At 70.6% G+C, this 57671-nt stretch carries 3 protein-coding genes and 2 pseudogenes (2 of these 5 only partly in view); all 5 read left to right on the forward strand.

The genetic code is table 11. The annotated features are described in order from the left end of the window. Window positions 1-15594, forward strand: partial view of a type I polyketide synthase gene (locus LV79_RS33770; protein ID WP_285469407.1) — the 3' portion only. The gene continues 6882 nt to the left of window position 1, outside the view; only the last 15594 of its 22476 coding nucleotides appear in the window; the start codon falls outside the window, past its left edge; it ends in the stop codon at window positions 15592-15594. A 249-nt stretch (window positions 15595-15843) separates the two neighbouring features. Beyond that, window positions 15844-30477, forward strand: a complete 14634-nt coding sequence (locus LV79_RS10140) for a type I polyketide synthase (RefSeq protein WP_285469405.1) — start codon at window positions 15844-15846, stop codon at window positions 30475-30477. 92 nt (window positions 30478-30569) lie between these two features. Beyond that, window positions 30570-39608: pseudogene (locus LV79_RS10145) on the forward strand (type I polyketide synthase); the annotation flags it as partial. 487 nt (window positions 39609-40095) lie between these two features. Continuing rightward, window positions 40096-50133 (forward strand): type I polyketide synthase, encoded by a 10038-nt coding sequence (locus LV79_RS10150; RefSeq protein ID WP_253834427.1) that lies wholly within the window; start codon window positions 40096-40098, stop codon window positions 50131-50133. Next, window positions 50133-57671 (forward strand): annotated as a pseudogene (locus LV79_RS10155) (type I polyketide synthase); its annotated part runs 6744 nt beyond the window's last position; the annotation flags it as partial. The gene LV79_RS10150 and the pseudogene LV79_RS10155, both read left to right, overlap by 1 nt.

Here is a 57671-nt window from a genome sequence, read left to right on the forward strand (position 1 = left end):
ACCCGCCACGCATCGGGCCTGCTCAGTGCCACGCCTAGCCAACCGGATCTACTACTGGTGACCAATGGTCACCCGGTCTCGCTGGACGACCTCTATCCCGCGCTGGCAGTTGCTGGACTCGACTACGGCCCCGCTTTCCAAGGCCTCCACGCGGCTGAGCGCACTGCCGATGGCGTGATCGCCGAGGTCAGCGGCCCAGTTGACATCGCAGGGTTCGCTGTTCACCCCGCGCTTTTGGACGCGGCACTGCACGCCTTGGCGCTCGACAGCGACGGCGCCCAAGCCCAGGTCCCGTTCGCGTGGACTGGCGTCGCGCTGCACGGCACTGGCGCTGACCGCCTGAGGGTCTACCTCACTCGCATCGCTGCTGATGCGGTGCGGGTCGTCGTCACCGATGCTGAAGGTGCGCTGGTCGCCAGCGTCGACTCGTTGACGTTGCGCACCGCGGCCGGGCCTGCTGTGAATGACTCCTTGTTCACAGTGGACTGGACGGCCATCGGTACGCCTGCGTACGCCGAAGTTCGCGACGTCGTTGTACCCGTGCCCACTACCGTCGAGGACACGCTGGCGTTGGTGCAGGCCTGGATCAGGCACAACCCCGATCCGCGATTGGTGCTGGTCAGCTCTGGTGCTGTGGCGGCGGTGCCCGGGGACGACATCACGGACCTGGCTGCCGCGGCGTCATGGGGGCTAGTGCGTTCGGCCCAATCCGAACACCCCGGCCGCTTTGTCCTCGTCGACGCTCCGGAAAGCGCTGATCTCGCAGGAGCGCTGGCGCTCGACGAACCGCAACTGGCCATCCGGGACGGCAAGGCCCTCGCACCACGGCTGGTCCGGGCTCAACCTGGCATCGCGCTGCCTGATGAGCCGTGGCGGTTGGATGTCACGACCGGCGGCACCTTGGAGAACCTGACCGCACTATCCACTCCGGATCGGCCACTGGAGCCAGGTGAGGTTCGGGTCGAGGTTCGCGCGGCGGGCATCAACTTCCGCGACGTGCTCATCGCGCTGGGCACCTATCCCGAGCAAGCGGTGATGGGGTCCGAGGGTGCAGGCGTGATCGTCGAGGTCGGCGCGGATGTCGTTGACCTGGCTGCGGGCGACCGGGTGTTCGGGCTGTTCGCGGGCGGGTTCGGGCCGCGCACTGTGGTGGACCGGCGGCTCGTCGCGCCGATGCCGGAGGCCTGGTCGTTCACCGAGGCCGCCGCCGTGCCGATGGCGTTCTTGACCGCGTACTACGCCCTCGTGGACCTCGCGGGCCTGCGGTCAGGCGAGCACATCCTCGTGCACGCGGCGGCGGGCGGTGTCGGCATGGCCGCCACCCAGATCGCCCGGCACCTCGGCGCGCGGGTGTCCGGGACGGCGAGCCCCGCCAAGTGGTCGGCGACCGGACTGGCGGACGAGAACCTGGCGTCGTCGCGCGATCTCGCGTTCGTCGAGAAGTTCAGCGGGCTCGACGTCGTGCTGAACTCGTTGGCGGGCGAGTACATCGACGCCTCGGTCCGGCTGCTCGGTCCGGGCGGTCGGTTCATCGAGATGGGCAAGGCTGACCTGCGTGAACCCGGCGACTTCCCGGATCTGACCTACCGCGCGTTCGACCTCAGCGAGGCCGGGCACGATCGACTGCAGGCGATGCTGCTGGAGTTGATCGACCTCTTCGGACAGGGTGCGCTGCGCCTGCTGCCGACCAGGGCGTGGGACATCCGTGACGCTCGTGCGGCCTTCCGGCACCTAGGGCAGGGGCGGCATGTCGGCAAGAACGTCTTCACCTTGCCGCGTGCGCTGTCCATTGTGCTCATCACTGGCGGGACCGGCGTCCTCGGGTTGGCTCTGGCTCGTCACCTGGTCGCCAGCGGGGTGCGCAGGTTGGTGCTGGCCTCTCGGAGCGGTCAGGTCAGTGCGGAAATGCTGGCCGAACTCTCCGGCGCTGAGGTGTCTGTTGTCGCCTGTGACGTCAGTGATCCGGCGGCATTGGCCGATGTGGTCGCCACCTATCGGCCCACTGATGCGATCCATGCGGCGGGTGTCGCTGATGACGGGTTGGTCACTGATCTGACGCCTGAGCGCTTGCAGGGCGTCTTCGGTCCGAAGGTCGACGCTGCCCGTGTCCTCGCCGGATTTGACCTGGACTCGGTGACGTTCTACTCGTCTGCTTCCGCGACCTTTGGTACGCCAGGCCAGGCCAACTACTCGGCAGCGAACGCATATCTGGACGCTCTTGCCCACCAGCTTCGCGCCCAGGGCAAGAACGCAGTGTCGCTGGCGTGGGGTCTGTGGGAGGAAGCCAGCGGTATCACCGCGAGCCTGACCGCTGCAGACCGCGAGCGACTCGGGACTGCGCTATCCACTGAGGACGGTCTTGCACTGTTTGATCGCTCCCGAACGTTCCCGCAGGCCCATCTTCTCCCGATGCGGATCGACGCTCGGTCGAACCACACGCTGCTTCGAGGGTTGACAGCCGCTCCACGGCGAGCGAAGGCCGTGTCGTTGACGGCCGACAACGCTCTCGACCTCGTGCGGGAGCACGTGGCCGCGGTGCTGGGGCACGCTTCCGCTGACGCTGTTGACCCGCGTCGGGCGTTCCGTGATCTCGGGTTCGACTCTCTCACCTCGGTGGAGCTGCGCAACCGGCTCAACGCGGCCACCGGGCTCCGCCTGCCGCCGACGGTGGTGTTCGACCACCCGACCCCGACGGCCCTGGCCGCGCTGATCTCGGAGACGCGACCCGCTGTCAAGAAGGCGGTCGTGCGGGCCGAGACGGGCGCGGACGACATCGTGATCGTCGGCATGGCCTGCCGGTTCCCAGGTGATGTGGGCTCACCCGAAGAGCTGTGGGACCTGGTGGTGTCCGGTGTGGACGCGATCGGCGAGTTCCCCCGAGACCGCGGCTGGGACCTCGACGCGCTGTACGACCCTGACCCGGAGCGGCTAGGCACCACGTACACCCGGTCTGGCGGCTTCGTCAGCACGGCGACTGAGTTCGACGCGAGCCTGTTCGGGATCTCGCCGCGTGAGGCGGCCGCGATGGATCCGCAGCAACGGTTGTTGCTGGAGACGACATGGGAAGCCTTTGAGCGGGCCGGGATCGACCCGATGTCGTTGCGAGGAAGTCGGTCAGGCGTGTTCATGGGTGTCGCGACCTCGCTGTATGGATTGGACAGTGGGCCGTCCGAGGGGCATTCGCTCACCGGGATCGCCACCAGCGTTGCCTCAGGTCGACTCGCCTACACGTTCGGCCTCGAAGGCCCAACGCTGACTGTGGACACGGCGTGCTCCAGCAGCCTGGTCGCGCTGCACCTGGCCGTTCAGGCGCTGCGCAACGGTGAGTGCACGCTCGCCCTCGCCGGTGGCGCGACGGTCATGGTAACGCCGGGGATCTTCACCGAGTTCAGCAGGCAGAAGGGGCTGTCGGTCGACGGTCGGTGCCGGTCCTTCGCGGCCGAGGCCGACGGCACCGGCTGGGGCGAGGGTGTCGGCATCCTCGTGGTCGAGCGGCGGTCAGACGCGATCGCCAACGGGCACGAGATCCTGGCGGTCGTCCGGGGGTCGGCTGTCAACTCTGACGGCGCGTCCAACGGGCTGACCGCGCCGAACGGGCCGTCGCAGCGGAGGGTGATCGAGGCGGCACTCGCGGTCGGCGGACTGGCACCGTCCGATGTGGACCTGGTGGAGGCACACGGTACGGGCACGGTCCTCGGTGACCCCATCGAGGCGCAGGCCCTGCTCGAGACCTACGGTCAGGACCGCATGGAGCCCCTGTGGCTAGGGTCGGTGAAGTCCAACATCGGGCACACCCAGTCGGCGTCCGGTGTGGCGGGCGTGATCAAGGTCGTCGAGGCGCTGCGGCGGGGAATCCTGCCTGGCACGCTCCACGCCAGCCACCCGTCTCCACACGTTGACTGGACGGCTGGGGCGGTGTCGCTGCTGACTGAGTCGCGGCCGTGGCCCGAGGTCGACCGGCCGCGGCGGGCTGGGGTGTCGTCGTTCGGGGTCAGCGGGACCAACGCGCACGTGATCATCGAGCAGGCGGCCGTGGCGGCGGTGGTGGAGCCTGAGCGGGTGGACGCGGTGGTGCCGTGGGTGCTGTCGGCGGCGTCCGACGAGGCCTTGCGTGCCCAGGCTTCGCGGTTGGCGGACAACTCGGCGGATCTCGACCCGGTGGACGTCGGGTTGTCGCTGGTCGGGGGGCGGGCGGACCTTGACCACCGGCTTGTGGTGGTGGGCTCGTCTACGGATGACTTGCGCGCGGCGCTGGAGGTTGCCGAGGGGCGGACCATCACCCGGGGGCGGGTGGCGTTCTTGTTCACCGGGCAGGGGGCGCAGCGGGCGGGCATGGGGCAGGACCTGCGGGTGTTCCCGGTGTTCGCGGCGGCGTTCGACGACATCCGGGCTCGGCTGCCGTACTCGGACGAGGGCATTGACCAGACTGGGAACGCGCAGTTGGCGTTGTTCGCCGTCGAGGTCGCCACGTTCCGGTTGCTGGAGTCGTGGGGGCTGCGGCCTGATGTCCTGATTGGGCATTCGATCGGTGAGGTTGCTGCCGCGCACGTCGCGGGCATTCTGTCGCTGGACGACGCGTGCGCCCTGGTAGCGGCCCGGGCTCGCCTGATGCAGGCGCTGCCGTCGGGTGGGGCGATGCTGGCTGTGGAGATCTCCGAGGCCGAGTTGGCGGTGGAGTTCCCGGATGGCCTGCCGGTCGGGGTGGATTTGGCGGCGGTGAACTCGGATCGTTCACTTGTCCTATCAGGGGATCGTAGGATTGTTGAATTGTTGGAACGTGGGTTTGTTGAACAATCTCGGCGGGTGAAGTCGTTGGCGGTGTCGCACGCGTTCCACTCGCACCTGATGGATCCGATGCTGGATGAGTTCGCGCGGGTCGTTCGGGGGTTGTCGTTCGGCCAGCCGGTGATTCCGGTGGTGAGTACGTCGAGTGGGGATCCGAGCACGCCGGAGTACTGGGTGCGGCAGGTTCGGGAGACGGTGCGGTTCGGTGACGCCGTGCGGGAGTCTCGGGCCACGACGTTCGTGGAGGTCGGGCCCGGCGGGGTGTTGTCCGCGCTGGTGCACCACATCGTGGACGGGGCTGTGACCGCTGCCGCGTTGCTGCCAGACGAGGTGCTTGCCGTGCTGCGGGCCGCTGGGGTGGCGTGGACGCGCGGGGTAGCGGTGGACTGGTCTGCGGTGTTCGGCCAGTGGGAGGGGCGGCGGGTCACGTTGCCGACTTATGCCTTCCAGCGTCGGCGCTATTGGTTGTCGTCGAACAAGCCTGTTGAGCCTACTGAGGACTGGCGCTACCGGGTCGACTGGACGCCGGTCGCCGCGGGCCCTGTCGTAGCAGGCAAGTGGGCGGTGCGGGGTGCCGCCGATGTGGAAGCCGCGCTGCGGTCGGCGGGTGTCACTGTGGTTGACGACGTCGCCGAGGCGGACGGGTTGGTGGTTGAGGCTGAGGCTCCCGCGTTGCTGCGTGTGGTGGCGGAGGCGACCGTTCCGGTGTGGGCCGTGACCCGTGGTGGGGTTGGTGCGGCGGAGGTCTGGGGTGTGGGACGGGTCGCCGCGCTTGAGATGCCGCAAGTGTGGGGCGGGCTCATCGACTTGCCGGAGGGTGTGGACGAGCGGATCGCCGGGGTGTTGGGCGGGGCTGAGGACCAGGTTGTGGTTCGCCCGTCTGGCGTCGTGGCGCGTCGTCTTCGCCGGGCTCCGCTTGGGCAGCGTCGACAGTGGACGGTTAGTGGGCCGGTCCTGGTCACCGGGGGTACCGGGGCGCTTGGGCTCGAGGTGGCGCGCTGGTTGGTCGGTCGTGGCGCGACTGAGCTGATCCTGGTGAGCAGGCGGGGCGGGACCGTTCCTGACCTGGGCGTTCCTGTGCACGTGGAGACTTGTGACATCGCGGATCGGGACGCGGTGGCTGACCTGCTGGCGCGGTACCCGGTCTCCATCGTGGTCCATGCGGCGGGGGTCGACACGCGGACGCCGCTCATCAGCGCTGATCCGGTCGCCTACGCCGAGGTGACGCGCGCCAAGGTCCTCGGGGCGCGCCACCTGCACGAGCTCGCTCCGGACGCCCACCTGATCTTCTTCTCCTCCATCGCGGGCGTGTGGGGCAGCAGCGGCCAATCCGCCTACGCCGCCGGGAACGCGTACCTGGACGCCCTCGCGGAGCACCGAGCTGGCTCCGGCCAACGCGCCACCTCGATTGCCTGGGGCCCCTGGTCAGCAGGTATGGCCACCGGCCCCACCGCCGACTACCTCCGCAGGCGCGGCCTCACCCCCCTACCCCCGTCCCGCGCCCTCTCCGCCCTCGCCGACGCCCTAGACCACGGCGACACCACCATCACCATCGCCAACATCGACTGGACCCGCTTCCTCCCCACCTTCACCTCATCCCGCCCCAGCCCCCTCCTCACCGACTTCCTCCCCGCCGACGCTGCTCCCGCCGCCACCTCCTGGGCATCAACAACCTCCGCCCTACCCACCCATGAACGCGCCGCAACCGTCCTGGCCTTGGTGCGCCACCACGCCGCCGCTTCCCTTGGTCACTCCGACTCGGCCGCAGTTGATCCGGAGAAGCCGTTCAAGGATCTGGGCTTCGACTCCCTCACCGCTGTTGACCTGCGCAATCGCCTGGTTGCAGCCACTGCCCTGGCCATCCCCGCCACTGCTGTCTTCGATCACCCCACCGCGCAGGCCTTTACCGACCATGTGCTCGCTCTGCTTGCTGATGGCGAGCCGGAGCGTGTGGTGGCGGTGCGGGATCGGGATGCGGATGACCCGGTGGTGATTGTGGGGATGGCGTGTCGATATCCGGGTGGGGTGGAGTCGCCGGAGGGGTTGTGGGAGTTGGTGGTGGGTGAGGGGGATGCGATTGGGGAGTTCCCCGGGGATCGGGGGTGGGATCTGGAGGCCGACGTCAAGTACGCGCGGCGGGGTGGGTTTGTGGAGACCGCTACCCGGTTCGACGCTGATCTGTTCGCCATCTCGCCGCGGGAGGCGTTGGCGATGGATCCGCAGCAGCGGCTCGTGCTGGAGACGGCGTGGGAGGCGTTCGAGCGCGCCGGGGTGGATCCGTTGTCGCTCAGGGGATCGGCCACCGGCGTGTTCGTCGGGGCGTCGAACTCCGGGTACGGGACGGGGGCGGAGCTGCCGTCGGAAATCGAGGGCCACTTCCTCACCGGCACCGCGAACAGCGTGATGTCCGGCCGGATCGCCTACACCCTCGGACTCGAAGGCCCAGCGGTCACTGTGGACACTGCGTGCTCTAGCAGTCTCGTGGCGCTGCACTGGGCCACCAAGGCCTTGCGCGACGGCGAATGCGACCTCGCGCTAGCTGGTGGTGTCACGGTCATCCCCTCACCCGCGGTCTTCGCCGAGTTCGCCACCCAGGGCGGGCTGGCGGCCGACGGGCGCTGCAAGGCCTTCGCGGCCGGAGCCGATGGAACGGGCTGGTCGGAAGGCGTCGGCGTCTTGGTCGTCGAGCGGCTGTCGGACGCGCTGCGCAACGGGCACCGCGTGCTGGCCGTGGTGCGCGGCTCGGCGGTCAACTCCGACGGAGCGTCAAACGGTCTCACCGCACCCAACGGCCCGTCGCAGCAGCGGGTGATCCGCGCCGCGCTGGCCTCCGGTGGCCTCGCTGAGTCTGATGTGGACGTAGTCGAAGGCCACGGCACGGGCACCCGACTCGGCGACCCGATCGAGGCCGAGGCGCTGCTGGCGACTTACGGGCGAGGCCGCACCGAGCCGCTCTGGCTGGGCTCGCTGAAGTCGAACATCGGGCACGCGCAGGCCGCGTCCGGCGTCGGTGGCGTGATCAAGATGGTGCTCGCGCTGCGGGCCGGGATCCTGCCGCGCTCACTGCACGTCGACGCGCCATCCCCGCACGTGGCCTGGGAATCCGGCGCGGTGGCACTGCTGACCGAGGCCCGGCCGTGGCCCGAGGTGGACCGGCCCCGGCGCGCCGCTGTGTCGTCGTTCGGGGTGAGCGGGACGAACGCGCACACGATCCTCGAGCAATATCTGGCGGCGGAACCCGTTGCCAGTGAGGACAATTCGACCCTTCCATGGGTGATCTCCGGTCGTAGTGCCGCAGCGTTGCGAGCGCAAGCCCAGCGGCTCAGGGACTTTGCCGGAGAGCAGCCGGTCGCGGCGGTGGCCAGGGCGCTCGTGACAAGCCGTGCGGATCTATCACACCGTGCGGTGGTCACGAACGAAGCAGCACTGGAAGCGCTTATCGCCGACCGTCCGGCGCCGGGATTGGTGCGAAGCGTCGCCGGGGATGGACGCGTCGCGTTCCTGTTCACCGGTCAGGGTTCGCAGCGGGCCGGAATGGGGCGCGAACTGCACGCGGCCTACCCGATGTTCGCGGCGGCGTTCGACGCGGTGTGCGCGCGGGTCGACCTGGACCGACCGCTCGCCGACGTCGTGTTCGGTGATGGCGCGTCGCTCGATCAGACGGCTTATGCCCAAGCCGGTCTGTTCGCGCTGCAGGTCGCGCTGTTCCGGTTGGTGGAGTCGTGGGGCGTGCGGCCCGACCACCTTGTCGGACATTCGATCGGCGAGCTGGCCGCCGCCCACGTCGCCGGGGTGCTGTCGCTGGACGACGCTTGTGTCCTGCTCACCGCCCGGGCTCGGCTCATGCAGGCCCTCCCCGCCGGCGGGGCGATGCTGGCGGTGGAGGCTTCCGAGGCTGAGCTGGCGGGACAGCTCCCTGACGGCGTCGACCTGGCGGCGGTGAACTCGGATCGTTCGACTGTCCTATCTGGAAGTGTATCAGCGATAGAGTTGTTGAGCAGCAAGCTCATCGAGCAGGGAATTCGGGTCAAGAGGCTGACGGTCTCCCATGCGTTCCACTCGCACCTGGTGGACCCGATGCTTGGCGAGTTCGCCCGGGTGGTGGAGACGCTGGAGTTTCGGCGGCCGGAGATCCCGCTCGCGCTGACCTCGGTGGGTGATATCGCCACGCCGGAGTACTGGGTGCGGCAGGTCCGCGAGACCGTGCGGTTCGCCGACGCGGTGCGGACGGTCGATGCCGACACCTGGTTGGAACTTGGTCCCGACGGCGTGCTGGCGGCGCTGGTTCAGAAGACCGTGACAGCAACAGCCGTCCCTGTTCTACGTGGTGGGCGCGAAGAAGTTGAGTCCACTATGGAGGCGCTATCGCACCTCCATGTGCGGGGCGTGCGCGTCGACTGGACCGCGATCTTCGGGCGCGGGGTGCCGATCGACCTGCCGACGTACGCGTTCCAGCGCGAACGGTACTGGCTCGAACCGGCCGTCGCCGGGGACGACGGCTTCTGGGCCGCCATCGAGTCTGGTGCGGTTGCGGCCTCCGCTGAGGTTGCTGCAGTACTCCCGGCTCTGACCGCCCTGCGCCGCGATCATCGCGAGCGTTCTACTGTGGACTCGTGGCGCTATCGGATCTCCTGGCGTCCGCTCGATGATTCCCCTGCCGTGGTGACCGGTCGATGGCTGGTGATCACACCCGATGGTGCCGTTCCCGCGGACATCGGCGCCGCATTGGCGAGTGTTGAGATCATTTCAACGACCGTAGACGCACTGCCTGTCGTCGACGGGTTGACTGGCGTGCTGGCCTTGCTCCCGGTCGCGGACGTGCTGCGGGTCGTTCAAGCGGACCTGCCCGCGCCGTTGTGGTGCGTCACCAGGGGTGCGGTCGCGGTCGATGGCGAGGTCGTCGACCCGGTGCAGGCTCGGGTGTGGGGACTCGGTCGGGTGGCCGCGCTGGAGGTCCCCGGTCGTTGGGGTGGTCTGGTTGACGTCCCTGCCGAGCTGAAGGGTCGTGCCGCGCGGCGGTTCGCGGCGGTGCTCGCTGGTGACGAGAGCGAGGTCGCGGTCCGCGCGTCTGGCGTGTTCGCCCGCAGGTTGCGCCGGGCGGCGGTCAGTGCCCGGACGCCGTGGGTGCCTGATGGTCCGGTCTTGGTCACCGGCGGGACGGGTGCGCTGGGTGCCGAGGTGGCGCGGTGGCTGGTCGAGCAGGGGGCGACCGAGCTGGTCCTCGCCAGCCGTCGTGGCCCGGACGCGCCCGGTGCCGCCGAGCTGGTTGCGAGCCTGGACGCCACCGTGCGCATCGTTGCGTGTGACGTCTCCGACCGGGCTGCCGTCGCATCGTTGCTGGCCGAGCACCCGGTTCGAGCCATATTCCACGCCGCTGGCATCGTTGACGACGGAGTGCTCGACGCGCTCAACGAGCCCCGCTTGGACGCAGTATTGCGCGCCAAGTCCGCCCGTTGGCTCGACGAACTGGCCGAGCCCGCGACCACCTTCGTCGTGTTCTCATCGCTGGCCGGGGTGATCGGCAGCGCGGGGCAGGGCAACTACGCCGCCGCGAACGCAGAGTTGGACGCCGTGGTCGAGTCGCGCCGCGCCCGTGGTCTGTCCGGCTTGGCCGTGGCTTGGGGTCCATGGGCGGGCGCGGGCATGGCCGCCGACGTCTCCACCCGCCTGCGCCGCGGCGGCCTGCGCCCCTTGGCTCCGCGCCGTGCGCTGGCCGCCCTGGCCACCGCCCTCGCCGCGGGCGACACCACGGTCACCATCGCCGACGTCGACTGGCCCAACTTCACCTCGAACAGCCCGCTGCTGTCCGACTTCCCCACCCGCCGCGCCGCGACCGAGCCGGTCCGCGACCTGCTGGCCCTGGTCGTCACCCACACCGCCGCCATCCTCGGCCACACCACCATCGACCCCGACCGCGCCTTCCGCGACCTCGGCATCGACTCGCTCACGGCCCTCGAACTCCGCAACTCCCTGGCCGCCGCCCTCACACACCCACTACCCGCAAGCCTGGTCTTCGACCACCCCACCCCCGCCGATGTGGCCGTCCACCTGCGGACCCTGGTTATCCACAACCCCTCGAGCCATCCACAGGGTCCCGCCGCACCCCCTGCCGACCCCGCAGTCCCGGTAGACTGGACCAGGGCCGCCCCCCGGAGTGGGTGGGGGCTGCCGTCGCGGGCGGGCGCGCGCGAGCCGGGTGTGGACGACCTCGGCAAGTCGCCTGATGAGGTGAACTCCGGTCAGGTCGACGCAGCGTCGTTGAATGGCGTCGGCTGGCCTGAAGGTGGCGCGATTCCCAGTGGGCAGGGTGCTGACACGGCCATGGGAGAGCGGAATGCGGCCAGCGCGGACCTTGCCGCGTTTGGGCAGGTGGGGGAGCTTGAGGGCGGTGCTGGCGTGCCCCTGACCCAGCGCGATGGCGGCTCGCCTACGACTGGTTCGACCAGCGCTGGCTTGGGTGTGGGCGAGGGCGGTGCTGGCGGGCACGTAATGGGCCTGTCTGGGGGTGGGCGCGGTGCCGGCGTGCCTGTGGCTCAGCGGGATGGCGGTTCGCCGACGGCTCGCCCCGCTGGGGATGGGGGTAGTTGGCGGGAGGGGGTTGATGAGGGGTCTGTGGTGATTGTGGGGATGGCTTGTCGGTTGCCGGGGGGTGCTGAGGGGCCTGAGGGGTTGTGGCGGGTTGTTCGGGATGGCGTTGACGGCGTGGGGGCGTTCCCGGGGGATCGGGGGTGGGATTTGGGGCGGTTGTTTGATGATGATCCGGAGCGGGTGGGGACTTCTTATGCTCGGGTGGGTGGGTTCTTGGACACCGCCACGGGGTTTGACGCGGGGTTGTTCGGGATCTCGCCGCGGGAGGCTGTGGGGATGGATCCGCAGCAGCGGTTGATGTTGGAGGCGTCGTGGGCGGCGCTTGAGGACGCTGGGCTAGATCCGAAGGGGCTCAAGGGAAGTCGCACGGGGGTGTTCGCGGGGACGAACGGGCAGGACTACCCGGCGTTGCTCGTCGGGCGGTCGGATCTGGAAGGGCACGTCGGCACCGGGAACGCGGCGAGTGTCCTCTCGGGACGGATCGCCTACACCTTCGGGCTGGAAGGGCCCGCGCTCACGGTGGACACGGCGTGCTCCAGCAGCCTGGTGGCGTTGCACCTCGCGGCCAAGGCGCTCAAGGGCGGCGAGTGCGACATGGCGCTGGCCGGTGGCGTCACGATCATGTCGACGCCGGGAGCCTTCATCGAGTTCAGCAGGCAACGCGGACTCGCCCCGGACGGTCGCTGCAAGGCGTTCGCGGCAGGTGCGGACGGCACCGGCTGGGGTGAAGGCGTCGGCGTCCTCGTAGTGATGCGCCTCGGTGACGCCCTGCGCGACGGGCGTCGGATCCTGGCGGTGGTCCGTGGCACGGCCGTCAACCAGGACGGGGCGTCGAACGGCCTCACCGCGCCGAACGGTCCCGCGCAGCAACGAGTCATCACGGCCGCGCTCGCCGACGCCCACCTCATTCCGTCCGATGTGGACGCGGTGGAAGCGCACGGCACCGGCACCTCCCTCGGCGACCCGATCGAGGCCCAAGCGCTGCTCAACACCTACGGCCAAGACCGCGCCACCCCGCTGTGGATCGGCTCGGTCAAGTCCAACATCGGCCACACGCAAGCGGCGGCAGGCGTGGCGGGCATCATCAAGATGGTCATGGCCATGCGCCACGGCGAACTCCCGCGCACCCTGCACGTGGACGAACCCAGCACCCGGGTCGACTGGACCACCGGCTCCGTAGCGCTCCTCACCGACTCCCAAGCCTGGCCCGCCGACCGGCCGCGCCGCGCGGGGATCTCGTCGTTCGGCGTCAGCGGCACCAACGCGCACGTCATCCTCGAGGACTTCCCGACCCCGCCGACGATCCAGATCGAACTCGACGAGCCGACGCCGTTCGTCCTCTCGGCCGCAACCCCGCAAGCCCTCCGCGGCCAGGCACAAGCCCTGCTGGACGTCCGACCGACCGTGGACGTCGCCGCGTCGTTGCTGGACCGGGCACTGCTGCCGCACCGAGCCGTCGTCATCGCCGCCGACGCCCAGGAGTTCACCGAAGGCCTCCAGACAGCGCAGGATGGTCTGGCTGAGCGGGGCAAGCTCGCGATCCTGTTCACCGGGCAAGGCGCGCAGCGGGCTCGCATGGGCCGTGAGCTGCGGGTCTACCCCGTGTTCGCCCGCGCGTTCGACGACGTCCGCGAGCGGCTCCCGTTCGACGACGACAACATCGACGACACCGTGCACGCCCAAGCCGCGATCTTCGCCCTGGAAGTCGCGCTGTACCGGCTGGTCGAGTCGTGGGGGATCACGCCGGATGTCCTGATCGGACACTCCATCGGCGAGGTGGCGGCCGCGCACGTCAATGGAATCCTGACGCTCCAGGACGCCTGTACGTTGGTCGCGGCCCGAGGTCGCCTGATGCAGGCCCTCCCGACGGGTGGCGCCATGCTCGCCGTCGAAGCCGCACTGGCTGACGTCGACCTGCCTCCAGGAGTCGATCTCGCCGCCGTCAACGGCCCGCAGTCGTTGGTGGTCTCCGGTGACGAAGACGCGATCGACGCCTTGGCTTCGAGGTGGTCAGCCGAGGGACGCCGAGTCAAGCGACTCGTTGTCTCACATGCCTTCCACTCGCACCGAATGGACCCGATGCTGCCCGAGTTCGAGGCGGTGGTCCAAGAACTGGCCATGTCACCGGGCGAGCAGGCGATCATCTCGACCGTCCGCCCAGACGCCGACATGAGCAGCCCCGAGTACTGGGTGCGCCAGGTCCGCGAGCCGGTCCGGTTCGCCGACGCGGTGGCCGAGGCACAACGCCGTGGCGTCACGAGGTTCCTGGAGCTGGGCCCAGACGGCGTGCTGACCGCGTTGGTGGGCACCATCGCGGAGTCGAGCGTCGCCGCCGCGTCACTGCGGGCAGGCAAGGATGAGCGGACCGAGCTGCTGACCGCCATTGGACGCCTGCACGTCGCGGGTGTCGATGTCGACTGGCGACCGCTGCTGGCTGGCGGCAGGCAGGTTCCCTTGCCCATCTACGCCTTCGACCGGCAGCGCTTCTGGCCGCTGGAGGCGAAGCGGTCCCGAACCGACGACCTGACCTACGACATCACGTGGACCCCGATCGCGACCTCGGCCGCCGAACTCAGCGGAACCTGGGCTGTCCTGGGCCAAGACGACCGTGGCATCGCGAAACTCCTGGAAGCACACGGTGCCACAGTCGTCCAGGACGAGATCGACGGCCTCGCCGGGATCGTGTCCCTTATGGACCTGATTGACACCGTCGACCTGCTCAAGCGAGATGGCGCCCCAGTCTGGTGCATGACGACCGGTGCGGTGTCCGTCGATGGAGAGTCGGCGGATCCGGAGCAGGCCCAGTTCTGGGGCCTGGGTCGAGTCGCGGCACTGGAGCGGCCACGCCGCTGGGGTGGCTTGATCGACGGTGACGGACCAGGGTTGATCGCTGCGCTGGCGGGCACCGAGGACCAGGTGGCCGTGCGCGACAACAAGCTCCTGGCCAGGCGCCTGACCAGCGCGAAGTTGTCGCCCACCAGGCAATGGCGTCCCACCGGCCCGGTCCTCATCACAGGCGGCACCGGCGCGCTCGGTACTGAGGTGGCCCGCTGGGTGGTCGCCCGGGGCGCGGACGAACTCGTGCTGGTCAGCCGTAGCGGAGCCGACGCACCCGGCGTAGCCGAACTCGTCGCGAGCCTCGACGCGCAGGTCCGAGTCGTGTCCTGTGACCTGGGAGATCGCGAGGCCGTCCGGCAGTTGCTGCTCGACAACCCGGTGACCACGATCATCCACGCCGCAGGCGTCCCCGGTGTCGCACCGCTGGACCAGCTCGACGCCGACACCATCGCGGACACATTGCGGGCCAAGGCAGTCGGAGCGCAGCACCTCGACGAACTGGCCACAGTGGACACCTTCGTCCTGTTCTCGTCCATCGCAGGCGTGTGGGGCAGCGGAGGCCAGGCCGCCTACGCCGCCGCCAATGCCGCCCTGGACGCGATCGCCCACCGCCGCCGAGCAGCGGGCACACCGGTCACCGCAGTGGCCTGGGGCCCGTGGGCGGGCGCCGGAATGGCCGCCGGTTCCGAGGACTACCTGGGCAAACGCGGCCTCACCGCCTTGGATCCCGCTGACGCACTGGAAGCCTTGGGTGCCGCGTTGGACGCGGAGGTGCCGACCGTGACCGTGGCGGACGTCGACTGGCCCCGGTTCGCGGACTCCTTCCACACCGCCCGCCCCGGGGCGCTGTTCACCGAACTCCTGCCCCAGGTGAGCCCGCGGCCGGTCGAGAGCGACCTGCGGGAACGGCTCGCCGGGCTGTCGGAGGCCGACCGGGACGCGGCACTGTTGACGCTGGTCACCGATGCCGTCGCCGATGTCCTCGGCTACCGCGGCGTCGACCCGAACCGGGCGTTCCGCGACCTCGGCTTCGACTCGCTCACCGCCGTCGAGCTGCGGAGCCGGTTGGCCACCGCCACCGGCCTCGCCCTGCCCGCGTCGCTGGCCTTCGACTACCCGACCTCGGCGGAGCTGGCCAGGCACCTGCGGGCCGAGCTGAGCCCGGCGACCGGGGTCGACGCGCTGCTGGCCGAGCTGGACGCGGTGGAGTCGGCCTTCGCCGGTGCCGCGCCGGACGGGCTGACCCGGATCAAGCTGGCGGTGCGGCTGCGGTCGTTCCTCGCGGGCTGGGACGGGGTCGCGCAGGCCGCGCCCGCCGCCGACCTGGACGCCGCCTCCGATGAGGAATTCCTCTCGCTCATCGACCAGGAACTCGGTCGCTGAACCCGGCGTGTGCCATTGTGGAAACGGGGAAAAGGCGTGCGGTAATTGCACCGCGGCATTTCTCCGGCGCACCCCGGGGTGTCAAGCCCCTAAGGCCTGGTCAGCTAGGGGTGCTAGGGGGTTGTCCGGCCAGGACGGTGCTTCCTAGGGTCTGAGTCGTGTTCTGGCCCCGGAATGCCCGCCGATTTTCCGAGGTGGGCAGGCGGGTTTTGTGCGCGCAGGCGTCGGCCCTGGAGAAGGTGGCATCGGGTGACTGACGAGAAGAAGTATCTGGAATACCTCAAGCGCCTCACCGCCGACCTGCGCCAGGCCCGCCGCCGACTGCGGGTGGCCGAGGACAGGCCGCACGAGCCGATCGCCATCGTGGGCATGGCCTGCCGCTACCCCGGCGGGGTCAACTCCCCCGAGCAGCTGTGGGACCTGGTCGCCCAGGGCCGCGACGGCGTCTCGCCGTTCCCCACCGACCGGGGCTGGGACGTCGTGTTCGACGACGACCCCGACGCGCCGGGGACGAGCTACGCGCGCGAAGGCGGGTTCGTCCACACCGCGGCGGAGTTCGACGCCACCCTGTTCGGCATCTCCCCGCGTGAAGCGGTCGCGATGGACCCCCAGCAGCGCATCTTGCTGGAGACCGCGTGGGAGGCCGTCGAGCGCTCTGGTTTCGACCCGCTGTCGTTGCGCGGTAGCCGTACCGGCGTGTTCATCGGTTCGTCGTCCTCTGCTTACGGCGCTGGCCTTCGCGAGTTACCGCCGGGTGCGGAGGGCCACCTCCTTACCGGCAATGCCCCTAGCGTCGTCTCTGGTCGCGTCGCCTACACCTTGGGGCTAGAGGGTCCTGCCGTCACCGTTGACACTGCCTGCTCCAGCAGCCTCGTAGCGCTCCACTTGGCCGTGCAGGCGTTGCGCGCGGGGGAGTGCGACCTGGCGCTGACCGGTGGCGTCACTGTTATGACCAGCCCCGGCATCTTCACCGAGTTCAGCCGCCAGAAGGGGCTAGCCGCTGACGGTCGCTGCAAGGCCTTCGCCGCCGCCGCTGACGGGACCGGATGGGCCGAAGGCGCCGGTGTCCTGGTCGTAGAGCGACTGGCCGACGCGAAGGCACGCGGACACCGCATCCTCGCTGTTGTGCGGGGCACCGCCGTTAACTCTGACGGCGCCTCCAACGGCCTGACGGCCCCCAACGGCCCATCGCAAGAGCGGGTCATCCGCGCCGCGCTCGCCAACGCCCGTCTTACCCCCGCCGACGTAGACGCCGTCGAGGCCCACGGCACAGGTACCACTCTCGGCGACCCCATCGAGGCGCAGGCTCTACTGGCCACCTACGGGCAGGAGCGGGACCGGCCGCTGCGGCTCGGGTCGGTGAAGTCCAACCTCGGGCACTCCCAGGCCGCCGCCGGTGCCGCCGGGATCATCAAGGTCGTCGAGGCGCTGCGCCACGAGCTGCTGCCCAAGACCCTGCACGTCGACGCCCCCACCCCGCACGTCGACTGGGCCGCTGGCGCGGTCGAGCTGCTCACCGAGCCGTCGCCGTGGCCGCGCGATCCCGAGCGTCCGCGCCGGGTCGGTGTGTCGTCGTTCAGCGTCAGTGGCACCAACGCGCACATCGTGCTGGAGGAGGCCGACCAAGAGGCCGAGGTCGAGCCGGTCGACCCGCCCACCGTCGTCGCTTGGCCGGTGGCCGCCCGCACCGGCGAAGCCCTGCGCGCCGCTGCCGCTGACCTGTCTCGTGTGGACGCACGGCCGGTCGACGTCGCCTGGTCGTTGGCGACGGGTCGCGCTGACTTGGAGCACCGCGCTGTCGTGGTCGGTAGCTCTACCGACGAGCTCCGGGCCGGACTGGCTGCCGTGGCGCGCGGCGAGTCGGCGGTTGATGTCGTCACCGGGGTCGCGCGCGCCGAGGTCGCGCCGGTCTTCGTGTTCCCCGGGCAGGGGTCGCAGTGGTTGGGCATGGCGACCGGGCTGCTGGCGACCTCGCCGGTTTTCGCCGCGCGGATGGCCGAGTGCGCGCACGCGCTGACCGGGCACGTCGACTGGTCGCTGCTCGACGTCGTCCGCGCCGGTGACTCGAACCGCGGAGACTTGGACCGCGTCGACCTAGAGCGTGTCGACGTGGTCCAGCCGGTGCTGTGGGCGGTGATGGTGTCGCTGGCCGAGCTGTGGCGCTCGGTCGGGGTGACGCCCGCGGCCGTGATCGGGCACTCGCAAGGGGAGATCGCGGCCGCGGTGGTCGCTGGCGCGTTGAGCCTGGAGGACGGCGCGCGCGTAGTGGCGCTGCGCAGCCAGGCCATCGCGGAGGTGCTTGGCGGTACCGGTGGCATGGTGTCGGTAGCCCTACCGCACGACGAGGCAGCCGAGTTGGTCGAGCGCTGGCCGGGTGTGTCGGTGGCGGCGGTCAACGGGCCTCTATCGACTGTGGTGTCCGGTGACGTCGCCGGGCTCGACGAGCTGTTGGCGCACTGTGAGGACGCGGGCGTGCGAGCGCGGCGCGTCCCGGTCGACTATGCGTCGCACTCCGCTCACGTGGAGCGGTTGCGTGACCGTCTCGACTTCGCGGGTCTTACGCCTAGAACAGCCCAGGTGCCGTTCTACTCGGCCGTGACCGGCGACGTGATCGACACGGCCGAACTCGACTCTGACTACTGGTACCGCAACCTGCGCGAGACGGTGCGGTTCGACAAGGCCTCCTCGGCGGCGCTGGCCGCAGGGCACACCGTGTTCATCGAGGTCAGCGCCCACCCGGTGCTCACCGTCGGCCTCCAGGAGACTCTCGCGCAGACCGGTGCCGCGCTGGCGACGCTGCGCCGAGACGAGGGTGGCCTGCGGCGGTGGCTCACCGCCGTCGCGGAGGCGCACGTCGCGGGTGTCCGCGTCGACTGGTCGGTGTTCGCGGCCGGTGGCGCGCAGGTAGACCTACCGACGTACCCGTTCCAACGTCAGCACTACTGGCTATCGGCGCCGGTCGTCGCGGCCGAGTCTTGGCGCTACCGGGTCGATTGGAAGCCGATCACGCCCCGAGCTGGCGCGACGGGGACCTGGGCCGTAGTGCGGACCGAAGCCGTCGACGGTCAGTGGTGTCTCGACGCGTTGGCCGCTAGAGGCGTCGAGACGGTCGAGATCGTGCTCGCCGACGATGACCTAGACCGGTGGACCTTGGCCGAACGCATGCGCGAGGTCGGCTACCCGGATGGCGTCCTGTCGCTGCTGGCGTTCGACGACCGACCGCATGTCGACGACGACGCGGTCACCGTCGGCGTAGGTGGGACCCTCACGCTCGTTCAGGCTCTCGGCGACGCTGGGGTTACCGCGCCGCTGTGGTGTGTCACGCGCGGGTTGGACGACCCGGTGCAGGCGCAGGTGTGGGGCCTTGGGCGGGTCGCGGCGCTAGAGGTGCCAACGCGGTGGGGTGGCCTGGTAGATCTGTCTCCCGGAGCCGACCCTGCCGCACTCGTTGCCGCGTTGGGCGGAGACGAAGACCAGGTCGTTGTTCGCGGATCAAGCTTCTTCGGTCGTCGGCTAGAGCGATCGGCCGAGCCACGGGCGACCGCGCCTCTGGCCCTGTCTGGACCTGTTCTAGTAACCGGTGGCACTGGGGCCCTGGGCGCCTCGGTCGCGCGGTGGCTGGTTGGTAGGGGTGCCTCCGTCGTCCTGGCGAGCCGTCGCGGGATCGAGGCTCCGGGTGCGGCAGAGCTGTCGGCCGAGCTGAATGCACCGGTGGTGGCTTGCGACGTCGCTAACCGCGCCTCGCTGGAGGCCGTGCTGGCGGAGCACCCAGTGGTCGGGGTCGTGCACGCCGCCGGGGTCGACCACTCGGTGCCGCTGGACGAGACGGACGTTTCCGAGTTCGCGGACGGGCTGCGCGCGAAGGTCCTCGGCGCCGCGCACCTGGACGAGCTTCTAGGTGACGCGGAGCTGTTCGTCTTCTTCTCGTCGATCGCCGGTGTCTGGGGCAGCGGTAACCAGGCCTCTTACGCCGCCGCGAACGCCTACCTTGACGCCCTCGCCGAGGCCAGGCAGGCACGCGGGCTCAAGGCGACCTCTATCGCGTGGGGAGCCTGGGCAGACGCCGGTATGGCCACCAGGGGCGGTGCGGGGGAGTACCTACGGCGCCGTGGGATCAACCCCATGTCCCCGCAGCGCTGCCTCGCCGGTCTCGCCGCCGCGGTCGACGCGGGCGAGACGGCCGTGACGATCGCCGATATCGACTGGACCCGCTTCGTCCCGACCTTCACCACCTCCCGGCCCAGTCCGCTGCTGGCCGCCTTCGCGCCCGACGTCGTCGTCGCGTCCGACGTCCCCGATGGCGCGCCGCTGGTCCAGGCGCTGGCCGACCGCACCCCCGCTGAGCGGCGCCGACTCGTCGTGGACGCCGTCCGCCACGAGACCGCCGTGGTGCTCGGCTACCCCGACCCGGTCGACTCGGACCGGCCGTTCAAGGACCTGGGCGTCGACTCGGTCACCGCCGTGGAAGTGCGCAATCGGCTCACGGCCGCGACCGGGATCGGATTGGCCGCCACCGTCGTCTTCGACTACCCGAATCCCGTCGCGCTCGCCGACCACGTGCTGGCCGAACTCCACCCGGAGGACACGACCACGTCCAGCGCGGCGACCCGCGTGGGTCACGCGGATTCGGACGGGGTGGCCATCGTCGGGATGAGCTGCCGTTTCCCGGGTGGCGTGGACAGCCCGGAGGCGTTGTGGCGCCTGGTGCGCGACGAGGTCGACGGCGTTTCCGTGTTCCCGACCGACCGCGGCTGGCACGCCGAGGGGCCCTATGCCCCGGAGGGTGGCTTCATCTACGACGCCACCACGTTCGACGCTGACCTGTTCGGCATCTCCCCGCGTGAGGCCGCGTCGATGGACCCGCAGCAGCGGGTGCTGCTGGAGGCCGCGTGGGAGGTCCTGGAGCGGACGAACATCGACCCGTACTCGTTGCGCGGCACCGACACCGGCGTGTTCGTCGGCGCATCGGCCTCCGGCTACGGGGTCGGGATGAACACCGCCACCGGCTCGGAGGGCCACTACCTCACCGGTACCTCCAGCAGCGTCATGTCCGGCCGGGTCGCGTACACCTTCGGGCTTGAGGGCCCTGCGGTCACTGTGGACACTGCCTGTTCGTCCAGTCTCGTCGCTTTACACCTGGCGACGCGCGCGCTGGCCGCCGGGGAGTGCGGGATGGCGCTCGTCGCCGGTGTCGCGGTGATGACCAGCTCCGATATCTTCTCCGAGTTCAGCCGCCAGAACGGTCTCGCGGGCGATGGCCGGTGCAAGTCGTTCGCGGGCGCCGCCGACGGGACCGGGTGGGGCGAGGGGGTCGGCGCCCTGCTGATCATGCCGCTCGCCGAGGCCAAGCGGCAGGGCCGCGACGTGTTGGCCGTCGTGCGCGGTTCGGCGGTGAACTCCGACGGGGCGTCGAACGGGCTGACCGCGCCGAACGGGCCGTCGCAGCAACGGGTCATCCGCTCCGCGCTGGTCGCCGCTGGGCTTTCCGTGTCCGATGTGGACGTTGTCGAGGGGCATGGCACCGGAACCCGGCTCGGCGACCCGATCGAGGCGCAGGCCGTGCTCGCGACCTACGGGCAGGGCCGCGACGAGCCGCTGTGGCTGGGGTCGCTGAAGTCGAACATCGGGCACACCCAGGCCGCGTCCGGCATGGCCGGGATCATGAAGATGGTCATGGCCATGCGCCACGGCGTGCTGCCGCGCACGCTGCACGTGGACGAGCCCACGCCGCACGTCGACTGGACCACCGGCGCCGTCGAGCTGCTGACCGAGGCCAGGCCGTGGCCCGCCGGTCGGGTGCGCCGGGCCGGTGTCTCCGCGTTCGGTGTCAGCGGCACCAACGCGCACGTGATCATCGAGCAAGCTCCCGACAGCGATGCCGTCGAAGTGCGGCCCGCTGTTGTGACGCCGTGGGTGGTGTCGGGCAAGACCGAGGCGGCACTGGACGCCCAGGTTGCCTCCCTGGCCACTGTTACCGAGGTGTCCGTCGCCGACGTCGCCCACACCCTCGCGGTTGGTCGGGCTTCGTTGGCACACCGGGCGGTCGTGCTCGACGGCGAGACTGTCGCGCGCGGGATCGCTGAGCCGCGCAGGCTCGGATACCTGTTCACCGGCCAGGGGTCGCAACGGCCGGGGATGGGCGAGGAACTACGGGCGGCGTTCCCCGTCTTCGCCGAGACCTACGACGCCATCACGGCCCGGGTGCCGTTCGGCGACGACCTGGACCAGACCGGCAACGCCCAACCCGCGCTGTTCGCGTTGCAGGTGGCGCTGTTCCGGCTCCTGGAGTCCTGGGGGCTGGCGCCGGACCTGGTGATCGGGCACTCGATCGGCGAGATCGCGGCCGCGCACGTCGCCGGGGTCTTCTCGCTCGACGACGCGTGCACCCTGGTCGCCGCCCGCGCCCGCCTCATGCAGGCCCTCCTGCGGGACGGGGTGATGCTGGCGGTCGAGATCTCCGAGGCCGACCTCGCGGACGCGTACCCCACCGGACTGCCCGCGGGCGTCGACCTGGCCGCGATCAATTCGGATCGTTCACTTGTCCTATCGGGGGATCGTAGGATTGTTGAACAGCTGAATCGTAGCTTTGTTGAACAATCTCGCCGGACCAAGGCGCTGCGGGTCTCGCACGCCTTCCACTCGCACCACATGGACGCGATGCTCGCCGAGTTCGCGGAAGTCGCCGCCACGGTGACCTACCGCGAGCCGCTGATCAGGATCATCCCCACGGCCGGGACCCGGGTGGACTCGGCCGAGTACTGGGTGCGCCAGGTCCGGGAGACGGTCCGGTTCGCCGCCGCAGTCGCTGGGCAGGACGCCGACTTCCTCGAGCTGGGACCGGATGGGGTACTGAGCGCCCTCGTCGAAGGCCCAGCGGCGCCGGTGCTGCGGTCGGGCAAGGCGGAGGTCGATACCGCGGTCCGGGCTGTGGCCGGGGTGTGGGCGCGAGGTGCCGGGGTCGACTGGGCGGCGGTCATCGGCGGAGGCGCGCCGACCGACCTGCCCACCTATCCCTTCCAGCGTCAACGGTTCTGGCTCGACACGTTCCCCGCGATCGCTGAGTCCGCTGATGACGAGCACGCCTTCTGGGCCGCCGTCGACCTCGGGGACGTCAGCGCGCTGGCGGCCAGTCTCGACCTGGACCAGGACACCCTTGACGCCGTGCTCCCCGCACTCACCGCATGGCGGCGAAGCCGTGGTGACCGTTCCACAGTGGATTCCTGGCGGTACCGCACCACCTGGACACCTGTCCAGGAGACCGAGCGGAGGACGCTGGGGACCTGGCTGGCTGTCGCGTGCCCCCAGGATGTCCGCGACGCGCTGCGCCACCACGGAGCCGAGGTCGTCGAGCTGGACCTCACCGGCGCCGAGACCGACCGCTGGAGCCTCGCGCAGCAGGTGTTGGGCGAGTTCGACGGCGTGATCGCCGGAACGCTCGACGGACCGCACCCCGAGTACCCCGACCTGCTCGCCGCGCTGGCGCTGCCCGTCCTGCTGATCCAGGCACTCGGCGACGCTGGAAACCTTGCACCGCTGTGGTTCGTGACCAGGGGCGCCCAGTCCGTTGGCCGAACGGACCGCCCCGTCGACCCTGATCAGGCCGCGCTTTGGGGCCTGGGCCGGGTCGCCGCTCTGGAGTTCCCCGCGCGGTGGGGCGGGTTGATCGACCTCCCGGAGACGCTGGACTCCCGCGCCGCGGAACGCTTGGTCGCCGCCCTCGGTGGGTCGGAAGACCAGGTCGCCGTCCGAGGTTCCGGTGTCTACGCTCGCAGACTCACCAGGGCGGCCGCTGGTCAAGCCGAGCCTTGGCGTGCGACAGGAACCGTGCTCATCACCGGCGGCACTGGTGCTCTGGCCGCTCGTGCCGCGGACTTGATCCTCGCTCGTGGTGCCGACCACCTGCTCCTGCTCAGCCGTAGCGGATCCGATGCCCCTCGTGCGCAGGAACTCCAGGCCAAGCACTGTGACCGGGTCACCATCAAGTCCTGTGACATCGCGGACCGCGACGAACTGGCTGAGGCCATCGCGGGCCACGACATCACGGCGGCCTTCCACACCGCTGGGATGGTCGAGGCCGTTCCGCTAGGGGAGACCGGGCTCGGCGAGTTCACCGATATCCTGCGCGCCAAGGCAACCGGCGCCAGGAACCTGCACGAACTCCTACCCAGCGCGCACCTCGTCCTCTTCTCCTCCATCGCGGCCACTTGGGGCAGCGGCAACCAGTCCGCCTACTCCGCCGCGAACGCCTACCTGGACGGCCTGGCCGAGCACCGACGCGCCAACGGCCTACCGGTGACGTCTGTCGCATGGGGACCGTGGGCCGGGGACGGCATGCTGGTCAGCGAGGACGCCGAGGAGTACCTGCGCCGACGGGGACTCGCCGCGATGGACCCCGAACTGGCGGTCGCCGCGCTGGCCAAGGCGCTCGACCACGGCGACACCACGATCACCGTCGCCGATGTCGACTGGTCCCGGTTCACCCCCGCGTTCACCACGTCCCGGCCCAGCCCGCTGCTCACCGAGTTCACCGAGCAGGCCGTCGCCGCCGGGGTGCGGCCGGTCGACCCGGGTGACCTGCTCACCCTCGTCCGCACCAGCGCGGCCACCGTTCTCGGGCACCGCGACGCCGAGGCGATCGAACCGTCGCGCCCGTTCAACGACCTCGGGTTCGACTCGCTCACCGCCGTCGAGCTGCGCGACCGCCTGGTCGCCGCGACCGGCCTGCCGCTCCCCGCCACCCTCGTCTTCGACTACCCGACCGCGAACGCGCTCGCCGACCACCTCGCGGGCGATCTCCGCGCACCGGAACAGGTCGCCACCAGCACCGACCCGAACGAGCCGGTCGCGATCATCGGCATGGCCTGCCGCTACCCCGGCGGCGTCAGCTCCCCGGACGACCTGTGGGAACTGGTGCGCAGCGGCGGCGACGGCATGGGACCGTTCCCCATCGATCGCGGCTGGTGGCTCGACGGCCTCTACGACCCGGACCCGGACAACCCGGCGTCCTCCCACGCGCACGAGGGCGGCTTCCTCTACGACGTGGCCGACTTCGACGCCGCGCTGTTCGGCGTGTCCCCGCGCGAGGCCGTGGCGATGGACCCGCAGCAGCGCCTGCTGCTGGAGGCCTCTTGGGAGGCGTTCGAGCACTCGGGGATCAACCCGTTGTCGCTCAAGGGTTCCAGCACCGGCGTGTTCGCGGGCACCAACAGTCATGACTACCTGTCGCTGCTCGCCGAGGCCCCTGAGGGCAGCGAGGGCTATCTGGCGACGGGCAGTTCCGCCAGTGTCGTGTCCGGCCGCGTGGCCTACACCTTCGGGCTGGAAGGCCCGGCGGTCACTGTGGACACAGCCTGCTCATCGAGCCTGGTCGCGCTGCACATGGCGGTCCGGGCACTGCGCGGCGGCGAGTGCGACATGGCCGTCGCGGGTGGTGTCGTCGTGATGTCGACCCCTGGCGTGTTCACCGAGTTCTCCCGCCAGAACGGCGTCGCTCCCAACGGCCGCTGCAAGTCTTATGCGGACGCGGCCGACGGGACCGGATGGGGCGAAGGCGTCGGCGTTCTGGTGGTCGAACGGCTCTCCGACGCTCGGCGCAACGGACATCGCGTCTTGGCCGTCGTCCGAGGTACCGCCGTGAACTCCGATGGCGCGTCGAACGGTCTCACCGCGCCCAACGGACCTTCGCAGCAGCGTGTCATTCGGGCCGCCCTCGCTGACGCCGGTCTCACCACGTCCGATGTGGACGTCGTGGAGGGCCACGGCACCGGGACCCGGCTGGGCGACCCGATCGAGGCCCAAGCGCTGCTCGCCACCTACGGCCAAGACCGCGAGACACCGCTCTGGTTGGGGTCGGTGAAGTCGAACATCGGCCACACCCAGGCCGCGTCCGGGGTCGCCGGCGTGATCAAGATGGTGCAGGCCATGCGGCACCGCCTGCTGCCCAGCACCCTGCACGTCGACACCCCGAGCAGCCACGTCGACTGGACCGCGGGCGCCGTCCGGCTGCTCACCGAGCCCGTCACCTGGACCGACCAGGGCCGCCCCCGACGCGCGGGCGTGTCCTCGTTCGGCGTCAGCGGGACCAACGCCCACATCGTGCTTGAGTCCGTGTCCGACACCGAGGCGCGCACACCCGCCGAGCGCCCGAACGTGCCGTGGGTGTTGTCGGCTGACTCGTCGGAAGCGGTTCGGGAGCAAGCGGAGCGTCTGTCCACAGTTGACGCGCACCCGGTCGACATGGCCTGGACCCTCGCGACCACCCGGGCGTCACTCGCGCACCGGGCGGTGGCCTTCGGTCCGGAGGACCTGGAAGCGCTTGCCGACGGTCGAGAGCCGGTCGCTACCGCGAGGTCGGCGGCGCCGGTGTTCGTGTTCCCCGGCCAGGGCGCCCAGTGGATCGGGATGGCCGAGGACCTGCTCGACGAGCCGGTGTTCCGCGACCGGATCGAGGAGTGCGAACGCGCGCTCGCCCCGCACGTTGACTGGTCGTTGCTCGACGTTCTGCGCGGCGGTGACCTGGACCGGGTCGACGTGGTCCAGCCGGTGTTGTGGGCGGTGATGGTGTCGCTGGCGCAGCTGTGGATCTCCGCCGGGGTTCGGCCCGCCGCCGTGCTCGGCCACTCCCAGGGCGAGATCGCGGCCGCTGTCGTCGCGGGTGGGCTGACGCTGGCCGATGGTGCCCGTGTCGTCGCTCTGCGTGCCAAGGCGATCGCCGAGATCCTGTGCTCGGAGGAGGTGCCACTCAGCGACGTGCACCGCCAGTGGGCGGACACGTGCGGCATCGACCGCGTCAACGGCGGAATGGTCTCCCTTGCCGTCTCGCACACCGACGCCCAGCGGTTGATCGGCTGCTGGTCGACGCTGTCCATCGCCGCGGTCAACGGGCCACTGTCCACAGTGGTGTCCGGCGACGCCGAGGCGCTGGACGAACTGCTGGCTGTCTGCGCTGACTGCGACATCAGGGCCAAGCGCATCCCGGTCGATTACGCCTCGCACTCGGCCCACGTCGAACGGGTCCGCGAGCGCCTGCTCACCGACCTGGCCCCGATCACCCCAGTCACCGGCACGATTCCCTTCCACTCCGCCGTGACCGCTGCGCCGTTCGACACCGCAGGGCTCGACGCCCGCTACTGGTACGACAACCTCCGGGACACCGTGTTGTTCGAGGAGGCCGCCAGCGGCTTGATCGACGCGGGCCGGACCGTGTTCCTTGAGGTCAGCGCGCACCCGGTGCTGACTGTTGGCCTCCAGGAGACCCTCGACGCGAAGGACGTCACGGGCACGGTCCTGGCCACCCTGCGCCGCGACGAACCGGGCCGGTGGCTGACCGCGCTCGCGGAAGCCTTTGTCGCGGGCGTCGATGTCGACTGGCCCGCGGTGTTGCACGGCTGGGGCGGTCGGGTGGTCGATCTACCGACGTACGCTTTCCAGCGCCGCAGGTATTGGCCCAAGCCCGCGACCAGCACGGATGTCACCGCCGCTGGTCTCGTCGACGCGGCGCACCCGCTGCTGGGCGCCGCCGTTCCGCTGGCGGGCGATGACGGCACGGTGTGGACGGGGCGGCTGTCCCTCGCGACGCACCCGTGGTTGGCCGACCACGCCGTCGGTGGGGCGGTGCTGCTGCCCGGGACAGCGTTCGTCGACCTGGCGTTGCACGTCGGCGCGCACATCGCCGAGTTGACCCTGCGGACCCCGCTCGTCCTGCCTGAGCGCGGTGCCGTCCACCTGCAGGTCCGCGCTGACGGCACCGACCTGACCGTCCACTCACGACCAGAGACCGGCGGCGAGTGGATCACCCACGCCACCGCGACCCTCAGTGACAAGGCCGTCACTCCCGAGACCCTGTCCTGGCCGCCGACCGGCGAGCCGCTGAACGCCGAGGGCTTCTACGCTGCCCTGGCCGAGGCCGGGTACGCCTACGGCCCCACCTTCCAAGGCCTCACCGCCGCCTGGAAGTCCGGCGATGACGTCCACGCCGAGGTCGAACTCGCCGACGCGGGCAGTTTCGGCTTGCACCCGGCTCTGCTCGACTCCGCGCTGCACGCCGCCTCCCTCGGTGGTCTTCTCGGCGGCGGTACGCTGCTCCCGTTCACCTGGTCTGGCGTCACGCTGCACGCCACTGGTGCCACGGCACTGCGGGTGCGGATCAGCCGCCTCGGTGCCGACACCATCGCGGTCACGGCGACCGACCCGCACGGCGCCCCGGTGATCACCATCGACTCGCTGGTGCTGCGACCCTTCACCGCCACCCGCGACACGGAGTCGCTGTTCCGCGTCGACTGGGTCCCGGTCACCACGAGCGATCCGGTCGAATACGCCACAATGGACAACTTGACCGAGGTTCCGGCCAACGTCCTGTGGTCGCCGACTGCCGTCACCCCCGAGGAAGCCGCGCAGGAAGCCCTGATCGTCGCGCAGGACTGGTCGATCGACGAGCGTTTCGCCGACGTCCGACTGGTGGTCTTGACGCACAACGCCGTGGGCACGGCCCCGGGCGAGGACGTCCGGGACCTCGCGGGTGCCGCGGTCCACGGCCTGTTCCGGTCCGCAGTGAGCGAGAACCCCGGCCGGTTCGCGATTGTCGACATCGACGACCACCCGGAATCCCAGGCCGCACTTGGTGCCGCGCTCGCCACCGACGAACCCCAGGTGGCGATCCGCCGTGGCCAGGTGCTGGCCTCCCGGCTGGCACGGGCAACCGCTCCTGACCTGGATCCGAGGCCGGGCACGCGGCTCGACGTGGTCGGGGACCGCACGATCGACAACCTGGCGTTCGTACCGGACCCGTCGGACGTGCTCGGGCCGAACGAGGTCCGGGTGTCGATGCGGGCCATGGGCGTCAACTTCCGCGACGTCGCGATCACCCTGGGTCTGGTGCCCGACCAGCAAGGCATGGGGACCGAGGGCGCGGGCGTCGTGCTCGAAGTCGGTGCCGACGTGACGGACCTGGCGGTTGGTGACCGCGTGTTCGGAGTCTTCACCACCTGCTTCGGCCCTGAGGCCACCACCGACCGACGTGCGCTGGCCCGGATGCGTCCAGAGTGGAGCTTCGCGGAGGCCGCGTCCGTGCCTACGCCGTTCCTCACCGCCTACTACGGGCTGGTGGACCTGGGCCGCATGGCGGAGGGGGACCGGGTGCTCGTGCACGCCGCCTCCGGGGGCGTTGGCATGGCGGCGGTCCAACTGGTCCGGCACTTCGGCGCAGAACCGTTCGGCACCGCGAGCCCGGCCAAGTGGGCGGCGACCGGCTTGGACGACACGCACCTGGCGTCCTCGCGGTCACTGTCCTTCGAGGACCGGCTGCGGGAGGCCACCGCTGGTCGAGGGTTCGACATCGTGCTCAACTCCTTGGCGGGCGAGTACGTCGACGCGTCGCTGCGACTGCTGGCCGACGGCGGTCGGTTCATCGAGATGGGCAAGACCGACATCCGCGCCGGTCTGCCCGGCTACCAGGCGTTCGACCTGGTGGAAGCTGGTCCGGGGCGGCTGGGCGAGATCCTGGCCGAGGTGTTGGCGCTGTTCGACCGGGGCGCGCTCGACCTGTTGCCGCTCACCGGGTGGGACCTGCGGCAGGCGTCCGCCGCGTTCCGGCACATCGCAGGCGCGCGGCACGTCGGGAAGAACGTCCTCACCCTGCCCGCGCCGATCGACCGGGACGGCACCGTCCTGATCACCGGCGGTAGCGGTGTGCTCGCTGGATTCCTTGCCAGGCACCTGGTCGATGTCCACGGCGTGCGGGACGTCCTGCTGGTCAGCCGAAGTGGCAACGCTCCGGCCGACATGCCCGAGCAAGCCCGCGCGATCGCCTGTGACGTCACCGACCGCGCGGCCCTCGCGGCGCTGCTCGCGGACGTGCGGCTCACCGGAATCGTTCACGCCGCCGGTGTTCTCGACGACGGCGTCCTCGGATCGCTTACCCTGGAACGACTTGCCGCCGTTTTGCGCCCGAAGGTCACCGCCGCCCTCCTGCTCGACGAGTTGACGGCAGATCAGGACCTGGCGTTCTTCGTGCTCTACTCCTCGGCGTCGGCGACTCTCGGCACCGCAGGCCAGGCGAACTACGCTGCCGCCAACGCCGTCCTGGACGCCCTCGCCCAGCGCCGCCGCGCTCGAGGCCTGCCCGCGCAGTCACTCGCGTGGGGCCTGTGGGAACAGGCCAGCGGTATGACCGGACACCTGGACCAGTCGCACAAGGCCCGCGCGGGCGGCACGATCTCCGCGGCACAGGGGATGGCGTTGTTCGACGCGGCTCTCGCCCTACCGGACGCGCACCTGGTGCCGATCAACCTGGACCTGAAGGCGGTCCACGACATTCCGCCGCTGCTGCGCGGTTTGGTCCGACCCAGCGCCCCGACCAGGGCGAAGGCCGGGGCCGCCAAGCCCGTCGACCTGTCCGACCGGCTGGCGAGATTGCCCGAGCCGGAGCAGCGCCGGACGTTGCAGGACATCGTCCGCGACCACGCCGCCGCCGTCCTCGGGCACGGCGACACCGCGGCGGTCGGCCCGGAGCGGGCGTTCAAGGAACTCGGGTTCGACTCGCTCACCGGCGTCGAACTGCGCAACCGGCTCGCGGGCGCGACGGGGCTGCGACTGCCCGCGACGCTCGTGTTCGACCACCCGACACCGGTCGACCTCGCGGACCGGCTGTGGGGCGACCTGGTCGGTCTGTCCGAACCGGACGCCGCCGCGATCGCCGACCTCGACCGTCTCACCGCGACGGTCGCCGCGCTCCCGGTGGGGGCGCTGACCGACAGCGCGCTCGCCGATCGCCTGCGGGCACTGCTGGAGACCGTGACCGGTGGCCAGGGGGTGGCCGGTCGGCTGGAGTCGGCATCGGCCGACGACGTGTTCGACTTCATCGACAAGGAACTCGGCGTGTCGTGACCCCGGCCTGACCAGCAGCCCCGACCCGGACGGATGTGGTGGAGGACCCCGACATGGCTGACGACGAGAAGCTCCTGCGGTACCTCAAGCGGGTCACCGCCGACCTCGCGGACACCCGCGAGCGGCTGGCCGCCCTGCGGGAGCCGGTCGCCGTCGTCGGCATGGGCTGCCGCTACCCCGGTGGCGTGCGCACCCCGGACGACCTGTGGGACCTGGTGCGCGACGGGCGGGACGCGGTCACCGGGTTCCCCGAGGGGCGCGGACTCGACGTCGACCCGCTGGCTGTGCGCGGCGGGTTCCTCGACGACGCCGACCGGTTCGACGCGGCGCTGTTCGGCATCAGCCCCCGCGAGGCGCTGACCATGGACCCCCAGCAGCGGGTCCTGCTGGAGGTCGCGTGGGAGGCGTTGGAGCGGTCGGGGATCGACCCGTTGTCGTTGCGCGGGAGCCGGACCGGGGTGTTCGCGGGCGCCGGGGCGTCGAACTACGGCATCGGGCTGGAGTTGCCGGAGGGCGCGGAAGGACACCTACTGACCGGGAGCGCCGCGAGCGTGGTGTCCGGGCGGGTGGCGTACTCGCTGGGGCTTGAGGGACCCGCGGTCACTGTGGACACCGCGTGTTCGTCGTCGCTGGTGGCGCTGCACATGGCGGTCAAGGCGCTGCAGGGCGACGAGTGCTCCCTGGCGCTGGTGGCCGGTGTGACGGTCATGGCCGGACTTGGTCTCTACAGCGAGTTCGGCGCGCAGGGAGGCTTGGCTGGCGACGGGCGGTGCAAGGCCTTCTCGGCGGCTGCTGACGGGACCGGCTGGGGTGAGGGCGCCGGAGTGCTGGTGCTGACCCGGTTGTCCGAGGCGCGCCGACGCGGGTATGACGTGCTCGCCGTGGTGAGCGGGACGGCGGTGAACGCCGATGGTGCGTCGAACGGGCTTACCGCGCCGAACGGGCCGTCGCAGCAGCGGGTGATCCGGGCGGCGTTGTCGGCCGCGGGCCTGGCTCCGTCCGATGTGGACGCCGTGGAGGCGCACGGGACCGGGACCGTGCTCGGCGACCCGATCGAGGCGCAAGCCCTTGCGGCGGCGTACGGCCGGGACCGGGACGAGCCGCTGTGGCTGGGCTCGGTGAAGTCCAACATCGGGCACACGCAGGCCGCCGCCGGGGTCGCGGGCGTGATCAAGTCGGTGCTGGCGTTGCGGCACGGTGTCCTGCCGCGGACCCTGCACGCGGATGAGCCGTCGCCGCACATCGACTGGGCCGGGCTCGGGCTGCTCAGCGCGGCGCGCCCGTGGCCGGAGGTGGACCGCCCGCGCCGCATCGGGGTGTCGTCTTTCGGCATGAGCGGCACCAACGCCCACGTGATCTTGTCCTCGCCGGAGCCCGTTGAGCCTCAGCAAGACGTGTCGCCGGAGCGGGGATTGGTGCCGTGCCTGGTGTCGGGGCACACGCCGGAGGTCTTGCGGGAGCAGGCGCACCGGTTGCTGGGGGCGCTCGACGGGACCGTGCTCGACATCGGGCACACACTCGCCACCGCGCGGGCGAGCGTGGACCACCGGGCCGTCGTGCTCGCGGGCGACCGGGACGGGCTGGTCGACGGGCTGCGGGCCATCGCGGCTGGGCGGTCGGCGGGCAACGTCGTCACGGGGACGGCCGATGACGGTCGGACGGCGTTCCTGTTCACCGGTCAGGGCGCGCAGCGGGCCGGGATGGGGGAGCAGCTGGCGGCGGCCTTCCCGGTGTTCGCCGAGGCTTTCGCGCGGGTGAAGGCCGCGCTCGGGGTGACCGAGTTCGGCGACCTGGGGCGGACCGAGCACGCGCAGCCCGCGATCTTCGCCTTCGAGGTCGCGCTGTACCGGCTGGTGGAGTCCTGGGGTGTGCGGCCGGACTACCTGGTCGGGCACTCCATCGGCGAGATCGCGGCGGCCCACGTCGCGGGGATCCTGGCGCTGGCCGACGCGTGCACGCTGGTCAACGCCCGTGCACGGCTCATGGGCGCCCTCCCCGAGGGCGGCGCCATGCTGGCCGTGGAGATCAGCGAGGCGACCCTCGCGCGCCGGTTCCCCGGTGGGCTGCCCGACGGCGTGGACCTGGCGGCGGTCAATTCGGATCGTTCACTTGTCGTATCCGGGGATCGTGGGATTGTTCAACAGTTGAAAGAGCGGATTGTTGAACACTCCGGCCGGGTGAAGGACCTGGCCACCTCGCACGCCTTCCACTCGCGGCTGATGGACCCCGTGCTGGCCGACCTGCGCGCGGCCATCGCCGGGATCGCGCACGGCCGGGCCGCGCTGCCCGTCGTGTCCACCGTGTCCGGTGAGCTGCTGATCGACGTGGACGCCGACTACTGGGTGCGGCAGGTGCGCGAGCCGGTCCGGTTCGCGGGTGCCGTCGACTGGCTGCGCGCGGCAGGTGCCACCCGGTTCCTCGAGATCGGCCCGGACGCCGCGCTCACCGCCGTGGTCGACGGTGCGGTCGCCCTGTCCCGGCGCGACCGCCACGAGGTCGACGCGCTGCTCACCGGCCTGTCCCGCGCCCACGTCTCCGGCGTCGGCGTCGACTGGCGCGCCGTGTTCGAGCCCTGGGGCGGCCACGTCGTCCCCCTGCCCACCTACGCCTTCCGCCGTGACCGGTACTGGCTGAGCGCCGCGACCTCCACCAGTGCCGACGGTCACGACTCCGCGTTCTGGACCGCTGTCGACCGCGACGACCCCGCCGCGCTCGCCGCCACCCTGCGCACCGACGAGGACTCGGTCCGCGCGGTCCTCCCCGCGCTGCTCGACTGGCGTCGCGGACAGCGGGACCGCACCGAGGTCGACACCTGGTGCTACCGCGTCACCTGGACGCCGCTGACCGGGCTCGCCGCAGCGAAGACGCCGGGTAGCTGGCTGGTGGTCGTTCCCAGCGCCAAGGCCGATGACCAGGCGGTGATCGGCACCGTCCGCGCGCTGCGGGCCCACGGTGTCGACGTGGTCGAGCTGCCGCTCGCGCGTACCGAGGTGGACCGCTGGTCAGTCGCCGCTCGGCTGCGCGACGTCGCAGGCATGGGTTTCACCGCTGTGCTGTCGCTGCTGGCCGACGACGACTCACCGCACGCCGAGTACCCGCCGATGACCTCCGGCCAGGTCGCCGGTCTGGTGTTGGCGCAAGCGCTCGGGGACGCCAACCTGCTTGCTCCACTGTGGACTATCACGCGGGGTGCGGTGTCGATCGGTCGGGCCGACCGGCTCACCGCTCCGGGCCAGGCCCAGCTGTGGGGGTCGGGCCGGGTCGCCGCGCTGGAGTTCGGTGCGCGGTGGGGCGGCGTGGTCGACATGCCGGTGCCTGATGACCGGGCCACTGCCGCGTTGCTCGCCGTCATCGCGAGCGGTGAGGACCAGGTCGCGATCCGCCCGACCGGCGTGTTCGGGCGCAGGCTCACCCGGGCCGTCGCCGCTGCTGGGACTCCGTGGACGCCACGGGGAACCGTCCTGGTTACCGGTGGTACGGGAGCGTTGGGCACGCACGTCGCCGCGTGGCTGGCCGACCAAGGCGCGGAGCGGGTCATCCTGGCCAGCCGCACCGGTGTCGGGGCAGGCGAGGTTGTCGCGCTGGATGTCACCGATCGTGAGCAGGTCGTCGCGTTCCTCGCAGAGCACGAGATCGGGACCGTCGTGCACGCGGCCGGGACCAGCGAGCTGGTGCCGCTCAACGAGACCGGACTGGCCGAGTTCGCCGACGTGCTGCGGGCCAAGGTCGTCGGCGCCGCGCTGCTCGACGAACTGTTGCCCGAAGCGGAGTTCGTCTACTTCTCCTCAGTCGCGTCGACCTGGGGTGGCGGCGGGCAAGGCGCCTACGCGGCCGCGAACGCCCACCTCGACGCGCTCGCCGAGTCCCGGCGCGGCAGGGGCCTGCCTGCGGTGTCTGTCGCATGGGGACCGTGGGACGGGGCCGGGATGGCCGCCGACAGCCACGACCAGTTGGTGCGCCGAGGGTTGCGCCCGATGGATCCCGCCAAGGCCTTGAAGGCACTGGGGCGCGCGCTCGACACCCGCGGTGATCTCACCGTGGCTGACGTCGATTGGTCGGTCTTCGCCCCCGCGTTCACCAGCACGCGCCGCAGCCCGCTGCTCACCGAGCTGACCGACGAGAACCCTGACCCGGTCGACGCAGGGGATGTCCGCGCGCAGTGGGTGACCCGGCTCGCTGACCTGCCCGAAGGCGATCGGACCGGCGTGCTGCTGGACTTGGTCCGCGCCGAGGTCGCCACAGTGCTCGGCTATCGCGGACCGGACGACATCGGCGCGCAGCTGCCGTTCAAGGACCTGGGCATCGACTCGCTCACCGCTGTCGAGGTCCGCGACCGGCTTGCCGCGTCTACTGGGCTGAAGCTCACCGCGGGCCTGGTGTTCGACTACCCGAAGCCCGCCTCGCTCGCCGAGTACCTCGTCGCCGAGCTGACCGGCACCAGCCACGAGGTCGAGACCACAGCGCGCGTCACCGTGGACGAACCCATCGCGATCATCGGGATGGCGTGCCGCTTCCCGGGTGGCGTGACCACGCCCGAGGACCTGTGGCGGCTGCTGCTGGCGGGCGACGAGGCCATCTCGGCGTTCCCCACCGATCGCGGCTGGGACCTGGACGAACTGTTCGCCGAGGACGCCGATGGCGGCACCTCGTACGTGCAGGCGGGCGGGTTCCTGCACGAGGCCGCCGACTTCGACCCGGCGTTCTTCGGGATCTCCCCGCGCGAGGCCATCGCGATGGACCCGCAGCAGCGGCTCCTGCTCGAAACCGCCTGGGAGGCCGTGGAACGAGCGGGGATCGACCCGCACGACCTGCGGGGCAGCCGGACCGGCGTGTTCGCGGGCAGCAACGGCCAGGACTACAGCTACCTGCTGCTCAGCTCCGAGGATGACGTCGAAGGGCACCTGCTCGCGGGTGCCACCGCCAGCATCTTGTCCGGGCGGGTCGCCTACAGCTTCGGGTTCGAGGGGCCCGCGCTGACGGTCGACACGGCGTGCTCGTCTTCGCTGGTAGCGCTGCACTTGGCGGCCCGGTCGCTGCGTTCCGGGGAGTGTGACTTGGCGCTGGCGGGCGGTGTGTCGGTGATGTCGACGCCGGGGCCGTTCGTGGAGTTCAGCCGGTTGAGCGGACTCGCCCAGGACGGCCGGTGCAAGGCGTTCGCCGACGCCGCCGACGGGACGGGCTGGGGTGAGGGCGCGGCGTTGCTGCTCGTCGAGCGGCTGTCGGACGCCCAGCGCAACGGGCACAAGGTCTTGGCGGTGTTGAAGGGAAGCGCGGTCAACTCCGACGGCGCGTCCAACGGGCTGACCGCGCCGAACGGGCCGTCGCAGCAGCGGGTGATCAGGGCCGCCGTCGCCGACGCCGGGCTTGAGTTGTCCGATGTGGACGCGGTGGAGGCGCACGGCACCGGCACCACCCTCGGTGACCCCATCGAGGCACAGGCGTTGCTGGCCACCTACGGCCGGGACCGGCAGCGTCCGCTGCTGCTGGGCGCGGTCAAGTCGAACCTCGGGCACACCCAGGCCGCGTCCGGTGCCGCCGGCGTGATCAAGATGGTGCTCGCGCTCCGGCACGGTGTCCTGCCCAAGACACTGCACGTCGATGCCCCGACGTCGCAGGTGGACTGGACGAGCGGGTCGGTCGACCTGCTCACCGACACGACCCCGTGGCCCGCGACCGGTCAGCCGCGCCGGGCCGGGGTGTCGTCCTTCGGGGCCAGCGGCACCAACGCCCACCTCATCCTGGAGGAGGCAGCCGATGTCCAGGACGATCCCGCCGAGCAAACCCCCTGGCAGGCCGGACGGGCCCTGCCCTTCGTCGTGTCAGCTCGCTCGGAGCAGGCCCTGCGCGCGCAAGCCGAGGCTCTGCGGGCGAACCTGACCGGCGCCCTGCCCGACATCGCGCACACGTTGGGCGCGCGGAGCACCTTCGAGCACCGGGCCGTGGTCGTCGCCGACACCGAAGACGCGTTGCGCGATGGCCTGGCCGCACTCGCCGACAGGACACCGAGTTCCGCCGTCACGGTCGGCAAGGCGGGCAAGGCCAAGGTCGCGTTCGTCTTCCCAGGTCAAGGCTCGCAGTGGCTGGGAATGGCGTTGGACCTGTTGGACGAGCCGGTGTTCGCTGACCGGTTCGCCCAGTGCGCACACGCTTTGGCGCCGCACATCGACTTCGTGCCGACCGAGGCGCTCGCTGACGAGGGCGCTTTGGCCCGAGTCGAGGTCGTGCAGCCGTTGTTGTGGGCCGTGATGGTGTCGCTGGCGGCGCTGTGGCAAGCGCACGGGGTCAAGCCTGCCGCTGTCGTCGGGCACAGCCAGGGTGAGATCGCGGCTGCAGCTGTCTCTGGTGCGTTGAGCCTGGCAGATGCGGCGACGGTGGTCGCCCTGCGGAGTCAGGCGATCACGGAACTCGCCGGACTCGGTGGCATGGTGTCGATCCCGCTCGGTGAGGACGCCGTTCGCGACCGCATCTCCGCTTGGGGGCCGCGGATCTCAGTCGCCGCAGTCAACGGTCCTGAAGCGACTGTGGTCTCCGGTGAGCCGGACGCGCTTGACGAACTCCTCGTCGAACTGACGGGTGACAATGTCCGGGCAAGGCGTGTGCCGGTTGACTACGCCTCGCACTCCGCCCAGGTCGACCGCCTGCGTGACCGGATCACCTCCGCGCTCGCGGGCATCACGCCGCAGCGATCCACGATCCCGTTCTACTCCGCGGTGACCGGTGACCTGCTGGACACCAGCGAACTCGGCGCCGAGTACTGGTTCACCAACCTGCGCGAGACCGTGCGGTTCGAGTCGGCGACCACGTCTCTCCTGCGTGACGGCCACACACTGCTGATCGAGTCCAGCCCGCACCCGGTGCTCATCGCGGCCATCCAGGACGCGACCGCGATCGGGACCCTGCGGCGCGACGACGGCGGCCGGACGCGGTGGCTGACCGCGCTCGCCGAGGCGCACACCAGGGGTGTCGCGGTCGACTGGCGGCTCGACGGCCGGTTCGTCGACCTGCCCACCTACGCGTTCCAGCGGCAGCGGTACTGGCCGAAGCCGGTCGCTGAGGCACCCGCACCGGTCAGCAACCCCGGTGAGGCGCGGTTCTGGGCCGCGGTCGATCGGGCTGATGGTGCCGCTGTGGCAGAGGCGTTGCGGGTACCGGAATCGGCGGTCGCGTCGTTGCTGCCCGCTTTGTCCAGTTGGCACCGGCAGGTCGGCGCTGAGTCCGCTGTGGACGCGTGGCGGTACCGGATCCGGTGGTCCGCCGTGGACGAGGTGCGGACGCCGGTGCTCACGGGTCGCTGGCTCGTGGTGGTCAGCGCCGCGGTGGCGGACTCGCCGATCGCGCGGGTGATCGACGGTGCCGAGGTGCTCGTGGTCGACCCGACTGAGGAGTCGCTGGTCCCGAAGCTGGACGGGTACGAGGTCGACGGGATCCTGTCGCTGCTCGCGCTGGACGAGACGCCGCACCCGGTGCACACCGCGCTTCCGGTTGGGCTGACCGCGACGCTGTCGCTGCTGCATGCCGTCGTCGAGACCGACATCGCTCCACTGTGGTGTGTCACCCAGGGGGCCGTCGGCACGACGGGGGAAGTGCCTGCTCGCCCGCAGCAAGCGCAGGTGTGGGGGCTTGGGCGGGTCGCCGCGTTGGAGCACCCGAGGCAGTGGGGTGGGCTGGTCGACCTGCCGGTGAACTTCGACGACCGGGCCGCGTCCAGGCTGGTTGCCGCCTTGTCGCGGACGGACGACGAGGACCAGTTGGCGGTTCGCGCCTCCGGCACGTTCGCCAGGCGGTTGGTGCGTGCGGGCACCGGGGCTACCGCGCCGCTGCGGTCTTGGCGGCCGAGTGGGTCGGTGCTGGTCACCGGCGGTACCGGGGCGATCGGCGGGCACGTGTCGCGGTGGTTGGCGGAGAACGGCGCTGAACACCTGGTGCTCACCAGTCGTCGTGGTCCGCAGGCGCCGGGAGCCCAGGAGTTGGTCGCCGAGCTGTCGGCGCTAGGGGCCAAGGTCGATGTGGTGTCCTGCGATCTGAGCGACCGCGCGGACGTGGCCAGGATGCTGTCCGAACTGGACACCCCGGTCACCTCGGTCATGCACACGGCTGGCATGGGGACGTTGGCACCGCTGGAGTACACGAGTGTCGACGACCTCGCGTACCTGACCACGGCGAAGATCGCAGGCGCCCGGCACCTCGATGAGCTCATCGACCCCGCGCAGCTCGACGCGGTGGTCTACTTCTCCTCCATCGCGGGCGTGTGGGGGGTGGGCAGGCACGGCGGGTACGCCGCGGGCAACGCCTACCTCGACGCGCTGGCCGAACACCGGCGCAGCGAGGGCGTGCCGGTGCTCTCGGTCGCGTGGGGGCCGTGGGACGGCGGCGGGATGGTCGCCATGACCGCCGTCGAACCCATGCTGCGCCGAGGTGTTCCGCTGATCACCCCTGGTCCGGCCATGGTCGCGCTGCGCCAGGCGCTCGACCACGGCGACACGTTCGTCGCGGCGGCCGAGGTGGACTGGGCCAAGTTCGTGCCCGCGTTCACCTCGCTGCGGCCGAGCCAGCTGCTCGCTGAGCTTCCTGAGGCTGTTCGGGAGCAGGTCACGGCGGTAGTGCCGGCTGAGGCGGCGGCTGACTTCCGCACTCGGTTGGCGGCTTTGTCCGAGGTGGAGCGGTCGCGGGTGCTGCTGGATTTGGTCCGTGCGCATGCTGCTGTGGTGCTTGGGCATCCTGGGCCGGAGGCTATTGACCCGGATCGGGCCTTCCGTGAGGTGGGGTTTGACTCGCTGACCGCTGTTGAGCTTCGCAACCGTGTGGCTGCTGAGACGGGGCTGACGTTGCCTGCGACCTTGGTGTTCGACCAGCCGAATCCTGCGGTTCTTGCTGGACATTTGCGTGTGTTGGCGCTTCCTGAGGAGCCTGAGGACGACCTTCCTTCGCTTGCTGAGCTTGACCGGATTGAGCTTGCTCTCGCTACTCGGGCTGATGACGACATCGCGCGGGTTCGGGTGGTGATGCGGCTTGAATCGCTGCTTGCTGCTCAGCGGGGGGCGGGTGGTGGTGGGGATCTGTTGGATCGGCTTGGGTCCGCTACCAATGATGAGCTGTTTGATCTGGTTGAGAAAGATCTGGGGCTGACATGAGTGGCCTTGGTGCGGGTGCGGGTGCGGGTGTTGGTGGGGGCGGGGGTGCGGCATTGCGGGGCAGGGGATACGGCTCGCCTGCGGCATCGCGGGGTGGTCGCCTCGGCTTCGCCATTGGCTTTGACGCGAGTTTCGAGCTTTGCTCGATGGGGCGAACTTGTTTTGCGTGGGGCCCCTACGACACCCGTGGCAGGACCGCAAAGCAGGGGCCGAAAAGCATGGCCCTGTCCGCTACCGACGCTACGGGTACCGCTCCCCCGCACAAAACAAGTCCGCCCCATCGAGCCGGCCTGGCACCAGCGACTTTGGTGGAGCGGTGGGCGGCCAACGTTGTCGGCGGGTGGTCTTGGGGTCAACGTCGTCGGCGGGCGTTTGGGGAGCGATCTGGGGCCGCTGTCGCCGGGGTGTGTGTGGTCGGCGCTGTTGGTGTTCGTGTTGGGGCGGCGTTGTCGAGTAGAGGTCGAGTCGGGATGGACTTGGGGCTGGTATGAGCGACAACGGTGCGGGGTCGGCTGCTGAGCGCAAGCTTCGGGACTATCTGGGGCGGGTTATTGCTGAGTTACATGACACGCGGGGGCGGTTGCGGGCGGCGGAGTCGGCGGAGTTGGAGCCGGTTGCGATCGTGGCGATGAGTTGTCACCTGCCCGGTGGGGTGTCCTCGCCGGAAGAGTTGTGGCGGATGCTGGTGGACGGGGGCGATGGGATCACCTCGTTCCCCACCGACCGGGGGTGGGTTGGGGACGCGTTGACGCATCCCGACGGGCACACGTCGGTGGCTTCGGCGCAGGGTGGGTTTCTGCACGACGCGGGGATGTTCGATCCGGGGTTCTTCGGGATCAACCCACGCGAGGCCCTGGCGATGGATCCGCAGCAGCGGTTGGTGCTGGAAGGTGCCTGGGAGGTCGTCGAGCGAGCGGGTATTCACCCGAAGTCGTTGCGGGGCAGTCAGACCGGGGTGTTCGTCGGCACCAACGGTCAGGGGTACGGCGCGGGCATGCAGGCCGGGATGGCCGGGTCCGAGGGTTACCTGCTCACCGGAGGCGCCACCTCCGTGGTCTCCGGCCGTATCGCCTACACCCTGGGCCTTGAAGGTCCGGCGGTCACTGTGGACACCGCGTGCTCGTCGTCCCTGACCGCGCTGCACCTGGCCAGTCAGGCGTTGCGCTCGGGTGACTGCACGCTGGCCCTGGTCGGCGGCGTCACCGTGATGCCGCACCCGACCGGCTTCCACGAGTTCAACCGGCAACGGGGCCTGTCCTCCGACGGCCGGTGCAAGGCGTTCTCCGCGGCCGCCGACGGCATGGGCATGGCCGAGGGGGCCGCGATGATCCTGGTCGAGAAGCTGTCCGACACGGTCCGCAATGGACACCCGGTGCTGGCCGTGGTCCGTGGCTCGGCGGTCAACCAGGATGGCGCGTCGAACGGGTTGACCGCGCCGAACGGGCCGTCGCAGCAGCGGGTCATCCGGGCAGCGCTGGCCAACGCCCGCCTCTCCCCGGAAGACGTCGACGCGATCGAGGCGCACGGGACTGGTACCGCGCTGGGCGACCCCATCGAGGCGCAGGCGCTGCTGGCGACCTACGGCCAGGACCGGGAACAGCCGCTGTGGTTGGGATCGCTGAAGTCCAACATCGGGCACACCCAGGCCGCCGCCGGGGTCGCCAGCATCATCAAGATGGTGCTGGCCCTGCGGCACGAGTTGCTGCCCCGGACGCTGCACGCGACCGAGCCGACCCCGCACGTCGACTGGTCGTCGGGCTCGGTGTCCTTGCTGACTGAGGCCCAGCCGTGGCCTGCGGGCGAGCGGGTCCGCCGGATCGGTGTGTCGTCGTTCGGGATCAGCGGGACCAACGCGCACGTCATCGTGGAGGAAGCGCCGGTCGCGGAGGTCACCGCCCGTGACCTGGTCGCGCCGCCGCTCGTGCCGCTGCTGGTCTCCGGTCGCACAGCGGCTGCGCTTACCGCGCAAGCCGAACAGCTGTCCAATCTGGACGATCCCCTCGTTGACCTCGGTCTCTCGCTGGCCACGTCCCGCCAGTCCTTCGAGCACCGCGCCGTGGTGCTGGCCAACGACCGGGAGTCCGCCGTTGCCGCGATGGCCGCCGTTGTCTCCGGTGACAGCCACCCGGATGTGGTGCGCGGGGTCGTCGAGCCCGGCATGACGGCGGTGCTGTTCACCGGTCAGGGCGCGCAGGTCGCCGGGATGGGCCGGGAGCTGCACGAGACGTACCCGGTTTACGCGCAAGCGTTTGACGCGATCGTGGAGCGGATCGGTTTGCCGCTGCACGACCTGGTCTTCGGTGAGTCCGGCGAGCTGGACCGCACTGACAACGCCCAGGCCGGGCTGTTCGCGGTGGAGGTCGCGACGTTCCGGCTGCTCGAGTCCTGGGGCTTGCGGCCCGACCTGCTCGTCGGCCACTCCATCGGTGAGGTCGCCGCCGCGCACGTCGCCGGTGTGCTCTCGCTTGACGACGCCTGCGCGCTGGTCGCCGCGCGCGGCAGGCTGATGGCCGCGCTGCCCGAGGGCGGGGCGATGCTGGCCGTCGAGGCATCCGAGGCCGAGTTGGCCGCCGAGTTCCCCGGCGGCCTGCCCGACGGCGTGGATCTCGCCGCGGTGAACTCGGATCGTTCACTTGTCGTATCGGGGGATCGTCGGACTGTTGAACTGTTGGATCGTAGGTTTGTTGAACAATCGCGCAGGGTGAAGCGGTTGGCGGTGTCACACGCGTTCCACTCGCACCTGGTGGAGCCGATGCTTGCCGAGTTCGCCGAGGTCTTGGCAGGCCTGACGTTCAGCGCGCCGGTCGTCCCGCTGGTGTCGACGGTCGAGCTGGACGTCGATGTGGCGACGCCGGAGTACTGGGTGCGGCAGGTCCGCGCGACGGTCCGGTTCCACGCTGCGGCGACCAGACTGCGTGAGCGCGGCGTGACCCGGTTCGTCGAGGTGGGGCCGGACGGGGTGTTGAGCGCCTTGGTCGGCACCGGGGCCGTTGCCGTGCAGCGGGCCGGTCGACCAGGTGTCGAGTCGTTGGTTCGTGGCCTGTCCCGGCTGCATGTCGCTGGGATCGACCTGGACTGGGCTGGGATCTTCGCTCCCTGGGACGGCCGCTTGGTGCCGCTGCCGACGTACGCGTTCCAGCGGCAGCGGTACTGGCCCGCGCTCAACGCCGCCGGGGACGTGACCGCTGCCGGGCTCGGTGGCGCGGACCACCCGTTGCTCGGCGCGATGGTCTCCCTCGCAGGCAGTGACGGCCTCCTGCTTACGGGCAGGCTCTCCTCATCCACTGAGGACTGGCTGGCGCAGCACCGGGTGCACGGCTCCGCGCTGCTACCGGGTACCGCGTTCGTCGACTTGGCGTTGCGGGCAGGCGAGCAGGTCGGCTGCCCAGTGGTGGACGAGTTGACGCTGAGCACCCCGCTGGTGGTCCCGGAGCGGGGTGCGCTCCAACTCCAGGTCGAGGTCGGCGCCCCGACGGCGGACGGCACCCGGCCCATCGCGGTCCACTCCAGGCCTGACGACGGCGAGTGGACCCAGCACGCGACCGGCGTGCTGGCTCCCACTCGAGCTGGCGGTGTGTCGCTCGACGAGTGGCCGCCTGTCGGTGCGGAACCGGTTGATATCACTGGGTTCTACGACGCGGTCCAGGCCGCCGGGCTCGACTACGGCCCGCTGTTCCAGGGGCTGCGCGCGGCTTGGCGGCTCGGTGGCGAGGTCTTCGCCGAGGTCGAACTCGATGGGGACGGCGAGCGGTTCGGTGTGCACCCGGCGCTGCTCGACGCCGCATTGCACGCGATCGCCGTGGGTGGCCTGCTGGACGGCACTGATGTGCGGCTGCCCTTCAGCTGGTCCGGTGTCGCCCTGCACGCCGTCGGCGCGACAGCACTCCGGGTGCGGGTGAGCCCGGCCGGTGCGGACGCGGTGGCCCTGGTCGCCGCAGACGCCACCGGCGCACCGGTCGTCACGGTGGACTCCTTGGTCCTGCGGCCCGCTGTGCTGGCTGACGCGGGTGCGGCGCCGCGTGACACGTTGTTCCGCGTCGACTGGGTCCCGCTCGATGGCGGCGAACTCGTGCCGTGGACTCTCGTCACCGAATTGTCCGAAGTAGATGAATCGACGCCGGTCGTCGCCGTGCGGGTCGACGAGGAAGACATCAGCGCGGCGACCAAACGGGCGCTGTCTCTGGTCCAGGTCTGGCTGGCCGACCCGCGATTCGCGGAGTCCCGGTTGGTTGTGCTCACCGGCAAGATCTCCCACCCGGCGGCCGCTGCGGTCTGGGGGCTGGTGCAGGCTGCGCAGACCGAGCACCCGGGCCGGTTCGTGCTGGCTGAGGCCGCGTCGGCGTTCGCCGGGCTGGACACCGATGAGCTGCGCTTCGCCGTGCGTGATGGTGTCGTCCTCGTGCCCCGGCTCGCTCGGGTCCAGCGCGCGTCGGAACCGGAGCCGATCGACGGCACCGTGGTGATCACCGGCGGTACCGGGACACTCGGTGCGATCGTGGCTCGCCACCTGGTTGTCAAGCATGGAGTGCGGAACCTACTGCTCCTCAGCCGTCGCGGCCCCCTCGCCACCACGGACCTCGCTGACCTGGACGCCGACATCGAGATCGTCGCCTGCGATGTGGCCGACTTCGGCCAACTGCGCGATGTCCTCAGTGGACGAGACATCGGTTTGGTCGTACACGCCGCAGGCAGCACGGATGACGCCTTGGTCGATAGCCTCACCGACGAGCGGATCGACCCGGTGCTGGCCAAGGCACACGCCGCTCTGTACCTGGATGCCCTGGTTGACGACGGCGTCCCGATGGTGTTGTTCTCCTCTGCCGCTGCGACTTTCGGCGCGGCCGGGCAGGCCAACTACGCCGCCGCGAACGCCGTGCTCGACGCCGTGGCCCGCCGCCGACCGAACGCGGTGTCGGTGGCTTGGGGCCTGTGGGAAGAAGCGAGCGGGATCACCGGCAGGCTTGACGATGTCGAACGTGCGCGAGTCACCCGAGCAGGTGCGGCCCTCACCACCACCGAGGGCTTGGCACTGTTCGACGCGGCACTCGCTGGCACTGAACCGAACCTGGTCGCGCTCCGGCTCGACTTGCCCACCCAGCTGGACGGTGTTGTCCCGCCCTTGCTGCGCGGCCTGGTTCGTGGTCGTGCCCGGCGCGCCGAGGCCGCACCGACCGCAGGACTCGGTGCTCGGCTGGCCGCTCTGGGCGAGGCTGAGCGGAGCAGGACTCTGCTGGGCGTCGTCCGCGCCGAGGTTGCCGCTGTTCTCGGGCACGGGGCGGTCGAGTTGGTCGAGCCGACCAGTTCGTTCAAGGACCTCGGGTTCGACTCGCTGACCGCCGTCGAGTTGCGCAACCAGCTCGGGGCGGCGACGGGATTGCGGCTGCCCGCGACTCTGGTGTTCGACCACCCGTCACCCCGCGCGCTGGTGGACTTCCTGCTGCCCAAGCTGCTCGGTGCGGCCGGTCCGGTCGTGCGGGCGACGGCGGCACGGGCGGCGGACGAGCCGATCGCGATCGTGGCGATGAGTTGCCGCTACCCCGGTGGGGTCGACAGCCCGGAAGCGTTGTGGCGACTGGTCTCAACGGGTGGCGACGCGATCACCCCGTTCCCCACCAACCGCGGCTGGGACACCGACGGCCTCTACGACCCCGATCCCGAGTCCGCTGGGAAGTCCTATGTGGTCGAAGGTGGGTTCGTGCACGACGCGGATACCTTCGACCCGTCGCTGTTCGGCATCTCGCCGCGCGAGGCGTTGGCGATGGATCCGCAGCAGCGGCTCATGCTGGAGGCCTCGTGGGAGGTCTTCGAGCGCGCGGGCATCGACCCGACTTCAGTGCGCGGCAGCAAGACCGGTGTCTTCGCGGGCCTGATGTACCACGACTACGCCGCCACGATGCCCGTGCTGCCGGAGGGCGTCGAGGGCTACCTGGGTACTGGGACCTCGGGCAGTGTGTTGGCGGGCCGGGTGTCCTACACCTTCGGGCTTGAGGGTCCGGCGATGACCATCGACACCGCGTGTTCGTCCTCGCTGGTCGCGCTGCACCTTGCCGCGCAGGCGTTGCGGTCCGGCGAGTGCGACATGGCGTTGGCAGGCGGCGTGACGGTGCTGTCCACCCCCGCGGTGTTCATCGACTTCAGCCGTCAGCGCGGGCTGGCGTTCGACGGCCGGTGCAAGTCGTTCGCCTCGGCCGCCGACGGGACCGGGTGGTCCGAGGGCATCGGATTGCTCCTGGTGGAACGGCTCTCGGACGCGGTCAAGCACGGACATCCTGTGTTGGCCGTGGTGCGCGGGTCGGCGGTGAACCAGGACGGTGCGTCGAATGGTCTGACCGCACCGAACGGCCCATCGCAGGAGCGGGTGATCCGGCAGGCCGTCGCCAACGCAGGGCTTCAACTGTCTGATGTGGACGCGGTGGAGGCGCACGGCACGGGGACCGTTCTCGGCGACCCGATCGAGGCGCAGGCGCTGCTCGCGACCTACGGGCAGGGGCGGGACCGGCCGCTGTGGCTGGGTTCGCTGAAGTCCAACATCGGGCACTCGCAGGCGGCCGCCGGTGTCGGTGGCGTGATCAAGATGGTGCAGGCCATGCGGCACGGGGTGTTGCCGCCCACCTTGCACGTCGATGAGCCGTCGTCGCATGTGGACTGGACCTCGGGCGCCGTCGAACTGCTGACCTCGCCGGTGCCTTGGGAGAACGGCGACCGCCCGCGCCGCGCGGCTGTGTCGTCGTTCGGTGTGAGCGGTACCAACGCGCACACGGTGCTGGAGGAGTACCGGGCGCCGTTGGCGGAAGGTTCAGCCGCTTCTGTGCCTTGGGTGCTGTCGGCGACCTCCGCCGATGCGTTGCGCGCTCTGGCGAAGTCATTGTCTACTGTGGATGAACTGCCTGGCGACGTGGCGTGGACGCTGGCCACCGGTCGAGCTGACCTGGACCGCCGGGCTGTGGTGCTGGACCAGGCCGGTCTGGGTGCCGTCGCCGATGGGACGGCGGGGACGATCACCGGGGTCGCCGGGCGCGGCGGCGTCACGTTCGTGTTCCCCGGGCAGGGCTCGCAGTGGGCCGGGATGGCCGTCGGGCTGCTGTACTCGCCGGTGTTCGCGCGGGCGATCGACGAGTGCGCCGAGGCGTTGGCGCCGTTCGTGGACTGGTCGCTGCGCGAGGCGCTCACCGGCCGGGACCTGGACCGGGTCGACGTCGTGCAGCCCACGCTGTGGGCGGTCATGGTGTCGCTCGCGGCGCTGTGGCGCTCCGCCGGGGTCGAACCGGCCGCGGTCGTCGGGCACTCTCAGGGCGAGATCGCGGCCGCGGTAGTCGCGGGGGCCTTGAGTCTCGCGGATGGTGCGCGCGTTGTGGCGCTGCGCAGCCGGGCGATCGCGGAGGAGTTGCACGGCGGCGGGATGGTGTCGCTCGCGGTGTCCATGGCCGACGCCGCGGAACTGATCTCCGGGTTGCCGCTGTCGGTGGCGGCGGTCAACGGGCCGCTGTCGACCGTGGTCTCGGGTGACCCGGACGCGGTGGAGAAGCTGCTGGTCACGTGTGAGGAGCGAGGCCTGCGGGCGCGCCGGATCCCGGTCGACTACGCCTCGCACTCCGCCCACGTCGAGCGCATCGAGCAGCGGCTCTTGTGGGACCTGGCGCCGGTGGCACCGCAGGTCGGCGCGCTGCCGTTCTACTCGGCCGTCACGGGTGACCGGATCACGACCGACCGGATGGACGCCCGCTACTGGTACGACAACCTGCGCGAGACTGTGCGGTTCGAGGACGCCACCCGCGCGCTGCTGCGTGACGGGAACAGCCTCTTAGTCGAGATCAGCGCGCACCCCGTGCTGGTTACCGGGCTGCAGGAGACGCTCGATGGACGGTCCGGGGCAGTGCTAGGGACGCTGCGACGCGACGAAGGTGGCCTGGAGCGATGGTGGACCGCGCTCGCTGAGGCGTGGGTCGTGGGTGTCCCGGTCGACTGGTCTTCGGTGCTACCGCGCGGGCGGTTCGTCGAGCTGCCGACCTACCCGTTCCAGCGCGCTCGGTTCTGGCCGGATGTGGTTCACCTACCTGGCGATGTCACCGCTGTCGGACTCGGTTTTGCCGGGCACCCGCTCTTAGGTGCGACCGTGTCGGTAGCCGGGACGGACGATGTTGTGCTCACCGGTCGGTTGTCGACGGCGACACACCCGTGGCTGGCCGATCACGCCGTGCTGGGGACGGTGTTGCTGCCCGGATCCGCGTTCGTCGAGCTGGCCTTGCACGCTGGAGCGCAGGTAGGGCTGCCTTCGCTGGCTGAGCTGACTATCGAGGCGCCTCTTGTCGTCGGTGATGAGGGTGTCTCGGTGCAGGTCGTGGCCTCTAGCGCCGCTGTCGCTGTCTACTCGCGGTCGGGGGAGACCTGGGTCAGGCACGCCTCTGGGACGCTGACAGCCGATACGACTGCGGGCGCTCGGCTGGACGTCTGGCCCCCATCGGCCGCTCCTGTGCCGGTAGGTGACTTCTACGCGGCCGCCGCTGACGCGGGCTATGGGTATGGCCCCGCGTTCCAGGGCTTGCGCGCGTTGTGGCGCGGCGACGACGAGGTCTACGCGGAGATCGCTGGGCCTGCCGGTGACGGTTTCGGCCTGCACCCCGCGCTGCTAGATGCCGCGTTGCACGGGATCGGCGCACTGCGGGACGACGAGGGCGTGCGGCTGCCGTTCGCGTGGACCGGGGTGGCGCTCCATGCCGAGGGGGCCTCAACGCTGCGGGTCCGGCTTAGCGGTACCGACTCCGTGCGGCTCGACATCGCCGACGGCACGGGCGCTCCGGTGGCCACCGTGGACGGTCTGGTGCTCCGCCCGTTGACCGCCGATCAGCTGGGAGCCCGGCCGTCAGATCTGCTCTATGCGATCGACTGGGTGCCTGCCACTCCGGGACCGGTGCCCGCGCAGTGGGCCGTCGTAGGACCGGACCCGGATGGCGCTGCCGAGCACCTAGCGGCCGTGGTGCCCTCGGTCGACTGGCACATAGACCTCGCCGCGCTGGCGGAGGCCGTGGACGCCGGGATGCCGGTGCCGGAGGTCGTGGTGGTGACCGCCGCTGGCGTCGACGACCTCTTGGGCGCGCTGCAGGCGTTCGTGGTGGACGAGCGGTTCCAGGACGCCAAGGCCGTCGTGCTCGGGTCCGGCGCGCAACGTGGGCTGGTCCGGTCCGCGGCCGCGGAGAACCCGGGGCGGTTCGTGCTGGTCGACGGCGTGGAGGGGCTGTCGGCGTTGCCAGACGAGCCGGAGGTGTCTCTGCGATCGGGGACGCCGTTCGTGCCCCGGTTGGTGCGGGCGACCGGATTCGCACGGGTCCTCGACGGCACGGTGTTGATCACCGGCGGGACCGGTGGGCTGGGTGCGCTGGTGGCCAGGCACCTCGCCGAGCGCCACCGGGTCGAGCGGCTGGTGCTGCTGAGCAGGCGTGGACTCGCAGCCCCTGGTGCTACCGAGCTGGTGGCTGAGCTAGGGGTACCTGTTGAGGTCATCGCGTGCGACGCGGCGGACAAGGTAGCCCTGACTGAGGCACTGAGTGGGCGCACGGTCGATGTCGTAGTGCACGCCGCCGGTGTTCTCGACGACGGTGTTCTTGCGTCGTTGACGCCGGAGCGGCTGGCGGCGGTGATGCGGCCGAAGGCGGACGCGGCGGCCAATCTGGACGAGCTGCTCGGCGACGCGGAGTTCGTCTACTTCTCCTCGGGCGCGGCCACTTTCGGTACGCCTGGGCAGGCCAACTACGCGGCCGCCAACTCTTACCTGGACGACCTGGCCGCACGTCGCCGTGAGCGCGGGCAGTCAGCGGTCTCTATAGCGTGGGGCTTGTGGGCGCGCGAGACGGGGATGACCTCTAGCGCTGACCGGTCCGGCCCTGCCCTGTCCGACAGCGAAGGGCTCGCGCTGTTCGACGCGGCGCTAGGTGCGGACCGGGCACACGTGATCGCCGCGCGGATAGACCTACCGGGCCTGCGCGCACGAGGACACGTGCCGCCGCTGCTGCGTGGGCTAGTGCCTACCGTCGCTCGGCGGGAGCAGGACCTCACTACCCGGCTCGCGGGTAAGGGCGCTGCGGAGCAGGGGGAGATCCTGCTCGGTCTTGTCCGCGACCACGCCGCCGCCGTACTCGGCCACGCCACCGGTGACGCTGTCTCGCCTGATCGCGGGTTCACCGAGATGGGCTTCAGCTCGCTGACCGCCATCGAGCTACGCAACCACCTCGCGTCAGTCACCGACCTGCGGTTGCCGACAACGCTGGTCTTCGACTACCCGACCCCGACCAAACTCGCTGACTACCTGCTCGACCGCGTAGGCGTCGTGGACACCCCACCGCTGCTCGCCCGGCTCGACCACATCGAGGCAGACCTAGCCAGCGCCGATGACGACATCCGGTCCAGGGCTGTTGCCCGACTGCACGCGCTGGTAGCCCGCTACGACAGCGGCCCCGCGGTGGCGTCATCGCTCGCTGAGGCGTCCGACGACGAGATGTTCGCCTTCATCGACAACGAACTGGGGGCGTGATGACCTCCAGCGGGAGCACGGAGGCCAAGCTCCGCGACTACCTCAAGCGCGTCACCACCGACCTGACCCAGACCCGGCAGCGGTTGAACCAGGTCGAGCGCGAGCCGATCGCCATCGTCGGCATGGCCTGCCGGTACCCGGGCGGCGTCGACAGCCCGGACGCGCTGTGGGCGCTGGTCCGCGACGGGGTCGACGCGATCGGGGGGTTCCCCGACGACCGCGGGTGGGACCTGACGCCGTTCGAGCAGGCCACGGTGGCGTTCACCAGGGAAGGCGGCTTCCTCGACGGTGTCGCCGACTTCGACCCGTCGCTGTTCGGGATCTCGCCCAACGAGGCGCTCGGGATGGACCCGCAGCAGCGCTTGGTGCTGGAGACGTCGTGGGAGGCCATCGAGCGGGCCGGTGTCGACCCGCTCTCGTTGCGCGGCAGCCGTACCGGCGTGTTCACCGGCGTCATGTACCACGAGTACTCGGCGCGACCGCTGGACATCCCGCCGGGCGTAGAGGGGTTCCTAGGCACCGGTAGCGCTGGCAGCGTGGTCTCGGGCCGCGTCGCCTACGCGCTCGGTCTTGAAGGGCCAGCGGTTAGCGTCGACACTGCCTGTTCCAGCAGCTTGGTGGCGATGCACCTCGCCGCGCAGGCCCTGCGCAACGGGGAATGCTCACTCGCCTTGGCAGGCGGGGTGTCCGTGATGGTCACCCCGAACACGTTCGTTGACTTCGGCATGTCCGGTGGCCTTGCCTCCGACGGTCGGTGCAAGTCGTTCTCCGACTCCGCTGACGGCGCCGGGTGGGCCGAGGGCGTCGGCGTGCTCTTACTCGCCCGGCTCTCCGACGCTGAACGGGACGGGCTCCCCGTACTTGCCGTCTTACGCGGCAGCGCGGTCAACTCCGATGGCGCCTCTAGTGGACTCACCGTCCCTAACGGGCCCTCGCAACAACGGGTCATCCGGGCCGCGTTGGCGAACGCGCGGTTGAACACCTCTGACATCGACGCCGTAGAGGCCCACGGCACCGGTACCTCGCTCGGTGACCCCATCGAGGCGCAGGCCCTCCTCGCGACCTACGGCCAAGACCGCGACGAACCGCTGTGGCTCGGGTCGCTCAAGTCCAACATCGGCCACGCCCAGTCCGCCGCCGGGGTCGCGGGCGTCATCAAGATGGTGATGGCCCTGCGGCACGACCTGCTGCCGCGCACCCTGCACGCCGAGACCGCCACCTCGCACGTCGACTGGTCCGCGGGCAACGTCCACCTGCTCACCGAGCCGCGGCCCTGGCCACGCACCGAGGACCCGCGCCGGGCGGGCATCTCGTCGTTCGGGGTCAGCGGCACCAACGCCCACGTGATCATCGAGGAGTACCGGGCCGAGGTCGCCACGCGGCCGCAGGGGACGGCGCCGGTAGTCCTACCGTGGGTGATCTCGGGTAAGACGGCCGAGGCGCTGCGGGGACAGGCCGCTCGACTTCTCGACCACGCGCAGACAGCACAGCCGGTCGACATCGCTCGTTCGCTCGTTGAGTCGCGTGCGGTGCTAGATCACCGGGCTGTTGTGCTCGGGGGGTCGGCTGAGGAGTTCGCCAGCGGTCTTACCGGACTCGCCGAGGGCCGCGAAGTGCCCGGTGTTGTGGTCCGGACCGGGGACATAGGCCAGGGCGGGGTCGTGTTCGTCTTCCCCGGGCAGGGTTCGCAGTGGTCGGGGATGGTCACCTCGCTGCTTGCGACCGAACCGGTGTTCGCGGCCAGGATCTCGGAGTGCGCCGCCGCGCTCGCGCCGCACGTCGACTGGTCGCTGGAAGACGTGCTGCGCGGGGATGACGACCTCGCGCGGGTCGACGTGGTGCAGCCGGTGCTGTGGGCCGTGATGGTGTCGCTGGCCGAGCTGTGGCGGTCGGCGGGGGTCGTGCCCGCCGCCGTCGTCGGGCACTCGCAGGGCGAGATCGCGGCGGCCGTGGTGGCGGGCGGGCTCTCACTCGAGGACGGCGCGCGGGTGGTCGCGCTGCGCAGCCGCGCGATCGCCGCCGGGCTCAGCGGGGGCGGGATGGTCTCCCTCGCCCTGCCCGAGGCGGACACCGCCGAACTCGTTGGCCGCTGGTCGGGTATCAGCGTCGCGGCGGTGAACGGTCCGACATCCACTGTGGTCTCCGGTGACGCGGTAGCGCTGGACGAACTGGTCGCGCACTGCGAGTCCGCTGACATCCGCGCACGGCGGGTCCCTGTCGACTACGCGTCGCACTCCCCACACGTCGACTCGCTCCGCGACCGCCTCTTAGCTGACCTCGCCGGCATCCGGCCGCGCACTGGCAGCATCCCGTTCCACTCCGCAGTCACCGCCGCGCGCCTTGACACAGGGGCTCTTGACGCGGCCTATTGGTTCACCAATCTGCGTGAGCCCGTTCGGTTCGAGGCAGCCGTAAGAGGGCTTCTCGAATCAGGTCGATCCTTGTTCATAGAGGTCAGCCCGCATCCGGTGCTCACCTACGGCCTGAACGAGACCGTCGCCGACACCGGCACCTCCGCCGCGGTCCTCGCCACTCTCCGCCGCACCGAAGGCGACACCCGCCGCTGGCTTACCGCACTCGCCGAAGCCCACGTCCACGGTGTTGCCGTCGACTGGTCCACGCTCACTGAGCCCTGGGGTGGAGCGCGCGTCGAACTGCCGACCTACGCGTTTCAGCGCAAGCGCTACTGGCTCAACACCCTCCACACCACCACCGTTCCCGCCGCTGACAGTTGGCGCTACGAACTCGCGTGGCGTCCCGTCACGCTTACCGGCTCCGCCCCCAGCGCACCCTGGGCCGTAGTAACCAGAGGCGAGAACCCTCTAGCTGTCCGCATTGCCGCGCACCTCGGTGCCACCGTGGTCGACATCGACGCCGTGGACACCCTTGCCCTATCCCGGCCAGGCGGGGTCTTGTCCCTCTTGGCGCTAGAGGAAGACGCGACGGCTGAGCACCCGGCGGTGCCGCAGGGTTTCGCGGACACGATCAGGCTTATCCACTTTATGCACGCGGCAAAGCTCCAGGTGCCACTGTGGTGCGCGACGGTGGATGTGGTGGCTCACCCGGTGCAGGCCCTGGTGACCGGGCTCGGCCGAGTCGCCGCACACGAGTACCCGTGGTGGGGCGGGCTGGTCGAACTCCCCGCCGACGTCGACGAGCGGGTGCTGGACGGCCTCAGGACGGCGCTGGGCCAGCGCGACGAGGACCAACTGCGGATAGGCCCCGACGGCGTCTCTGCGGCCCGTCTGCGGCGTGCGGAGCCACCAGCCACGCGTGGGCGGTGGTCGCCGTCCGGGACCGCGCTGATCACGGGCGGCACCGGGGCGCTCGGCACCCACCTCGCCCGCATGCTCGCCCGAGGCGGCGCCGAGCACCTGCTGCTGCTGAGCCGCCGCGGGCCCGCCGCGCCCGGGGCCGCTGACCTGGTGGCCGAGCTGGAAGGCCTCGGCGCCCGGGTCACCGTGCTCGCCTGCGACCCGGCGGACCGGGACGCGCTGGCCGCCGTCCTCGCCGAACACCCGCCGACCTCGGTGTTCCACGCGGCCGGGGTGGTCGACTCCAGCATTCTCGACTCGCTGACCCTGGACCGGGTCGAGACCGCGTTGCGCGCCAAGGTCGCGACGGCGGTCAACCTGCACGAGCTGACCACCGACCTCGACGCGTTCGTCCTCTTCTCCTCCCTCGCCGGGGTGTTCGGCGCGGCGGGGGAGGGCAACTACGGCCCCGGTAACGCGTTCCTGGACGCCTTCGCCCACCATCGGCGCTCGCTAGGGTTACCGGCGACCTCTATCGCATGGGGGTCCTGGGACGGCGCCGGCATGGCGGAGGGTGCTATCGGCGACGCTATGACCCGCCACGGTGTCCCTCGCATGGCGCCAGACCTCGCGCTAGAAGCACTGCGCGCCGCTATCGACAACAACGACACGGCCATCGCCATCGCCGATATCCGGTGGGAGACCTTCGGCTGGTTCTTCACCGCGACCCGTCCCAGCCACCTGCTAGACGACCTCACCGGCGCCGACGACGCTCTAGAGCCCGACGAGGACCAGCCGCTGGCCGACCGACTCGCGCGAGTGTCGGCCGCCGAACGCAACCGCACCTTGCTCGCCCTCGTCCGCGAGCAGGTGTCGCTGGTGCTGGGCTACGACTCCGGCAACGCCGTCGAACCCAACCGGGCGTTCGGCGACCTGGGCCTGGCGTCGGCGGGCGCGGTCGAGCTGCGCAACCGGATCACCCTCGCCACCGGGCTGCGCGTGCCCGCCACGCTGGTGTTCGACCACCCGACCCCGGCCGCGCTGGCCCGGTTCCTCAGCTCCGAGATCACCGCCGCTCCCGTCGTCGTCCAGGCCGCGCCCGCGCCGTCGGCCGGTGCCGTTGGCGATGCGGACGACCCGATCGTCATCGTCGGCATGAGTTGCCGGTTCCCCGGCGGGGTGCGCTCGCCCGAGGACCTGTGGGAGTTGGTCGTCAACGGGGTCGATGCCATGACGCCGTTCCCGGATGACCGTGGCTGGGATCTAGCCGCGCTCTACCACCCTGATCCGGACAACCCTGGCACCACCTACGCCCGCGAAGGCGGCTTCGTCGATGACGCCACTGCGTTCGACTCGGGCCTGTTCGGGATCTCCCCGCGCGAGGCGTTCGCGATGGACCCCCAGCAGCGGTTGTTGCTAGAGGCCACCTGGGAGCTGTTCGAGCGGGCGGGGATCGACCCGTTCTCGCTGCGCGGATCCCGAACCGCTGTCTACGCGGGCACCGGCGGTCAGGACTACATGAGCTTCCTGACCGCATCCGGCAGTGAGGGCTACCTCGCCACGGGAGGCTCGCCGAGTGTCGTCTCCGGCCGAGTCGCCTACACCTTCGGCCTGGAAGGCCCAGCTCTTACCGTCGACACTGCCTGTTCGAGCAGCCTGGTCGCACTCCACCTCGCCGTGCACGCTCTGGAACGCGGAGAGTGCGACCTTGCTGTCGTCGGTGGGGTGACGGTGTTGTCCGGCCCCGGCATCTTCACCGAGTTCAGCCGCCAGCGCGGTATGTCCACCACGAGCCGGTGCAGGTCCTTCGCGGCCTCCGCCGACGGCGCCGGGTGGGGTGAAGGTGTCGGCGTCCTCTTAGTCGAACGCCTCTCTGATGCTCGCCGCAACGGCCACGATGTTCTCGCTGTAGTCCGTGGCACGGCCATCAACTCCGATGGCGCCTCGAATGGCCTGACCGCGCCCAACGGCCCCGCGCAACAACGCGTCATCCGCGCCGCGCTCGACTCGGCCGCACTTACCCCTGCCGATGTCGACGCCGTTGAGGCACACGGCACCGGTACGGCGCTAGGAGACCCGATCGAGGCGCAGGCGCTGCTCTCGATCTACGGCCAGAACCGTGATGAACCGCTGTGGCTCGGCTCGGTGAAGTCCAACATCGGGCACACGCAGGCCGCCGCGGGCGTCGCGGGCGTGATCAAGGCCGTCATGGCACTGCGGCACGGCGTCTTACCCGCGACTTTGCACGTGGACGCGCCCACTCCGCACGTCGACTGGACCGCTGGCGCTGTCTCGCTCCTCACCGACCAGCGCCCCTGGCCCGCGGTGACCCGCCCTCGTCGGATGGCCGTGTCGTCGTTCGGAATCAGTGGCACCAACGCGCACACGATCCTGGAGCAGGCACCGCTACCTGATCCGCTGACGCCAGCGTCCCCTGCGCCCGAATTGCCGTTGCCGCTGTTGTACTCAGGTAACACTGCCGACGCGTTGGAGCGTCAGGTCGACGCTGTGTCTCTTGTGGATGCTGCCGAGGCTGACGTGGCGTGGTCGTTGGCGGCTACGCGCGCGGACCTGGGGCACCGCGCGGTTGTCGTAGGTGGGAAACGCGTCCAGGATGTGGTCGCGCACGGCGAGCTGGCGTTGCTCTTCACGGGTCAGGGCTCGCAGCGCGTGGGCATGGGCGCCGAGCTGTACGCGGCGTTCCCGGTGTTCGCGGAGGCCTTCGACGCGGTGGCCGCGCGGGTCGACCTGGAACGACCCTTGCGTGAAGCTGTTGGCGACGAGGACGTCAACCAGACTGTCTATACGCAGGCAGGGCTGTTCGCGTTGCAGGTCGCGCTGTTCCGACTCGTCGAGTCCTGGGGAGTCGTGCCCGATGTGCTGGTCGGCCACTCCATTGGCGAGTTGGCCGCCGCGCACGTCGCTGGTGTCTTATCGCTAGACGACGCGTGCGCGTTGGTGTCCGCACGCGGGAGGCTGATGCAGGCGCTGCCCGAGGGCGGCGCGATGCTCGCGGTAGAGGCCACCGAGGCCGAACTGGAGCTGGGTGCAGGGGTAGACCTCGCGGCCGTCAACGGTCCGCGTTCGGTTGTGGTGTCGGGGGACGCGGCTGCTGTGGGGGAGCACGCGGCTCGGTGGAGCGAAGAGGGGCGACGGGTCAAGCGGCTCACGGTGTCGCACGCCTTCCACTCCCACCGCATGGAACCGATGCTGGAGGAGTTCGCGCGGGTCGCCAACGGGTTGACCTACCGCGCTCCGGAGATCCCGATCGTCACGACAGCCCCGGGTGCGGTCGATGGCGCTGACTACTGGGTCCGCCAGGTTCGCGAACCCGTCCGGTTCGCCGACGCGGTCGCGTCCCTCACCGGCGTCACCACGGCACTCGAACTCGGCCCGGACGGTGTGCTCAGCGCGCTCGCCCAGCACATCGTGGCCGTCCCCACGCTCCGGCCTGGACAGGACGAGCCCACGACGCTCGTGTCCGCGCTCGCCCGCCTCCACACCCGTGGTGTCCGGGTGGACTGGCAGGCCTACCTGCGGCCATGGGGTGCACGCCGGGTCTCACTGCCGACCTACCCCTTCGCGCGTGACCGCTACTGGCCTGACCCTGCGCCCGAGCCATGGTTCTACCGCGTCGAGTGGCAGGAACTGTCCACCGCGCCCACCCGGCTGTCGGGTCGATGGCACGTCTCCGGATCCGACGAGATCGCCTCGACGCTCCAGCAGGCCGGGGCGACCCTGGCCACGGACGACGCCGACGACTTGGACGGCGTCGTCGCGTTCGTGTCCTCGGCCGCTGACGTCCTCGCTGCGCTCCGCTTCGACGCCCCGGTGTGGTGCGTCACCCTCAGCGGCGTCTCCGTCTCTGATGAGCCGCTTGAGCCCCGCAGCGCCGCTGCCTGGGGCGTCGGTCGCGTCGCTGCGCTGGAGGACCCCGCCCGCTGGGGCGGGCTGATCGACATCACCGACCCGGCAGACCCAGGCCTGATCGCGGCCCTGCGATCAGGCGAGGACCAGGTAGCTGTGCGCTCCGGTCGCGCGTACGGCCGCCGCTTACGCCGTGCCGAGCGCCCGGCCGCCAGCACGGCGGCGCTGTCGACCGCCGTGCTGGCGGGCACGGTGCAAGAGGGCACCGTGCTGGTCACGGGTGGAACGGGTGCGCTGGGCGGGCACGTCGCCAGGTGGTTGCGGGGCCGCGGGGCGGCCGAGGTGGTGCTGGTCAGCAGGCGCGGGCTGGACGCGCCGGGGGCTGCGGAGTTGGCGGAGGAGGTGGGCGCGCAGGTT

The sequence above is a fragment of the Actinokineospora globicatena genome, from assembly GCF_024171945.1.
Taxonomy (GTDB): domain Bacteria; phylum Actinomycetota; class Actinomycetes; order Mycobacteriales; family Pseudonocardiaceae; genus Actinokineospora; species Actinokineospora globicatena.

Coding starts and splice junctions, on each gene's coding strand:
- LV79_RS10150 (WP_253834427.1), top strand. CDS start 40,096: ATGAGCGACAACGGTGCGGGGTCGGCTGCTGAGCGCAAGCTTCGGGAC.